A 57,671-nucleotide genomic window follows, 5' to 3' on the forward strand; every position below is an offset into this window, starting at 1 on the left:
TCGGTGGCGATGATGCCGCCGAAGCGGCGCACGAGATTGTCGACGCGGAGCAGCGGTTCAACCACGGTTCAATCTCCCGAGCATGCCCATGATGCCGCCGCGCCCGAACAGCACGATCAGGAGCAGCAGCGGCCCCATGATCAGCGCCCAATATTCGGTGAGCTGCGACAGCACCTCTTCCAGCACCAGGAACACGACTGAGCCGACGACGGGACCCATCAGGGTGCCCATGCCGCCGAGGATGACCATCACCATGAGATCACCGGAACGGGTCCAGTACATGACGGCCGGGCTGACGAAATCGGTGTTGTTGGCAAGCAGCGCGCCCGACAGCCCGCACAGCATGCCGGCGATGACGAAGCAGGCGAGCTTGTAGCGCTTCGATGGGAAGCCGATCGCCTGCATGCGCTGTTCGTTGGAGCGCAGGCCCTGCAGCACCAGGCCGAAGCGGGAATTGACGATGCGCCAGACCAGCGCGACGACGGCGAGCAGGCAGAACAGGCAGAGATAATAGAACTGCACGCGGTTGCCGAGATTGATCAGGCCGCCGAAATCGCTGCGCTTGTAGACGGTGAGGCCGTCGTCGCCGCCGTACCGCGCAAGGCCGGAGGCGACATAGTAGGCCATCTGCGCGAACGCCAAGGTGATCATGATGAAGTAGACGCCGCGGGTGCGTAAGGACAGCGCACCGATCACCAGCGCATACAGCGCCGAGACCGCAATGGCGACGGCGAACTGCGCCCAGCCGGAGCCGATGCCCTCCTGCGCGAGGATGCCGACCGCGTAGCCGCCGATGCCGAGATAGGCGGCATGGCCGAAGCTCATCATGCCGCCATAGCCCATCAGAAGGTTCAGGCTGACGGCCGCCAGCGCCAGGATCACGATGCGGGTGAACAGCGTGAGGATGAAGATGTTGCCGGTGAGGTTCGAATAGACCGGCAGCAGCACGAGGCCGGCCACGACCAGCGCGGCGACGAGGCTTGAGACGTTGAGCTTGGATGTCATCTGCGGTTGGCCGGAAACAGACCTTCAGGCCGCGCCACCAGCACGATCGCCATCAGGAGATAGATCAGCATCGAGGACAGCGCGGGCGCCGCGGTGGACGCCGATGCCGAATTCAGCACCTGGCGCAGCAGATTGGGCAGGAAGGCGCGGCCCATCGTGTCGATCAGGCCGATCATGATCGCGGCGATGAAGGCGCCGCGGATCGAGCCGATGCCGCCGATCACGATCACGACGAAGGCGAGGATCAGGATGTTCTCGCCCATGCCGATCTGCACGGTCAGGATCGGCGCCTGCATCAGCCCGGCGAGGCCGGCGAGCGCGGCGCCCAGGCCGAACACCAAGGTGTAGAGCAGCTTGATGTTGATGCCGAGCGCGCCGATCATCTCGCGGTTGGACGCGCCGGCGCGGATCAGCATGCCGATGCGGGTGCGCATCACGCCGAGATAGAGCAGCAGCGCCACCAGCAGCGCGACGACGATGATCGCGAGGCGATAGGCCGGGTATTGGATCCCCGGCATGATTGTGACCGGAAACGCCAGCCAGGACGGCAGCGGCAGCGCGAGCCCCGCCGGGCCCCAGATCAACCGAACGGCCTCGTTGAAGAACAGGATCAGGCCGAAGGTCGCCAGCACATGATCGAGATGGTCGCGCCCATAGAGATGGCGCAGTGCCGTGAATTCGAGCACGATGCCGAGCAGAAGCGTGGCACCGAGTGCCATGACGCCGCCGAGCACGAAGCTGCCGGTCCAGGCCACGAAGGTCGCCGCGAAATAGGCGCCCATCATGTAGAGCGAGCCATGCGCCAGGTTCACGAGGTCCATGATGCCGAACACCAGCGTCAGGCCGGCAGCCAGCAGGAATAGCAGCAGTCCGAACTGCAGCCCGTTCAGGAATTGTTCGACGACGAGAAGCATGCCCCTCACTTCACGCTCAAAAAGACGGCGGCAGAACCGTTGCAGGCGCTGCCGCCATGTCCGTCCCGATCTTAGGCCGGAGATGTTTTAAGCTTCAAGCAAATTCCAGGCCGGACCGGGCCGGCCGGGGAAATTTCTTGATCGCTACTTCATCGGGCACTTGTCGTGGAAGCGGTCCTGGTCGTTCTCGACGATGGTCGCGACCGTCTTCAGCGACAGCTGGCCGTCGGCGTCCTTGACCACGTCCTGGAGGTAGAAGCTCTGGATCGGGATGTGGTTGTTGCCGAACTTGAAGGCGCCGCGCAGCGACTTGAAGTTGGCCTTCTCCATCTCGGCCTTCATCGCGTCCTTCTTGGACGTGTCGCCCTTGACCGCGACGACCGCGCTGTTGATCAGCTGCGCCGCGTCATAGGCCTGGGCGCCGTAATAGGTCGGGCGCAGGCCGGTGTACTTCTTGCGGTAGTCGGCGACGAAGGTCTTGTTCTGCTCGTTCGGCAGGTCGTTGACCCATTCCTGAGCCCCGGGCACGCCGATCGCGTTGTCCTTCTGCAGCGGCAGCGACAACTCGTCGACCGTGAACGCCGTGTAGAGCGGCATCTTCTCCTTGAGGCCGGCCTGCGCGTATTGATTCAGGAACTGGACGCCGGCTGCGCCCGGATAGAACACGAAGATCGACTCGGCGCCGGAGGCGCGGGCCTTGGAGAGCTCGGCGGAGAAGTCGAGCTGGCTCGGCCACACCGTATATTCCTCGCCGACCACCTGGCCCTTGAAGGTGCTCTTGACGCCCGCCAGCATGTCCTTGCCGGCCGCATAGTTCGGGCCGATCAGGAACACCGACTTGACGCCCTTCTGGTTCATATAAAGGCCCATCGCGGCAGGCGTCTGGTCATTCTGCCACGAAGTCGAGAACACGTAGGGCGAGCACAATTCGCCGGCGAGTTGCGACGGGCCGGCATTGGCGGAGATCAGGAAGGTCTGGGAATCGACCGCGGTCTTCAGCGAGGCCAAGAGCACGTTCGACCAGATGTAGCCGACGATGAAGTCGACCTTGTCGGACTGCACCAGCTTCTCGGTCTTCTGCTTGCCGACGTCAGGCTTCTGCTGGTCGTCCTCGTAGATCACCTCGACCGGCTTGCCGTTCATCTTGCGGCCGAGATGGTCGAGCGCGAGCTCGAACGAGTTGCGCATGTCGTTGCCGATCACCGCGGTCGGACCGCTGAAGGTCGAGACGAAGCCGATCTTGATGGTGTCGCCGGCAAAGGCCGTGCTCGAAAACAGCAGCGCCGCCGCGCCTGCCAGCCAGAAGCTCGTCTTCATGGTCGTCCCTCCCCTGATCACGCTCAGTTCTTATCGTTGTTTTGTCACCGGCACGCAGCAGCACGCGGCACGGCGGCGTTTCGCCGCATCAGGCCGTCGCGCGACTGATATTCCGCGCGCCATCAACCCATGCACCATAATTCCCAGAAATGGGCAAAGGCAAGAACTATAGTGCCTGTTAAGGATACTGCAGCACAGCAGAAGCGGGCCGCGTCAATGTGACAGGGCCCGCTCTCGTTCATGCCTAGCATCTGGACGGCGTTACTTCACCAGCGCACAACCGCCGTCAGCCACCGGCCGAAATGCCTGCTCGGCCGGGATCGTCGAGACCAGCCGATAGTAGTCATAGGCGTACTTCGACTCCTCCGGCTTCTTCACCTCGAACAGATACATCGGATGCACGACGCGGCCGTCGGCGCGGATGGTGACGTCGCCGAACAATTTGTCCTTGCCCTTCACCGTCTTCATCTGCGGCACGACATCCTTGGCATCGTCGCTCCCCGTCGCCGCGACCGCGTTGAGGTAGGCGAGCGTCGAGGCATAGACACCGGCCTGGTTGCCGCTCGGCATCTTGCCGTTCATGCCGGGGCGCGCCGCAAAGCGCCTGGCGAAGGCGCGGGTGTCGTCGTCCATGTCCCAGTAGAACGCCTCCAGCAATTGCAGCCCCTGCGCGGCCTTCAGCCCCATGCCGTGGATGTCGTTGATGAACAGCAGGAACGCGACCAGCGACTGGCCGCCCTGCTGGATGCCGAACTCCGCGGCCTGCTTGACGGCGTTGATAGTGTCACCGCCGGCATTGGCGAGCCCGATCACCTTGGCCTTGGAGCCCTGCGCCTGCAGCAGGAACGACGCAAAGTCGGTCGTGCCGAGCGGATGCTTGGCCGAGCCCAGCACCTTGCCGCCGTGCTTCTCGATGTAGTTGGTGGCCTCCGCTTCGATGCCCTGGCCGAGCGCGTAGTTGACCGTGATGAAGTACCAGTCTTTGCCGCCGCGCCCCATCATCGCCGCTGCCGTGGTGTTGCCGGTCGCCCAGGCATCGTTGACCCATTGGATGGTGTTGGGCGAGCAGGCCTTGCCGGTGAGATCGGAGCTTGCCGTGGACGAGGCCAGGAACGTCATGCGGCTGTTGCGCAACAGCTCGTTGATCGTGAGGCCCACGGACGAATTCGGCACGTCGACGATGGCATCGACCTTGTCGACCTCGAGCCATTTGCGCGCGATCGCCGAGCCGACATCGGCCTTGTTCTGGTGGTCGGCATAGACGATCTCGACTTTGATGCCCTTAGCCCCGCCGTTGAAATCCTCCGCGGCCATGCGCGCGGCCTCGACCGAGCCCATGCCGTTGGTGTCCTGGAAGATGCCGGAGATGTCGTTGAGCACGCCGACGCGTACGACATTGTCCGAGATCTCGCCGGCGGTCGCCGTGGCCGACACGCCCAATGACGCGGCCAGCGCCAGCGCGCAGGCATTGAGTTGCTTCATGATGTTCCTCCCCATGGTTTGCTTGTTTTGATTGTTGTCGAGCCGTCAGCTCTGCCGATCGGGAATGCGGACCACCAGTCCGGCGAGCGCAGGCTGAACCTTGATCTGGCAGGACAGCCGGCTGTTCGGCAGCCGCTCGGCGGCGGTGCCGTCGAGCAGCGCATCCTCGTCGTCGGAGACCGGATCGAGCTTCGATGCCCAGGCCTCGTCGACATAGACATGGCAGGTCGCGCAGACAGCGTTGCCGCCGCATTCGGCGGTGATGCCGTCGACGCCGTGGGTGAGCGCGGCGAGCATGAGGCTGTCGCCGTCGGCGGCGTCCACGGCCTGGCTGCGGTTGTCGGAATGGATGAAGGTGATGCTTGTCATGATGTCGCTCAGGCTGGGGTGAAGGTGACCGGCAGGCTCTCCAGCCCGCGCAGCGTGTTGTTGTAGCGACGCTTCGGCGCGCCGCTCATCGTGATGCTGCCGACCTTGCGCGCGAGCGCGGTCAGCACCGCCTCGCCTTCGAGCCGGGCGACGAGCTGGCCGACGCACATGTGGATGCCGGAGCCGAAGCCGACATGGCCGGAGACTTTGCGCGTGATGTCGTAAGCATCCGGCTGCTCCCAGCGGCGCGGATCGCGATTGGCGGCACCGAGAAACATCAGCACCTTCTCGCCTTCAGGGATGGTGACGCCGCCGAGGTCGACCTCGCGTGTCGTGGTGCGGAAGAAGGTCTGCACCGGGCTCTCGAACCGCACCGCCTCCTCGAAGGCGTTGCGCGCCAGCGACGGATCGGCGCGCAGCCGTGCAAACTGATCCGGAAAGCGCGCCAGGCAAGACACTGCCGCGCCGATGCCATAGACGGTGGTGTCGAGGCCCGCCGACAGCAGCGAGCGCACCAGCAAAGGTGCCTCAGTCGGCGTGATCTCGCCGCTGTCGCTGAAGGCATGGATGCAGGCGCCGAAGCCGCCGGGCGCGAGATTGTCGCGCTGACATTGTTCGGTGACATAGGCCTGGTGCGGCGCCGAGCGCTCGATCGCCTGCTGGCGCAGCTCGTTCGGCGGACCGAACGCGTTGAACACCAGGCTCGCATAGGGGATGAGGTGATCGCGCCCCTCCGCCTTGAGCCCGAGCGCATCGGGGAACACCGACAGCGGATAGGCCTCGGCGAGATCGGGGATCGCATCGAACGAGCCGCGCGCCACGAGCTCGTCGACCTTGGCCTCGGCGGCGGCCAGGAAGCCGTCGCGCAGCCGCTTCATGACCGCCGGCGACAGCACCTTGCTCAGCACCGCACGCGTCCGCGTATGATCAGGCGGATCGGCCTCCAGGATCAGGCTTGGCGGCCGCCACGGCTTCTCCTTGGCGAAGTCGCTGAGGCCGACGCCGCGGCTGGAACAGAATGTCTGGGGATCGTTGAAGACGGCATAGACCTCGGCGTAACGGGCGACGCCATAGACGTTCCACTGATCGAGATAGACCACGGGCCCGGCCTCGCGCATCTCCTCGTGCGCCGGATAGGGATCGTCGAAGAAGCCGTAGGAGAACGGGTCGATCGCGAGATGCGGGATATCAGGCGCCATGCCGGCATTTGGGGAATGAGTTGTTGGGTTCACGCTGAACTCCTGAAGTTTGACCTTGTCATGCGGCTTTTCGTATCCGTATGAGTGGCGATGCATGGATGCTGGGGATCATGAGCGAGACCAAGGGGACGCCGCGCAAGGCACCGCCGCGCGAGATTGAGGGTCAAGATCGGGCCCACGGCCTCACGCTCGATCTCGACCGCTACGTGCCGGCCTTCATCACCTTCATCGCCAACAAGCTGTCGAACAGCGCGACCGCGTTCTATCAGCGCAATTTCGGCGTCAACGTCACGGAATGGCGGATCATGTCGTTGCTGGCGATCGAGCCGGGCATTCCGGCCTCGCGCATCTGCAGCGTGATCGGCTTCGACAAGGGGCCGGTCAGCCGTACGCTCGCCTTGATGAAGAGCCGCGGCCTGATCGCCATCCGCAATGATCCAGAGGACGGCCGCAGCCACTCGATCTCGCTGACCGCCAAGGGCCGCGCGACCCACGACAAGGTCATCATTGCCGCGCTGGAACGCGAGCAGCGCCTGCTGGCCTGCCTCGACAAAGCAGAACAGGAAGTGCTGATCACCCTGCTCCGCCGTATCCACGACAATCTCGACGCCGTCACCGGCGCGAGCTGAGTCGAGGCTGCGCGATCCCCAGAACGGCTGATGATGTCGACGTGACCGCGTGCTTGCGCGCGCGCAAGCGGCCGCGCCTGCCGCAAGCAGGCTGCCCATAGCGTTTCCATCCCAGCGAGGCGCAAGCCATCCTGCGCCTTCATCCTTGATGAAACGATCGTTCCATAGATTAGTTGCTTTGGCAACCATAAATCGGCCGCGCGTCTTCGGGCGCGGGCGGCTCGCCGCGCACGACCTCGACCTCAGCCTTGGCGCGCCGTCCGGCGAACGACGCTTTGGCGCAGGCCGTGGTAACGGGACCTTCCAGCAGTCACCCGCCTTGCTTCGCCAGCCGCCAGCTTGCGTGCCTACAAATCAGGCAAATTGCTGAGCAGTTCAACGCCCAGCTCCCGCAGCGCTCGGCAAATCGCGACCCAAGCCTCTGATATGCAATATTTTTCGGTCACAGCGCCGCGCGTCCGGCGTGTACACAATGGCATGTGCCTTGCTACATCAGCAGCAGATCGGCCAAGCGGAGCGCGTGGACATGGCAACCCAGACATCAGGCTCAGGACAGATCCGGAGCGCTGCGTGACCGAGACCGTCGCCGAGATCGTTGCCGCCCATCGGGCCGGCCTGATGACGCCGAAGCAGACCGTCGCGCGAACGTTCGACCGCATCCGCGCCCACGGCGACCCTGCCATCTTCATCAGCCTGCGCGACGAGGCGGATGCGCTCGCAGAGGCCGAGGCGCTCGCGGGCAAGGATCCCGCGGCCCTGCCGCTGTATGGCGTGCCGATCGCGGTCAAAGACAATATCGACGTGGCTGGCCTGCCGACGACGGCTGCCTGTCCGGCCTTCGCCTATACGTCGACGCGGGACTCGATCGCCGTGGCGCGGCTGCGCGCGGCCGGAGCCATCGTCATCGGCAAGACCAATCTCGATCAGTTCGCGACCGGCCTCGTCGGCGTGCGCTCGCCCTATGGCATTCCGAAGAATCCGGTTCATGGCGATCTCGTGCCGGGCGGATCGAGCTCCGGCTCGGCGGTCGCGGTCTCGGCCGGTCTCGTGCCGTTGTCGTTGGGGACGGATACCGCGGGCTCCGGCCGCGTGCCGGCGATGCTCAACAACATCGTCGGGCTGAAGCCGAGCCTCGGCATGATCTCGACCACAGGCCTCGTGCCGGCCTGCCGGACGCTCGACTGCATCTCGGTGTTCTCGCTCACGGTCGATGACGCCATCACCGCACTTTCGGTGATGGCCGCGCCCGATCCGCTCGATGCATTTTCGCGCGACCGGCCGTTGGAGGCAGTGACCGCGTTTCCCAAGGGGGTGAAGCTCGGCATTCCCCGCTCCGGACAACTGATCTTCTTCGGCGACAAAGCGGCAGAGGCGGCCTATGGCGCCGCCGTCGCGCGCTTCGTCAAGCTCGGCGCAGAACTCGTCGAGTTCGACCTCGAGCCGTTCTACGAGACGGCACGGCTGCTCTATGAAGGCCCGTGGGTCGCCGAGCGCTACCTCGTGATCCGCGACCTCCTCGCCTCCGATCCCGATGCGATCCATCCGGTGACGCGCGAGATCACCATCGGCGGGGCGCGCGGCAGCGCCGCCGACACCTTCGGCGCGCTGTATCGCCTGCAGGCGCTGCGCAAGGTGGCCGAGCGCACTTTCGGCGCGATCGACGCGATGCTGCTGCCGACGGCGCCGACGGCCTACACGACCGCAGACGTGCTCGCCGATCCGATCCTGCTCAACAGCCGGCTCGGCACCTACACCAACTTCGTCAATCTGCTCGACATGTGCGGACTGGCGGTGCCGGCCGCGATGCGCAGCGACGGCATTCCGTTCGGCATCACGCTGCTGGCGCCCGCGGGGCACGATGCTGCCCTCGCCAGCCTCGGCCGCGCGTTCCATGCCGACACGGCGCTGCCGGTCGGCGCGAAATCGACCGCGCAGCCACCGCTGGCGCCGGTGTCATCCTCGTTGCACGGCGACGAGATCGCCATCGTGGTCGTCGGCGCGCATCTTTCCGGCATGGCGCTGAATTACGAACTAACGGGTCTCGGCGGCCGGCTGCTGGAAGCGACGAGCACCGCGCCGGATTACAAGCTCTACGCGCTGTCGACGACGCCACCGAAGCCCGGCATGCTGCGGGTCGAAGAAGGCAAGGGCACTGCAATGGCGGTCGAGCTCTGGGCGTTGTCGGCCGCCAGTTTCGGAAAGTTCGTCAACCTCATCCCGCCGCCACTGTCGATCGGCACGATCAGGCTGCAGGACGGCCGCAGCGCCAAGGGATTCCTGGTTGAGCCGGCCGCGCTCGACGGCGCGCGCGACATCTCGGAGTTCGGCGGCTGGCGCGCCTATATGGCGCAGAAGGACTGATCGGTTCGGGCGCGCTGCGGTAGGGTGGGCAAAGGCGCAGCCTTGCTGCCGCCACATACAAGATCGCGGTGGCGCCGTGCCCACCATCTTGCTGACGAGTTCGCTGATCGACGGTGGGCACGCGACCGCCTGACGGCGGGCGCTTTGCCCACCCTACCGCTCAAACCACAACCTACACCGACACCGCGTAGATCTCGTACTCCCCGCGTACCAGCTCGATATGGGCTTTCATGGCGCTCGCCGCACCGGCCTTATCGCCGCGGAGGATGGCGACGACGACGCGGTCGTGCTCGGCATGCGACTTGGCGAGACGGCCGAGGTTGCGGAACTGGGCGCGGCGGAACGGCTGCACGCGCACGCGCGTCGCCAGTGTGATCTCGGCGATGTAGGCGTTGTGAGCGCCGGCATAGATCGCATTGTGGAAACGCTCGTTGACCTCGTGGAAACGCTCGGGATTGCCGGCGTGGCTGAGGTTGCGCAGCTCATCATGGATCGCTTCGAGCCGCTGCCGCTCCACTGGAGTCATCCGCTGCGCGGCGAGGCCGGCGCAGAGGCCTTCGAGCTCGGCCATCGCCTCGAACATGCCGGTGAGGCGATCGACCGAGGGACGCGCCACCACGGCGCCGCGATGCGCGCGCGCCTCGATCAGGCCGGAGGCGGCGAGCTGGCGCAGCGCCTCGCGCACCGGCGTGCGCGAAACATTGAAGCGCTTGGCAATCTCTGTCTCGTCCAACGATGCGCCCGGCGCCAACGTGCCGCGCACGATGTCGTCGGCCAGCTGGAGCCGCAATTCCTCGGCGCGCGTGATCTTCGCCACGGCGGGCGGCGCACGATCGGTGCGCGGCATCTCGGAAGCGCGCGTGAGCCGCTGATGCGTGCGCGGCGGAAGATCGTCCAGGCTCATGACTTCAGCCGCCCTTTGCTTCGTCGATGACGCTGACATGGGCGGCGACGATTCTCCAGCCTTCCGGAAACCGCACCCAGGTCTGCATCTGGCGCCCGACCTTGCCGGGCGCGCTGTCGCGGTAGAACAGCGTCGAGGCGACCGCCGTGTCGCGGCCATAGGTGGTGATCACGGTGCGCGCGGTGCGCCGCATCAGTCCGACCGGCGAGCGCGCGGAGCGAAACGCTGAGATCTCGCCATAGCCGTAGAGATTCTCACCGATGCCGTAGCGCAGCGTGCGCGAGTCCTGCTTGAACAGCTCATCGAGCACGGCGACGTCGTTGCTGACCAGCGCCTGTTCGTAGCGTTGGAACTGCGCGGTGACCTCGGCCACGACGTCAGGCAGATCGACTTCCATTCTCCAGAACTCCTCTCGGGGCCGGCGCAGCGGCGACGCCAAGCTGTTGCAAGGCGTGGGCCACACGCAATGCGACATGTTCGCACCAGGGCGCGGCGATGATCTGCACGCCGATGGGCATCGGCTCCAGCGGAATCGGCACGGCGACGACGGGAAGTCCGATAAAGGAGATCGGCTGCGTGTGAATGCCGATATTGGCGCGCACCGGCAGCTCGACGCCGTCGAGCACGAACGTCGCCTGTCCGAGCTTCGGTGCAATGCAGGGCGTCGCCGGCGCGATCAGCACGTCGACCGACTTGAACAGCTCGAGAACCTGCGCGCGATACCAGCGGCGGAATTTCTGCGCGCGGTCAACCATCGGCGCCGGGATCATCGCTCCCGCAATCAGACGATCGCGCACCGCCGGATCGAAATCCTGCGGCTGCTTGCGCAGGCGATCGAGATGCAGCGAGGCGCCTTCCGTCGTGCTGATGACGTAGGCTGCGGCGCGGGCGCGCGCGGCTTCGGGGACTTCGATAACCTGAGTTACTTTCAGCGCGCCGGCGACGCGGCTGACGGCGTCGGCCGCTTCGGGAAACAGGTTTTTCTGGAAGTGACCGCCGGCCAGGGCGATCCTGAGATCACCGATGCCTTGCGACAGCAAGCTCGACACCGGCTCTGGCGCACGCGCGGTACACGCCGCATCGTCCGAATCGGGCCCCTGCATCACGTCGTAAGCGAGCGCGAGATCATCGACCGAGCGTGCGAACGGACCGAGATGATCCAGACTCATCACGAATGGAAACGAGCGCGCGCGCGACAGCCGGCCATAGGTCGGCTTCAGCCCGAAGATGCCGCAGAACGATGAGGGGACGCGGATCGAGCCGTTGGTGTCCGAGCCGAGCGCGATCGGCACCAGGCCGCCGCCGACGGCGCTGCCCGACCCGCCCGACGAGCCGCCGCTCATTCGCGAGGGATCATGCGGATTGCGCGACGGGCCGTCATGCACGTTCTCGCCGGTGAAGTCGTAGGCGTATTCGCCCATGTTGAGCGCGCCGACGAGGACGGCGCCGGCCGATTCCATGCGCTCGATCAGCGTCGCGTCGCGGCTGGCGGGCGCTCGGTCACGATTGATCTTGGAGCCGGCACGGGTCGGCAGCCCCTCGACGTCGAACAGGTTCTTCACCGCGAACGGCACGCCGGCAAGCGGGCCGACGGGCTTGCCCGCGGCAATGTCGGCATCCACGGCCCGCGCCTTTGTGCGCGCCCGCTCGACCGTGATGTCGGTAAAGGAATTGAGTACGCCATCGCGCGCGGCGATCCGCGCCAATGCGGCGTCAGTCGCTTCGACGGCGGAGAGCTTGCGGGTGGCAACCGCAGCGGCGATGGCGCCTGCGGTCATGTCGGCGGGATCAAGCGGTGAAGACACTGGCAGGCTCGGCTTCGTCAGCAAGGGAGAATTCGTCGACCAGCTTCGCCATCTTCAGCGAGACCTCGAGATTGGCGCGGACGGCAGGACGCCAGGAATCCTCGATCGGCAGGCTAAGTGCGCGCCCGACGGCATCGATGTAGTCGTCCAATGGCTCGGCCATCAGCTCTTCCTTTCCAAAGCCTGCCTCTCAATGCGCCGGCAGCGGCGGATGCGGGATCGCCGTCAGCAGCTCGCGCGTATAGGCGTCCTGCGGATCACCTAGCACACGTTCCGACGTGCCTTCCTCGACGATTCGCCCCGACCGCATCACGATCACACGATCGCACAACAGCCGCACCACATTCAAATCATGGGAGACGAACAGATAGCTCATACCTAACTGTTGCTTCAGATCCTGCAGCAGATTGAGCACGACAGCCTGCACGGAGACGTCGAGCGCCGCCGTCGGCTCGTCGAGGATGACGAGCTTCGGGTGCAGTGCGATCGCGCGTGCGATGCCGACGCGGGCCTTCTGCCCGCCCGACAATTGGTGCGGAAAGCGGTCGAGCAGGTTCAGCGGCAGGCCGACCATGGTCGCCAGCTCCTCGCAACGCGCGCGCAGTGCGTTGCGGCCCTTGATGTCGCCGAGTTGCAGGATCGGATCGGCAATGGCGCGCGCGGCGGTGAAGCGGGGATTGAGGCTGTCGGTCGGATCCTGGAAGACCATCTGGATGTGGCTGCGCTGCGGCAGGCGCGCAAAGGCCTGCGGCAGGATGTTGCCGATCTCCTCGCCGTCGAAACTGATGCGACCCGATGTCTGGTCGAGCAACCGCATCACCATCATCGATGTCGTCGACTTGCCGCAGCCGGACTCGCCGACCAGCCCGACGCTCTCGCCATGACCGACCGTGAAGCTGATGCCATCGACCGCCCGGAAGACCTCCGGCTCGATGGCCGGCTTGCGGCCGAACAGTTTTGACAACGTCGCGGAGGCGCCCTGGCGGGGATATTCCTTGACGAGTTTGTCGACGAGGAGGAGCGGACGAATGCTGCTCGTATTCCGCTGGCCCCCCGCACTCACCTCGTCACTCGCACTCCGCTCGTCACCCCCGGGCTTGACCCGGGGGTCCATCACCTCGATCGGCTCTTTCGAAGAGGGATGGATGGCCGGGCCTTCGCCGCGCCGAAGGGGCTCCGGCCCCGCAGGCGGGTCAAGCCCGGCCATGACGGAAAGAGTGTGTGGCGGGGACGCCTCTTCCTCCGACAGCAAATCCCGCAACGACACGCCGAGCCGCGGCGTCGCGCGCATCAGTTTGCGGGTGTAGGGATGCTGCGGATTGGCGAAGATGTCGGCGGCCTTGGCGGTCTCGACCACCCGGCCCTTCTCCATGACGACGACGCGGTCGCAATAGGCGGCCGCCAAACCCAGATCATGGGTGATCAGGATCGTCGACATGCCCCTGCTCTTGGTGAGCTCGACGACGAGATCCATCACCGCCTTCTGCGTGGTGACGTCGAGGCCCGTCGTCGGCTCGTCGGCGATCAGGAGTTGCGGATTACAGGCGAGCGCCAGTGCGATGACGACGCGCTGGCACATGCCACCGGACAGTTCGAACGGATAGGCATGATAACGCTCGCGCGGACGCGCGATCTTGACCTGCTCGAGCGCGGCGATCGCCTTTTCGGCGCGATCGCTCGCGGCGGCCTGGGCGTGCTGCTTCAGCACGTCCTCGATCTGCTGGCCGACTTTGCGGATCGGATTGAGCGCCGCGCGCGGGTTCTGGAAGATCATCGAGATCTCGCGTCCGCGCAGGTCGCGCATCGCGCTTTCCTCGGCGGCCTTGACGTCGACGCCGGAGAACATCACCGAGCCTTCGGCGATGCGGCCGGCGCGGTCGAGGATGCGCATGACGGCGTAGGACGTCACCGACTTGCCGGAGCCGGATTCGCCGACGATCGCGAGCGTCTCGCCCTTGGCGACGGAGATGTCGACATGCTGCACCGCCTTGACGATGCCGCGGCGGGTGGAGAATTCGACCGTGAGATCGCGAACGTCGAGCAGCGGCTGGGCGGTCATCGATAGCTCCAATAGCCCCACTCGTCATGCGCGGGCTTGACCCGCGCATCCATCACACCAACAAGGGCTTGCTTGGACGGATGGATTGCCGGGTCAAGCCCGGCAATGACGGAGTTTTGGTGTGGGCCGCTCATCGCCTCACGTCCTGCGCTGCGGGTCGACGATGTCGCGCAGGCCGTCGCCGAGCAGGTTGAAGCAGAACACCGCGATCATCAGTGCGAGGCCGGGAAACAGCGCGATCCACCATTCGCCCGACACCATGAAGGACGCGCCCTCGGCGACCATGATGCCCCACTCCGCCGTCGGCGGCCGGACGCCGAGGCCGATGAAGGACAAGCCGGCGGCATTGAGAATCGCGTAGCCCATGGTCAGCGACATCTGCACGATCATGATCGGCATGATGTTCGGCAGGATGTGGCCGAGCAGGATGCGAAACTCGCTGTTGCCCGAGAGGCGCGCGGCCTGCACGAAACCGGCATTGCGGCGGACATTCGCTTCGGCACGCGCGACGCGGGCGTAGAGCGGGAAGTTCACGATCGCGGTCGCGATGATGATGTTCTGCACGGTGTTGCCGAGTGCTGCGACGATCCCCATCGCCAGCACGAACAGCGGGAACGCCATGATCGTATCGGCGATGCGGCCGACGATGCGATCGGTCCAGCCGCCGAAGAAGCCGGCGGCAACGCCCGCGAGGCCGCCCATGAAGAACACCAGCGCGACCGAGGCGACCGCGATGAAGGTATCGAGCCGGGTCGCGACCACGACGCGGCTGAAGATGTCGCGGCCGAGCTGATCGGTGCCGAACCAATGCGCCGCCGACGGCGGCTTCAGCGCGGAAGCGGTGTTGCTGGCGAGCGGATCATACGGCACGATCCACGGCCCGAAGATCGCCGCGAACAGAATGATCACCAGCAGCCCGAAGGCAAAGCCCGTGACCTTGTTCTCGGCGAGCACATAGCGCGTGTGCCCGATCAGGGCCATCAGGCCGGACGTGCTGTTGGCGGCAGGTTCGAGGGTCGGCGCGACAGTGCTCATCCTTCCAGCCTCACACGGGGATCGATGACGCCATAGAGAATGTCGATGACGAGGTTGAGGATCACGTACATGACCGCCATCGTCAGCACGAAGCCCTGCACCGGCGCGAAGTCGGAGGCGATCAGCGCCTCCACCGCGTAGGAGCCGATGCCCGGCCAAGCGAACACCTTCTCCACCAGCACGTTGGCGCCGAGCAGGAAGGAGAACACCATCGACAGCGTGGTGATGACCGGCAACATCGCGTTGCGGAACGCGTAGGTGACGGTGACCGTCGCGGGCGACAGGCCGGAGGCGCGCGCGGTGCGGACGAACTCCGACGACAGCACCGACAGCATGGAGGCGCGTGTCATGCGCGCGATCGGCGCCAGCGAGAAGATCGCGAGCGTTGCCGCCGGCAGGATCAGCTGGCTCAGCGCCGAGCGGAACGCCTCGCCGTCACCCGCGATCAGCGTGTCGACCAGGTAGAACCCGGTCACGTTGTTCGGCGCGCTATAGAACACGTCGAGGCGGCCGAGCGGCGCCGGCGACCAGCCGAGCCGGAAGTAGAACACGTAGACCAGCACCAAGCCGGTAAAGAACACCGGCAGCGACACGCCCGCCGTGGTGACGACGCGGCAGGTGTGATCGATCCACGATCCCGGCCGCGTCGCGGCGAGCACGCCGAGCGGCAGCGCAATCGCGACGGACACTAACAGGCCGAGCAAGGTGAGCTCGGCCGAGGCCGGCAAGCGGTTGCGGATCTCGGTCGCGACCGGCTGGCCCGTCGTCAACGAGCTGCCGAGATCGCCATGGGCGAGATCGACGGTGTAGCGGAAGAACTGCTCGACCAGCGGCTTGTCGAAGCCGAGCTTCTTGCGGATCTGCTCGACGGCTTCCTTGGTCGCTGCGGGACCGGCGAAGTAGGCGGCGGGGTCGCCGGGCAGCGCACGGGTAAGCAGGAAGGTGACGATCACGACCCCGATCAGCGAGGGAATGGCAAAGGCGAGGCGCTTGGCGATGAGGCTCAGCATGGGAGAGGCCTCCCCCAATCTGCTCCCGATCTCACTCCAGGGCGCGGCGAACGATCCCACCACTCTGTCGCTCGGTCATGCCCGGGCTCGTCCCGGACATCCACGTCGCTCCTCGGATGCCGGCCGACGTGGATGGCCGGGACAGGCCCGGCCATGACGACTTCGAGACAGGCGAGCGTAAGACTGCGATCACCGGATGCGCTTGCGCTGCCCTTGTTGCGGAGGAGCGCGGTGGGGGATGAGCCGAGACGGCGGTGGGTGTGGCTACCCCCCTCCCCGCCCCTCCCCCACAAGGGGGGAGGGAGCGAGAGAGCTGGGCTCACCTCACTCGTTCCGATCACGACCATCATCCCTTCACCAGCGCGCGGTAATCCAGCCGGCGGTGGAACCAGTACTGATAGCCCGAGATGTTCTTCTGCATCGCGACGTTGACGAACGGCTGATACAGCGGGATGCGCGGCACATCGGCGAAGGCAAGATCCACAAAACCCTTCACGTCGGCATCGTACGCCGCCTTGTCCCCCGTCGCGGCGGCATCGCGGGCGCCGTTGATGAGCTTGTCCATCTCCGGCGACTTGTAGCTCATCGTGTTGAACACGGAATTGTTGCCGTGATAGCACCAGTAGAAGAAGTACTCGGGGTAATCGAGCCAGCCCGAGAAGATGTTGGTGAAGAGCGGCATCTCCTTCTTGTTCAACTCGGTGCGCCAATTGGCGCCGGGCACCTTGTTGATCGTGGTCTTGATGCCGAGCTGGGCGAGGCTCTCCTGCACCAGCACACACAAGGGCTCGTTGACCTGCGCGAAGTTGAGATCGAACGAGATCGTGGTCTCGAAGCCCTGGGCGTAACCGGCCTCGGCCAGCAGCGCCTTCGCCTTCTCCATGTCGGTCGAGTACTTCGTCGGCTGCGGCCAGGCCACCTCGGTGGCCTTGTCGGCCGGCGCGCCGAACATCGGGTTGGCGAGGCCGAACATCACGGCGTCGATGATCTTCTGATACGGCATCGCATAAGCGAGCGCCTGCCGCACCTTCGGATTGTCGAATGGCGGCTTGGTCACGTTCATGCCGATGTACTGGATGCCGTTCGAGATCGGCAGCGAGATCACGGTGTGCTTGCCGTTCGACTTCATCTCCTGGAAGTCCTTGTTCGGCAGCTCATAGGAGATGTCGGCATCGCCGCGCTCCAGCAGCGCCCTGCGGTTGCCGGCCTGCGGCACCATGCGCCAGATCACGCGCTTGATCTTCGGCAGCGGACCGCACACCCAGTCGTCATTGCGCTCCATGATCACTTCGGTGCCGGCGGTCCACTTCGTCACCTTGTAGGCGCCGGAGCCCGCGGTCTGCTGCTTGGTGTATTCGAGCCCCCAGGGGTCCTTCTCGGTAGCGTTCTTCTTCACAAGCTCGGAATTGACGACGCAGGGCACGATGACGGCCAAATCAGGGATCGTCAGCCTGTCCTTCTTCAGGAAGTCGACGCGGACCGTGTAGTCATCGACGATGACGAACTGCTCCGGCTTGGTCAGCGAGCCAGCGCTCATCTGGAAGGTCGGGAAGCCGCCGACGCTGACGGCGCGGTCGAGCGACCATTTCACGTCCTTGGCGGTGACCGGCGTGCCGTCGTGGAATTTGGCGTTCTTGCGCAACTTGAAGGTCGCGGACATGTCGCCGATCGCCATGTCCTCGGCGAGTTCAGGCTTGAACTTGTCGCGATCGTAATACGGCACCCCGCCGGGGCCGCTCTTCATCTCGTGACTGATGAGGCGGTCGTAGCAATTCCAGGAGACCTCATAGCCCGGCACATTGGTGCCGACGCCGTGGATATCGAGATTGTTGGGCCCGCCCTCGGAGACGATCAGCAGCGTCTCGGACCGCGCATCGGCCTTGGCGGACGACATCACCGTCGGCGCCATCGGCAGCGCGGCGCCTGCGGCCAGACCAGAGACGGATTTCAGAAAATCGCGACGCTTCATCAAATGCTCCCACGGAATACGACCAGCGGGAACAGTGATCGCAAGCTTCGTGCCAATCCTCGCCCAACCGCTAAGCCATTGAAAACTTCGCAAGAACTTGATCGGGGCGGCAGCCGAACCGTCAGGGATTGCATACAGAGGCGGGATCTTGCACAAAATTTAGACTGATGCCGGACTATGCGACCGATTTACGCAGGCCGCACGACCGGATGCGCGCTTGTCGCGCTCAAGCCGGCCAGACCAACGCCTGCAGCTCATCGAAGCTGCGGACTCTGGACGGCCAGTCCGGAATGCAGATGTGACGAACGGGATCGCTGGCCCGGTGCAACAGCATCAGCGCGAGCAGCCGGCGCTTGAGCTGCCAGGTGATCTCGCTGGGCGTCAGGCCATAGCCTTCGAACAGAGCGCGCACGCGGCCGGGATGGCCGGCGGCCATGAACGCGCTCGGGCCGAGCAGGTCGTAGTGGCCGAACCCGGTCATGACGTCGCCGAAGTCGAACAGCCCGCTCAAGCGCCAGCCGTCACCGTCGCGGGAGACAAGGAAATTCTCCGGAATGTATTCGCCGGTCAGGATGACCCGTTGCGGATCACGCGGCAGCAGGACGGCCGCCTCCTGCAGCAGATCATCAAGCTGGTCCAGCAGCGACGCCGGCAGTCCGAGCCGCTGATGGCGCTCGCGACACCCCGCGAATTGCGCCTGCAGGACATCGGACCAGCCGGGACCAAGCTCCAGCAGGCTCGCCGGCGGCACCCGCTGCACATCGGCGATCACGCTACCGAGCTGCCGGAGCAGGTCCTCCTTGTCCGGCTCCGCCAGCTGCGGCCAGATCTCGGATGCAGCAATGCCGTCGAGCCGCGTCATGATCAGATAGGACCACCCGTCGCGCTCGCCTTCGTGCAGCAATTCGGGGGTGGCGACGTCGGCGAGGCGTCGGAAAACCACCGGCAACGTCGCCCGCTCGGACAAGAACTGACCACGCAGGAAAGCAGGAAACATCTTCAGGATCGCGTCGTCGCCGAGCGAGGCGACCAGATTGGTGCCGGCCCCGAATGGCACGAGCCGCGCCGCGCCATAGCCATGGGACCTGACGATGTCTGACGCGGCCGGCAGCCAGCTTGCCGGATCAGAACGCAGGCGCCGCAACTGCGCGGCATCGGCGACATCAGGCAACCCAGCCATCAGCGATCCGGACTTGCCCGCTCGAACTGCCGCAGCAGGCGATTGCCGCGTTCAGCCGCAGCGTCGAGCGCCGCCTGCGCCGGCTTGCGGCCGCTGAAGGCCTGCTCCATCTCGTCCTCAATCGCATCGCGGATCAGCACGAACGAGCCGAGCCGCAGCCCGCGTGAATTTTCCGTCGGCGGATGCAGCGTCACCTGTTCGATCGAAATCGCCGTCCCGGGATTGCGATCGTAGAAGCCTTGCGCACGGGTCAGGTCGAACGCCGCCTGGGTGATCGGCAGATAGCCCGTGTTCTGATGCCAGGCCGCCTGGATGTCGGGCCGCGACAGATAGGCGAAGAACTTTGCGACGCCCTTGTACTCGGCGGCAGGACGGTCGCGCAGCACCCACAACGTGGCGCCGCCGATGATCGAATTCTGCGGAGCGCCCGTGACGTCGGGCCAATAGGGCATCATGCCGTAGCCGACCTCGAACTTCGAGTTCGCCTTGATGTCGGCGCGCGTTGCCGACGATCCGATGAAGATCCCGCACTCGCCCTTCTGGAAACGCGGCTCGGCGGTCTGCCCGCGGCCAGCATAGTCGAAGACCTTGCTCTTCTGCCACGCCGCCAACTGAGCGATGTGACGCGTGACCAACGGATTGTTGAAGCTCAGCACGGCGTCGAGCCCGGCAAAGCCGTTGGCCCGCGTCGCGATCGGCAGATTGTGGAAGGCGGAGAAGTTCTCGATGTTGACCCAGGACGGCCAGGATGTCGTAAAGCCGCATGCGACTCCATGGTCGCGCAACCGCTTGGCGGCCTGGCCGAGCTCCGGCCAGGTCTTCGGCGCAATCGCCGGGTCGAGTCCCGCAGCACGGAACTGATCCTTGTTGTAGTAAAGGATCGGCGTCGATGCGTTGAACGGGAACGACAGCATGTTGCCGTCGGCGTCGGCATAGTAGCCGGTGACGGCCGGCAGATAGGCCGACGGCGAGAAGCTCTCCTGCTCGTCCCGCATCAGCTCGTAGACCGGATACATCGCGCCCTTCGCCGCCGTCATCGTCGCGGTCGCGATCTCGTTGACCTGCACGATGGCGGGCTGGCTGCGCGAGCGGAACGCGAAGATCGCGGCCGTCACGGTCTCCGTGTAGCTGCCTTTGTAGCTCGGCACGATTCGATAATCGGACTGTGACGCATTGAAATCCGCAGCCAGCCGCTCGACCTGGCGACCGAGCTCGCCGGACATCGCATGCCACCACATGATTTCGGTCGTGGCCCGGGCCGGCAGCGTCGTGCCGACGAGGAGCGCGATCGAAAGGCAACGCAGGAAGACCATCACCGGGCCGTCTCCAGAAATCGATGAAAGAATTCGTCTGGGCTGAAATCGCAATCGGACCGCCTATATGATCCGGCAACCCATGGCTGCAACAACTTTGAGGCAAACCATTGACGCGTATCGCTTTGGCGTCAGAATAGCCTTATAGCACCTGACTGGGATTGCGTTGAACCTTTTCGTTTCCGGGCCGACCTCATCATCAAGGGGAAAGTTGTTGCCTGTGTACCGCGCCCGTCTTTCGTCGATGTCGAGAGTGGACGCCACGCCGGTGCTGACGCAGGCCGTGGCAGGCGTCGGATGCCGCTCGCCATTGTCGTGCTGTTCAAGCCTCGCCGCGGGATCCTCGGCGGGGTTCGATGCGTTGCAATATGCGGGTCGGGCTGCGCGCGATGGCGCGCGCGCCGGACGGTTCCCTGCCTCGGTCTCGAGGTAGCGAACGTGGCGGGATCCAAGCAGCGCGGATCCATCAGGCGGCCGTTGAGCCTGGCTACACTCGGCCGGGCGCGGATCGTCCGCGTCCTGCGGGCGGTGCCGATCCGCTGGCGCATCCTGTCGATTGCCGCGCTCAACTCCGCCGTCGTGATCGTACTCGCCGCGCTGATCTGGAACGGCGCGACAGTGCTGGGCACGGCGTGGGATGACGTCCGCCAGGTGCGCGAGTCCGACAAGGTGCTGGCGCTCTTGGAAAGCGAGACCAGCCGGCTGCAGAACCTGATCCACCGCTACATCAATCAGCCGAGCCCGGAGCTGTTCGCCGAGATCCTGCTGCTGCGCGAGGCCGTGCTCGGCACGCTGACGACGCGGGCCTCGACCGATCCGATGCTGTCGGGATCGGTCGAGGAGCTGGAACGCGTCACCGTGCGCTTCCTCGACGGCTTCGGCGAGCTGCGCGGACTGCAGGCGACGATCTCCAAGACCTACCAAGAGGAAGTGCTCGGCCCCGCCCGCGACATTGCCGGCCTCTATTCGGTGATCGAGGGCGCGACCGGCCATCGCGACGCGGAGATCTGGCCCTCGCTCGGCAAGTCGCGCGAGGCGTTCACGGCGATGCTGGTGGCGGCGAACTCCTATTATCTGTCGCTGGCCCCCGCCTCCGCGGATGATGCCCGCCGCAACATCGAGACCATCGAGACAACCATTCCGGTGATGTCGGGGCTCGCCGACAATGATCTGCAACGCATGGCGCTGCAGCGGTTGTCGGCGCGAACCGCAGCGCTGCGCGCCGGCTTCTCGAAGCTGACCGATCAGCTCACCAACCGCACCGAGCTGCTGCGTAACACCATCGACGCGAGCCAAGCCGAAACCATTGCCGCGATCGACGGGCTGTCGGTGAAGATGCGCCAGCATGAGCAGAAGGCGCAGGCGACCTTCGACAAGACGCTGCGCGACATCTCCCGGCGGGTGCTCTCGATTGCAGTGATCTTCCTCGGCGTCATCCTGTCCGCCGGTGTGCTGATCGCTCTGTCGATCCGGCTGCCGCTGCAGCAGATCATGGCTTCGATGCGCGCGATCATGCTCGGCGACTATGACCGGGAGGTCCAGGGCACCGAAGCGCGCGACGAAGTCGGCGCGATGGCTCGCGCGGTCGAGACCTTCCGCGAGAACGCGATCGCCAAGCGCGAGGCCGAGGACGAGTTGCGCACGGCGAAGGAAAAGGCCGAGAGCGCGCTGCTCGAGCTCAATGCCGCGCAGCGCAATCTCATTGATGCCGAACGGCTGGCGGCGCTCGGCGGCCTCGTGGCCGGCGTCGCGCATGAGGTCAACAATCCGATCGGCATCAGCCTGACGGTCGCGTCCAGCTTCGCGCGCCGGGTCGAGATGTTCGAGGCGGCGCTGCGCTCGCCCGAGGGCGGCCTGCGCCGGTCGCAGCTCGAGGAGTTCGTGCGCTCCTCGCGCGACGCCTCCGAGCAGCTGGTCGCCAACCTGCAGCGCGCCGGCGAGCTGATTCAGTCGTTCAAGCAGGTCGCCGTCGACCGCTCGCATGCGGAGCGGCGGACCTTCCTCCTGGGCGAGGCCACCGACCAGATCATCACCAGCCTCAAGCCGGTGCTCAAGCGCGCCCCGATCACGCTTGCGGTCGATGTCCCCGAAGGCCTTTTCATCGACGGTTATCCCGGCTTCTACGGCCAGATCCTGACCAACCTGTTCCTGAATGCCGTCAACCATGCCTTTGCCGACGGCCGCGCGGGCACCATCTCGATCACGGCACGGGCGCGCGGCGCGGATGACATCGAGATCATTTTCGCCGATAACGGCGCCGGCATGACCCCGGACGTGCAGCGTCAGGCCTTCGACCCGTTCTTTACGACGCGGCGCAATGAGGGCGGGACGGGATTGGGGCTGCATATCGTCTACAATCTCGTGACGCAGCAGCTCGGCGGCCGCATGATGCTGGAATCCCGCGAGGGACAAGGCACCACCTTTCGGATTATCATGCCCCGGGTCGCCAAGGGCGGCGCCGAGACAGCAATGGGTGACGGAACGACGCAATGGCCGAACAGGACGATGTCCTCCACCTGATCGACGACACAGGCTTCGACGAGGACGCCCAACCGGCCCGGAAATGGAAGATCGCCGTCATCGACGACGATCACGCCGTGCATGAGGGCACGCGCTTTGCGCTGTCGGATTACAGCCTGAACGGCCAGGGGCTCGAGATCCTCTCGGCCTATTCGGCGGCCGAGGGCCGCACCTTGATGCGCGAGCACGGCGACATCGCCGCGGTGCTGCTCGACGTCATCATGGAGACGGATGTCGCCGGCCTCGAACTCGTCGAATACATCCGCAACGAGATCAAGAACGAGACCGTCCGCATCATCCTGCGCACCGGCCAGCCGGGTCAGGCGCCGGAGCGGCGCGTCATCGTCCAGTACGACATCAACGACTACAAGGCCAAGACCGAGCTCACCGCCGACAAGCTGTTCACCTCGCTCACCGCGGCACTGCGCAGCTATCAGCAGCTCGAGCGCATGGTGCAGACCAGGCGCGGCCTCGAGATCATCATCGACGCCGCCTCGACGCTGTACGACTTCAAGTCGATGCAGCGGCTCGCCGAGGGCGTGCTGACGCAGATCGCGTCGCTGCTGAATGTCGATTGCGCCGGGATTCTCGTGCTGCGCGACGACGGCAGCCAGACCGAGGATTTTTCGGTGCTGGCCGGCTCCGGCTGCTACAGCCGCTTCTCCGGCTCCGTCACCTCGCGCTCGCTCGATCCTGACTTGCGCGACATGGTCGAGGCCGCTTTCAGGCAGCGCAGTAACGAATTCGCCGACCACAAGACGGTGCTGTATCTGCGGACCGGCTCCGGCCGCGAGGTCGTGGTGCTCCTGCAGGCGGAGCGGCCGCTGTCGGAGACTGACCGCTCGCTGGTCGAGATCTTCTCCAGCCGGCTGTCGATCGCCTTCGACAATGTGATCCTGTATCAGCAGCTGCATGAGGCCAACACCCAGCTCGAGGACCGCGTCGCCCAGCGCACCCGCGCGCTGATGCAGGCCAACCGGCGGCTGTCGGCGCAGTGGCTGCGGCTGCAGCGCGCCAACGGCTTCAAGAACGAGATCCTGGGCACGGTCGCGCACGACCTGAAAAATCCGCTCGGCGTGATTCTCGGCCGCACGGAAATGCTGACCGAGCTGATCGCGACTGGGGCTTCCGCCGAGGGCATCACGAGCCAGATCGGCCATATCAGGGATGCCGCCAAGCGATTGACCTCGATGGTCGACCATCTGATCTCGGATGCGATGGCCGATGCGTTCGACATCACCATTCGACGCGAGCCGGTCGATGTCGCCGCCCTGATCCATGAGGTGGTCGAGGCCAACCAGCCGCTGGCGCTCAACAAGCAGCAGGTCATTGCGGTGTCGGCGCCGCCGCAGCTCTCCACCATGTGCGACATCGACCGCATCCGAGAGGCGATCGACAATCTGCTCAGCAACGCCATCAAGTACAGCCCGATCGGCGGTCGGATCAGCGTCCATGTCGGCGGAGACGGCGACAACACGACCATCGGCATTACCGACCAGGGCGCCGGGCTGTCGCCGGAGGATCTCGGCCGGCTGTTCGGCCGCTTCCAGCGGCTCTCGGCAAAACCGACCGCGGGCGAGAGCTCGACCGGGCTCGGCCTGTCGATTGTCAAACGCATCGTCGACATGCATGGTGGCGAGGTGACGGCCAAGAGCGATGGGCCGGGATCGGGGTCAACCTTCACCATCACACTGCCGGCGGCCGAGTTGTCATGAGTCAGAGCCAGCACATCATCATCGTCGACGATGAGGCCCCCGCCCGCGAGATGGTGGGTGATTACCTCAAGATGCACGGCTTCACCGTGACCTTGTGTGACGGCGGCAAGAGCCTGCGCAGCGCCATCGAGACCGGCCCGGCCGATCTCGTCGTGCTCGACCTCAACATGCCCGAGGAGGATGGCCTTTCCATCATCCGCGACCTCAAGGGCCGCACCAATATCCCGGTCATCATGCTGACGGCGACCGCCAGTCCGATCGACCGGGTCGTCGGGCTCGAACTTGGTGCGGACGATTATGTCGCCAAACCCTGCGAATTGCGCGAGCTCATGGCCCGCATCCGCTCCGTGCTGCGCCGCAGTGTCCCGGCCAAGGCCGCCGCCGTGGCGGCTGTCGCGGAGCCCGCTCCGGCCAAGGCCCCGGACCCGCAGCTGGTGCGGTTCGGTACCAAATGGCTCGATCTTGATGCCCAGGCGCTGCGCGACGACGAAGGCAACGAGCATCCGCTGACCGCATCCGAATTCGGCCTGCTCAAAGTGTTCGCCGCAAACCCGAAGCGGGTGCTGTCGCGGGAGCGGCTGCTGGAGCTCGCCAATGCTCGCGACGCGGAGGCCTTCGACCGTGCCGTGGACCTCCGGATCATGCGCATCCGCCGCAAGATCGAGCCGGACCCGACGAAACCGGCGGTGATCCGCACCATTCGTGGCGGCGGGTACCTGTTTTCCCCAGCCGGCGAGAAGGCCTGAACGACCTTCCCGACAGGGCTTGCGGACCGGCCGGAGGCGCGTTTGCCGCTGATTTAGTTCCGCATTTTGGAATAAGGCACAATTCCGCCACGACTGTTTCGCGATGTGCGGTGCGACGAAACATTTCTGCAGTCCCACGAAACCATTTTCCAGGTTTGGTGCAGACGTCCCGAAACGGGCACTCCGTAACAATCCCACCCGTCGAAACGCCGCAAGGGGGCGGCGGAACGGGAGAGTGCCATGCAAAACGTCGTTGCCATCAATTCCGGAGCCAGCCAGGGCATCATCGCTGCCCAGGCGACCACGGACGACATGCTCCTGGAGAGCATTTCCGATGGCGATCGCACCGCGATGCACACGCTTTATGCACGCCACAATGTGCGGGTCTATCGCTTCATCCTGCGCATCGTCCGCGACACCACCATCGCCGAGGACCTCGTCAGCCAGGTGTTCCTGGACGTGTGGCGCACTGCCAAGCAGTTCGAAGGCCGCTCGCAGGTCTCGACTTGGCTGCTCTCGATCGCCCGCTTCAAGGCGCTGACCGCGCTGCGCCAGCGCCGCTTCGAGGACATCGACCAGGACGAGGTGCGCGAGATCGCCGATGACAGCGACACGCCGGAGACCTCGCTGGAGCGTTCCACCACCAGCGCCATCCTGCGCGCCTGCGTCGCCAAGCTGTCGCCGGCGCACCGCGAGATCATCACGCTGATCTACTACCACGAGAAGTCCGTGGAGGAGGTCGGCCAGATCATCGGCATCCCGCAGAGCACGGTAAAGACCCGCATGTTCTATGCCCGCAAGCACCTCGCGGAACTCCTGCGCGGCGCCGGCGTTCATAGCCTGGCGGCCTGATTGCCACCCTTCCTCGCTGGGACCGGTGTCCCGGCGGGTTCCACGAGACGACGCACAAAATTCGCCGAATGAAACAATTGAAACGATCGGCGAAATCACCCCGAAAACTTCGACTTCTATAACTCCCCCCATCAACTGAGCCTCAGTCCCCCAGCTGACCTCAGTTTCGAGCGAGCAAATTCCACCTCCAAGGTTGCTCCGAAGACCCGGCGGATGCCCCCGCCGGGTCTTCGTCTTTTGTGAAGCCCACCGCAGCGCCGTAGGGCGATTTGACCATTTGATATCGCCCATTGCGGGTGCGATTGTCCGCGCAACAGGGGCCAAGTGCCCCGCAATGACGGACGGTTTCGGATGTTCGGTTTGGATGCGGTGGAGCTGGCGCGCGCGCAGTTCGCCTTCACGGTCACCTTCCACATCATCTTCCCCGCCTTCTCGATCGGGCTCGCCTCCTACCTCGCGGTGCTGGAAGCGCTGTGGCTGTGGACGGGGCGCGACGTCTTCCTCAACGTCTTCAACTACTGGCTCAAGATCTTCGCCATCGCGTTCGCGATGGGCGTCGTCTCCGGCATCGTGATGTCCTACCAGTTCGGCACCAACTGGTCGGTCTATTCCGACAAGGTCGGACCGGTCATCGGCCCGCTTATGGCCTATGAGGTGCTGACCGCGTTCTTCCTCGAAGCGGGCTTTCTCGGCGTCATGCTGTTCGGCCTGAAGCGCGTCGGACCGAAGCTGCATTTCCTCGCCACCTTGATGGTCGCCGTGGGCACGTTGATCTCGGCGTTCTGGATTCTCTCCGCAAATTCCTGGATGCAGACGCCGGCCGGTTACGCGGTGAACGCGGACGGACAGTTCGTCTCGGTCGACTGGCTGAAGGTGATCTTCAACCCGTCGTTCCCGTATCGCCTCGTCCACATGGTGCTCGCGGCCTATCTCACGACCTCGCTCGTGGTCGGCGCCGTCGGCGCCTGGCACCTGCTGCGCAATCCGCATCTGCCGGGCCCGCGCGTGATGTTCTCGATGGCGATGTGGATGGCGGCGCTGGTCGCGCCGCTGCAAATCATGGTCGGCGATGCGCATGGCCTGAACACGCTCGAACACCAGCCGGTGAAGATCATGGCCATGGAAGGCCATTTCGAGAGCCACAAGGACGGCGCGCCGCTTTATCTGTTCGGCTGGCCCGACCAGGAGAAGGGCGAGCTGAAATATGCGCTCGGCATTCCCAAATTCGGCTCGCTGATCCTCAAGCACCAGATCGACGCTCCGATGGCCGGGCTCGACACCGTGCCGCGGCAGGACTGGCCGCCGGTGCCGATCACCTTCTGGTCGTTCCGCATCATGGTCGGGCTGGGCATGCTGATGCTGGCGCTCGGCCTGTTCAGCCTGTGGGAGCGCTGGCGCGGCCGGCTGTACATCAACCGCGGCCTGCACCGCTTCGCGATCGCGATGGGCCCGGCCGGCTTCATCGCCGTCATTGCCGGCTGGGTCACGACCGAGACCGGCCGCCAGCCCTTCACCGTGTACGGCCTGCTGCGCACCTCCGATTCCGTGTCGCCGCTGGCGGCGCCCGCGGTCGGCACCTCCCTGCTCGCCTTCATCATCGTGTATTTCATCATCTTCGCCGCCGGGGTGATGTACATCCTGCGCCTGATGGCCGAGCCGCCGCATCCCGGTGAGCCCGGCCCGAGCAGCGAGCAGCCGGTGCGTACCGCCGGCATCACGCCGGCCGCCGGCGTTGTGCAGGGAGCGGGATCATGACCGTCGCCGTCGATCTTGCCACGCTCTGGGCGTTCATCATCGCGCTCGCCGTGTTCATCTATGTCGTGATGGACGGCTTCGACCTCGGCCTCGGCATCCTCTTCCCGCTGTTTCCGGGCAAGCACGACCGCGACGTCATCACCAACACCGTCGCGCCGGTGTGGGACGGCAACGAGACCTGGCTGGTGCTCGGCGGCGGCGGGCTGATGGCCGCGTTTCCGCTCGCCTATTCCATCCTGCTGCCGGCGCTGTATGCGCCGCTGATCGCGATGCTGGTCGGGCTGATCTTCCGCGGCGTCGCCTTCGAATTCCGCTGGCGCACGCGCGCCACACGCAATCTCTGGGACATCGCCTTCGCCGGCGGCTCCTGGGTCGCGGCGCTGGCGCAGGGCATCGCGCTCGGCGCCATCCTGCAGGGCGTGCATGTCGAGGGCCGCCACTATGCCGGCGGCTGGTGGGACTGGCTGACGCCGTTTTCCATCCTCACCGGCGTGTCGCTGGTCGCAGGCTACGCGCTGCTCGGCGCCACCTGGCTGATCCTGAAGACCGAGGGCGATCTGCGCGACAAGGCCTACCGCATCGCCTGGGTGCTCCTGTTCATGATGCTGCTCGCGATCGCCGCCGTGAGCCTGGCGACGCCGCTGCTGACCATCCAATATGCCCAGCGCTGGTTCAGCTGGCCCGCGATCGTGTTGACCGCACCGGTGCCGCTCGCCGTCGTCGGCGTCACCGTGCTGCTGATGAAGAACCTCGCCCAGAAGCATGACGGCTGGCCGTTCTTTCTCGCGCTCGCGCTGTTCTTCCTCTCCTACGCGGGCCTCGGCATCAGCATGTATCCCTACATCGTGCCGCAGAGCGTCACGATCTGGCAGGCGGCGGCGCCCGAGCGCAGCCAGCTGATAATGCTGCCCGGCGTGCTGGTGCTGGTGCCGCTGATTCTCGGCTACACCGCATGGGCCTATTGGGTGTTTCGCGGCAAGGTCGGCCACGACGCCGGCTATCATTGATGGCCACGGAGCAACCTGCCCCGCTCGCGAAACGTCTCGCCTGGTTTGTCGTGCTGTGGCTGGCCGGCGTCGCGACGGTCGGGACAGTCGCCTTCCTGTTGCGGCTCTGGATGAAGCTCGGATGACAGCGGACGACCTGCGCTCAGCTTGACTTTGCCACGAATATGCCCCTGAAATTTGGCGGGTGGATTTGATCGGGCAAGCTTCGCAGGGGTCCGTTGAGGAGAGCTTTGAATGCCGAGTTTCCGTCGCCTGCTGTGTGCCACCAGCGCCATCATCGCGCTGGCGCTGTCCACATCGCACAGCTTCGCCCAGTCCGAGGACCCGGGCGATCAGCCCGGTCTCGTCGCCGATGACGGCTACGAGCTCGATCCCGAGTGGCGCAAGCAGGTCGTCTATTTCCGCACCAACGAGCCGCCCGGGACGATCATCGTGTCCACCGCCGAGCGCCACCTCTATCTGGTGCAGCCGGGCGGCCGCGCCATCCGCTACGGCATCGGCGTCGGCCGTGACGGCTTCCAGTGGCAGGGACTGCTCGCGATCACCAAGAAGGCGGAGTGGCCGGACTGGACGCCGCCGCCGGAGATGATCCAGCGCCAGCCTTATCTGCCGCGCTTCATGGCCGGCGGCCCCGGTAATCCCTTGGGCGCGCGCGCCATGTATCTGGGCACCACCGTGTACCGCATCCACGGCACCAATCAGCCCTGGACCATCGGCAGCAAGATTTCCTCCGGCTGCTTCCGCCTGGTGAATGCCGATGTCGCCGACCTCTACGACCGTGTGCCCGTCGGCACCAAGGTCGTGGTGCGGCAGAAGCCGGAACTGTGACGGCGGCGATTGCCGCCGGACATTCAGACATCGCTTTGTCCTGACATTTTCTGAAAGAGATTCACCATGCGCACTTTCCGAGGCGGCCTGCTGATCGGGCTCGCCGTTGCCGTGCTCGTCGCGGCGCTCGCCGTCACCTATGAGATGTACGACACCCGCACGCTGAAGCGCACCGTCCGCCGCGGCGAGGTGCTGTGCGGCGTCAATGCCGGCCTGCCCGGCTTCTCGATTCCCGACGACAAGGGCAACTGGACCGGATTCGACGTCGACTTCTGCCGCGCGGTCGCCGCGGCGATCTTCGACGATCCGAAGAAGGCGAAGTTCGTGCCGCTCGACGCCAATGAGCGCTTCAAGGAGCTGCAGAGCCGCAAGGTCGACATCCTCTCGCGCAACACCACCTGGTCGATGGCGCGCGAGCAGAACTACGACCTGTATTTCCCGGCGGTCGCCTATTACGACGGCCAGGGCTTCATGGTGCCGCGCTCGCGCAAGCTGGAGACCGCGCTCGACCTCAACGGCAGCAAGGTCTGCGTGCAGGACTCGACCACCAACGCGCTCAACGTGTCCGACTACTTCCGCGCCAACAACATGAAGTACGAGGAGGTCAAGCTGCCGAAGCTCGACGACGTCCTCAAGGCCTATGACAGCGGCAAGTGCGACACCTTCACCGCCGACGTCTCGCAGCTCTACGCGCTGCGGCTGGTGCTGACAAAGCCGGGCGATCACGACATCCTGCCCGACCTGATCTCCAAGGAGCCGCTCGCGCCGGTGGTCCGCCAGCGCGATGACGACTGGATGATGATCGTGAAGTGGACGCTGTACGCGATGATCAATGCCGAGGAGCTCGGCATCACCTCCAAGAACATCGACGAGGCGTTGAAGTCGAAGAAGCCGGACCTGATGCGGCTGGTCGGCAATGAGGGCACCTACGGCCAGGATCTCGGCCTGTCGAAGGACTGGGCGGCACGCATCATCCGCCACGTCGGCAATTACGGCGAAGTCTATGAGCGCAACGTCGGCAGCGAGTCGAAGCTGAAGATCCCGCGCGGCATGAACCAGCTGTGGAACGCCGGCGGCATCCAGTATGCGCCACCGATCAGGTGACGGACTACGGCGTTGTCTGAGATCATGGACGTGATTCGGCATCATAAGCGGCTGGCTCGGTGTACCTCGCCCCGCTTGCGGGGTCGCGACGAGCTTCGCTCGCACTGAGAGGTCGGATTGCATCGCAAGATGCAATCCGGGTGAGGGGGTACAGGTCTCACCACGAACACTTCCCGTGCGTCTGCCCCTCACCCCAACCCTCTCCCCGTAAGAACGGGGCGAGGGAGCGCACCGTTCACTGCGCGAGAGCTCGAATCTCGACATGAACGACATTGATCTCGCGACGCTCCGTGCGTCCGAGCTTTGGCAAATTCTCCGCCCTCTTCAAATCGAGGGCGCAGGGAAGGCCAGGTGCCGACTGGCACCTGCGGCCCGCCTGCGAAAAAAAATGCAGGCGGCAGGAACCACAGGCTCAGCCGCATCGACCCGGCCTTCCCTGCGCGATGGGCTTAACGGTTATGGCGCGCTCTCCTCGGTGTCCGGCTGTTTAGCCACCGTCGCCCGCGCGATGCGCCAACATCGTCGCGAGCTTGACGCCAGCTTCGGGGCGCCAGGACCACGCGCTTTCACGTCCGCACCGGTGTCGTTCGTCGGCATGATCTCTCACGCTGCGACCCGATGCGGCCATCGCATCATCAGCCCGACACTCGTGACGACCGCGAAGCGTCCCTCTTGTGGGCCAAGACGCGCGGAGTGTGCGGCTGATTTGCCCGACGACACAACGCCCGTCGGATTGCGACAAAATGGCACGACGGGCAGCGCGCCTGCGAATACCGCGCAATTAGTTCAGCGGATTCATGCGCCTCGCGCGGCCCACTTGAAGACCGGCATTCGACCCTCACGAGTTCGTGAACGCGTTCTCAAATCCATCCGATCACGGCGGTCGTAACGACCTCGACCAATCCGGTCGGGGCGATGCGACCCTGGACCACAGGGGAGAACAAGGGCCGCAAATCCTTTTTGCGCATCAGCCAACTCATCAGTTCAGTTCACAAGGAAAAACTCGAATGACGCTGGGATTCCGTTCGTTCGTTGCCGGCGCGTTGATGCTGGGCGCGCTCTCCATCTCCGCTACCGCCGCTCGCGCTGCCGATATCGTCGATACCGCCGTTGGCGCCGGCCAGTTCAAGACGCTGGTCGCCGCCGCGAAGGCTGCGGGTGTCGTGCCGGTGCTGAAGAGCAAGGGTCCGTTCACCGTGTTCGCGCCGACCGACGCGGCGTTCGCTGCGCTGCCGCCGGGCACGGTCGAGGATCTCCTCAAGCCGAAGAACAGGGGCAAGCTCGCCGCCATCCTGAAGTATCACGTGATCCCGGGCGCGGTGAAGGCGGGCGACGTCGCCGGCAAGAAGCTCAGCGTCAAGACCGCGCAGGGCCAGAAGGTCGACGTCGACGGCACGATGTTCGGCGTGCAGGTCAACGACGCGCACGTCGTGCAGGCCGACATCGTGGCTTCGAACGGCGTCATCCACGTCATCGACAAGGTGCTGCTGCCGCCGGCCAAGGCGCCGAAGCATCACTGATCAGACGAGAGCATTGAGATATCGAGAGCGCGCCGTTGATGACGGCGCGCTCTTTGTTCGTGAGCTCCGAGGTCGCGACGTTCAAGATCGCAGGGACGCAACTGGCCTATGAGGGCCGATACCGTCGCAACAAGAACGGTGTCGTCCCGGCCTTTGAGCCGGGACCCATAACCACCGTCTGGAGTTTGGCGAACGCTGGAGCTACCAGCGCACGTCGCCACATCCCCCTGTGGTTATGGGTCCCGGCGTTCGCCGGGACGACAGCGGTGAGTGTGGCGCCACCTGGGCCGACACACAAAGACTATCGTACCCCGCGAAGGCGGGGTACCCAATACGCCGCGGCCCCTCGATTGATCACTGCGGTCTCGGCGTACTAGATCGTCCGCCTTCGCGGACGATGACAGTGGAGAGTGGAGCCAGAGCGAGGCCGACAACGAGGTGGCTTAGTAGCCCCTCAGCTCCGCCAGCTGCGCCGCGTGGTAGTTCGCATCCCCCAGCAGCTCCTCGCACACCCGCGCGCGCTTCATGAAGAAGCCGATGTCGAACTGGTCGGTCATGCCCATGCCGCCATGCATCTGCACGCCCTCCTGCACCGCACGGGTGGCGGTGGCGCCGGCGCGGGCTTTGGCCACGGCGACGGCGGCGGCCGCACCCGCAGGATCCGCATCGAGCGCCTGCAGCGCTTTGAGCACGGCGGCGCGCGTAATCTCGATCTCGATGTAGAGCTGGGCGGCGCGGTGCTGCAGCGCCTGGAATTCGCCGATCGCCTTGCCGAACTGCTTGCGCTCCTTGAGATAGGCGACCGTGCGGCCGAACACCTCCTCGCTCAGGCCGACCATCTCGGAGGCGACGGCACCGCGCCCGAGATCAAGCACGCTGCCGAGCACGGCCGCGCCGCCATCAACCTCGCCCAGCACGTGATCGGCGGTGACCTCGACATTGTCGAAGGTGATGCGCGCGGCGTTGTGCGCGTCGACCATGATGGTGCGCTCGATTGCCACGCCCTTGGCCCTGGGATCGACCAGGAACAGCGCCAGGCCGTCGCGCTCGCCCGGCGCGCCGGCGCTGCGCGCGACGACCAGCAGCAGATCGGCGACATGGCCATCGACCACCATCGCCTTGGCACCGCTGAGCTTGAAACCGTTGCCGGAGCGCACGGCCTGAAGCGACGTGTGCAGCGGGCGATGCTTGGCGCCTTCATCGAGCGCGAGCGCCGCGAGCAGCTTGCCGCTGGCGATCTTCGGCAGATACTCCGATTTCTGCGCCGCCGAGCCGGCGCGGGCCAGCGCCGACGCCGACAGCACCGCCGTCGCCAGGAACGGCGACGGCATCAAGGTGCGGCCGATCTCCTCCATCACGACACCGGCCTCGACCGCGCCGAGCCCGGAGCCGCCGTGCTCCTCCGGCACGAGCAGGCCGGCAAAGCCCATCTCGGCGAAGGTCGCCCAGAGCTCCCGGGAGAAGCCGGTCTCGTCTCTGGTGTCGCGCAGCTTGCGCAGATGCGCCACCGGCGCGTGATCGGAGATCAGACCGCGCGCGCTGTCGCGCAGCATGGATTGTTCTTCGGTGAGGAGGAGAGGCATGGCGTTTCCTGAATTTCTTCTGAAGTTTCGCTCTCAACCCTCATGGTGAGGAGTGCGCCTCTCGGCGCACGTCTCGAACCATGAGGCCATTGTCGGGCCTCATCCTTCGAGACGCGCGCCAAGAGGCACGCTCCTCAGGATGAGGGGAAACTGGTTACGCCCCCGGGAGATCGAGGATGCGCTTGGCGACGATGCCGAGCATGACCTCGGAGGTGCCGCCTTCGATGGAGTTCGCTTTCGTGCGCAGCCACGCGCGGGGCCGGGCGCCCTCGTGCGAGCGCGCGCTCTCCCATTCCAGCGCGTCGATGCCGCCCGATGACATCAGGAGCTCGTGGCGGCGCTTGTTGAGCTCGGTGCCGTAATACTTCATCGCCGACGAGAACGCCGGGTGACCCTGCCCGGCCTTGGCGAGATCGACCATGCGCTCGGCGGCCGCGGCGAGCGCGGCCTCGTCAACATCGAAGGTTGCGATCTCGGCGCGCAGCAGCGCATCGTCGAGCCGGCCCTGCGCATCGCTGCCGACGGAGTCAGCCGCGACCTGGCCGAGCGGACGGCTGCCGCCGCGCTCGCCCATGCCGGAGATCATCGCGCGCTCGTGCTGCAGCAGATATTTGGCGACGTCCCAGCCGCGGTTGACGGTGCCGAGCACATTAACCTTGGGCACGCGGACATTGTCGAAGAAGGTTTCGCAGAACGGCGAGCGGCCGGAGATCAGGAGGATCGGCTTGGTCGACACGCCCTTCGAGGTCATATCGAACAGGATGAAGCTGATGCCGTCATGCTTCTTCGCCGCGGGATCGGTGCGCACCAGGCAGAAGATCCAATCGGCGTAGTTGGCGTAGGACGTCCAGATCTTCTGGCCGTTGATGATGTAGTCGTCGCCGTCGCTCTCCGCGCGCGTCTGCAGCGAGGCGAGATCGGAGCCGGCGTTCGGCTCGGAATAGCCCTGGCACCAGCGAATGAGACCGGCGGTGATCTTGGGCAGATGCTCGCGCTTCTGCGCGTCGGTGCCGTATTTCAGCAGCGCCGGTCCGAGCATCGAGATGCCGAACGAGGTGATCGGCGCACGCGCGCCGATCGCGGCCATCTCCTGGCGCACGATCTTGGCCTCCTCGCCATCGAGGCCGCCGCCGCCATATTCTTTCGGCCAGTGCGGAACGGTCCAGCCCTTGTCGCGCATGCGCTCGAACCAGATGCGCTGCGGCTCGGAGGAGAATTTCGCGTTGCGGCCGCCCCAGAACGTGTCCTCGTCCGAGGTCATCGGCCGGCGCATTTCGGGCGGGCAGTTCGCCTCCAGCCAAGCCCGCGTTTCGCGGCGGAATGTGTCGAGATCGGCCATCTTTGAATAGACCATGCCCAGTCCTCGCGCGTTTCCATGTTTGCTGTCGTTGGAACGACCTAACCTCAGCACGTCAGGGAATTCAATATCGATGTCACCGCGGCCGGCTCGCCTTGCCAGCCGATCTATGGTCATGATGCCGCCGCGTGAAAATACGAGGAAACGACCATGCGCCTGAAACTTCTTTCGCCTGGCGAAATGAGCGCTGACCAGCGCCAGACCTATGACGAATCGATCGCCAGCAAGCGCGGCTCGCCGCCGCCGCCGATGATGGCCTGGCTCAACAGCCCGGAGATGGCGCGGCATGCGACCCGGCTCGGCGCCTTCCTGCGCTATGACACGGTGTTTCCGGCTGCGCTGTCGGAGATCGCGATCCTGGTGACGGCACGGCATTGGACCGCGCATTACGAATGGTACGCGCATAAGCGGCTGGCGCTGGCGGGCGGTTTGGACATCAAGATCATCGACGACATCCGCGACCGCCGCACGCCGGCGTTTTCCGATGCCAAGGCGCAGATGATCTACGATGTCGCGAAGTCGCTGCATGAGGGACATGGGCTGACGGATGCGCTCTATGCCGAGGCGATCGCCACGCTCGGCGAACGCGGCCTGGTCGAGATCATCGGCCTGTGCGGCTACTACACGATGGTCTCGATGACGCTGAACGCGTTCGAGTTCGATCTGCCGGAGGGCGAGGTGTCGGAGTTGAAGTAGTCAGGAGCACGACAGCGCTCCCGCCGCTACGGTGCCCATGACTGCGCCCTCTCCCCTTGTGGGAGAGGGCTACACCGCGGGCAGCTACAAACTCACTCCGGTGAGGGGTTCGTGCCGCATACTCAGGCCGTCGCCCGGGGCAACCCCTCACCCGGTTTCGATGCTTCGCATCGAAACCACCCTCTCCCACAAGGGGAGAGGGTACACCGCCCGATCCGCTCGACGGGTGAGCCTATTTGTTGCGTGCGAGCTCTTTTTATCCCTGCTCCGCCGCCACCCGCCGCTTCGACGACCACACCAGCGCGAGCACGCACAGCCCCAGCAGCACCGGCGGGAATACCACCATGTTCACCGCCGACCAGCCGAAATGCGCGAGCAGCTGGCCCGACGAGAACGAGCCCAGCGCCATCAGGCCGAAGATCAGGAAATCGTTGAACGCCTGCACCTTGTTGCGCTCGGCCGAGGTATGCGTCTCCAGCACCAGCGCGGAGGCGCCGACGAAGCCGAAATTCCACCCCACCCCGAGCGCCACGAGCGTGGCCCAGAAGTGCATCGCGGTCAGCCCCGACAGTCCGATGATCGCAGCGACGGCTTCCAGCGCCAGCCCGACGGCAACGATGACCGGAGCGCCGAAGCGGGCGATCAGCGAGCCGGTGAAGAAGCTCGGGCCATACATCGCGACGATGTGCCATTGCAGGCCGAAATTGGAATCCGACACCGTGAGCCCGCACATCTGCATCGCGAGCGGCGCGGAGGTCATCACCAGGTTCATCACGGGATAGGCGATGGTGCCGCACAGCGCCGCTGCGATGAAGCGCGGCTGGCGCACGATCTCGAACAGCGGCCGGCCGACATGCAGATCGGCGGCCGCGGGCTTCGGCAGATCGACGCCGGCGACGATGCCCATCGCGATCAGCGCCACCGCGGCCTGGATCAGATAGCTGAAGGCGAACAGATAAGGCTGCCAGACGTCCATGGTCCATTGCACGAGCTGCGGACCGAGCAGGCCGGCGAAGATGCCGCCGGCCATCACCCACGACACCGCCTTCGGCCGGAACGCGGCGCTGGCGCCATCCGCAGCCGCGAAGCGATAGGACTGCGCGACGGCGCCGTAGAGGCCGCCGAGGAAGGTCGCGAGGCAGAACAGTGCGAACGAGCCGCGCAGGATGGCGAGGCAGCCGAGCACGCCGGTGACGGCGCCGCAGCCGGTGCCGATCAGGAACGCCGCGCGGCGGCCGTAGCGGCGGGAGATCGCGCCGGTCGGCAAGGTGCCGGCCGCGAGGCCGACGACGTACATCGAGATCGGCACGGTCGCGAGCCCGATGTTCGGGGCGATGGTGACGCCGACGATTGCGCCGGTGGCGAAGATCACCGCCGAGTTGGCGCCGGTCAGCGCCTGAGCGGCAGCGAGGCGGGCGACATTACGGCGCGCGCGGGCATCATCGGAAGTGTCTTCGGTCACGGTCACGTCGATCATGGGTTGTCCGGACGGCGCTGGCCCGCGCTGCCTCATTGCTCGGCTGTCGCGGCACTATTGCGGGAAGCCCGCGATCGAGGCAACCGGCCGCAACGGAAACAAGCCATGCGCGATGCGTGATTCGACAGGCCAAGCCGGCCCGGCTAATCCAGCCGGCGGTATTCTCGCGTCAAAGGCGGCTGCGGAGCTTGAGCCATGTCAATCGACGATCGTCCCACCGTCGCGGCACCCGACGACGATCCGCATCTGTGGCTCGAGGACGTCGAGGGTGAGCGCCCGCTCGCCTTCGTCGCGGCACAGAACCAGCGCACACTCGCGGCGTTCGGCGGCGCGGGCTTCGAACGCGATCGCGACACGCTGGCGGCGATCTTCGATCGGCCGGACAACATCCCGTTCGTCAGCCGGCGCGGCGGGCGCCTCTACAATCAATGGAAGGACGCGGCGCACCCGCGCGGGCTGTGGCGCCGGACCAGACTGGACGAGTTCCGCAAAGCGGAGCCGAAATGGGACGTGCTGCTCGACATCGACCGTCTCGCCGCCGACGAAGGCGAGGACTGGGCGTTGAACTGGGTCTCGACCCTGCCGCCGATTCATGAGCGCGCGATCCTGTCACTGTCGCGCGGCGGCAGCGACGCGGTGGTGCTGCGCGAATTCGATCTCAGCACCAAGCGCTTCGTCGAGGGTGGCTTCACGCTCACCGAGGCCAAGGGCAGCGTCGATTGGCTCGACCAGGACACGCTGCTGCTGTCGAGCGCGTTCGGCGAGGGCATGGCGACGCCGTCGGGTTATGCGCGCACGGTGCGGCTGTGGCGGCGGGGCGAGCCGGTCGACGCAGCGAAGGTGATCTTCACCGCCGAGAACGACCAGTCGGTCTGGGTGCGCGCCGATGTCGATCGCGGTGTCACGCCGGCACGGGTGTGGTTCACCGAGGGGCTCGACTTCTTCAACCATCATCTCTGGCTCGGCGACGCCCAGGGCGCACGCACCAGGCTCGATCTGCCGACCGATTGCTGGATGACCGCGGATGGCGACTGGATGGCGGTGAAGCTGCGTCAGCCGTGGACAGTCGGCGAGACTGCCTATCCCGCCGATGTCGTGTTGGGCATCCGGCTGTCGGCGTTTCTGGCCGGCTCGCGCGACTTCGTTCGCCTGTTCGAGCCGGGCCCACGCCGCGCGCTGCAGGGCCTGTATTGGGCCGGTGGCCGGCTGGTGCTGTCGATCCTCGACGAGCTCCGGCCGCAATTCGAGCTGTGGACGCCGTCACCGCAGGGATGGAATTGCGAGCGGCTGCCGGGCTTGCCGGAGATTGCGACCGTGGACGTCTGGCGGTTCGACATCGAGGACACCGAGAGCAATGGCGACCTGCTCGCCAATGTCCAGGATCCGCTGACGCCGCCGTCGCTCCAGCTCATCGAGGGCTTTGGTGCGCCCGTCATCCTCAAGCGGGCGCCCCGCACCTTCACCGCCGAGGGCTATGTGGTGTCGCGACACGAGGCGGTCTCGGTCGACGGCACCAGCATTCCCTACACGCTGACCGGACCGGCCGAGCAGACCGGCGATGCGCCGGTGTATATGAGCGCCTATGGCGGCTTCGGCCATACCATTCGCCCCAGTTACAATGCTGCGCTCGGCAAGCTGTGGCTGGAGCGCGGCGGCAGCCTGGTCGAAGCCAACATCCGCGGCGGCGGCGAGTTCGGCACCGCCTGGCACGATGCCGGCCGCTATGCCGGCAAGCGGCTCGCGCATGATGATTTCGCTGCTGTTGCCGCCGATCTGGTCCGGCGCGGCGTCACCGTGCCGAAGCGCATCGGCGCGCAGGGCGGCTCGAATGGCGGCATCCTGATCACCAACATGCTGGTGCGCTATCCCGAGCGCTTCGGCGCGCTGTTCTGCACCATCCCGCTGATCGACATGCGCCGCTACACCAAGCTGCTCGCCGGCGCGAGCTGGATCGCGGAGTATGGCGATCCGGACAAGGCCGAGGAGTGGGGCTGGCTACAGACCTATTCGGCCTATCACACCGCCAAGCCCGGCCAGCCTTATCCGCCGATCCTGATCGCCACGACCCGGCGCGACGATCGCGTGCATCCCGGCCACGCGCGCAAGATGACGGCCAAGCTGCAGGCGATGGGCTACGACAGCTGGTTCTACGAGCCCGCCGCCGGCGGCCATGGCTACGGCACCGACAACCGCGAGCGCGCCAGCTTCATCACGCTGGGTGTGCGGTTTCTGGCCCGGCATGTGGGATTGGAGATGGGATAGCGTCTAAGCTTCGTTGCAGACGGCGCAGCCTGCCCCACCCACCGCCGTCGTCCCGGCGAACGCCGGGACCATAACCACAGGGTCCAGTTGTCGCGCGAGATCTGCGTGGCATCTCTCCGCGCGACCAACTGCTGCCGCGGAGTATGGGTCCCGGCTCAAGGCCGGGACGACAGCGGCGGCTGGCGATGCGCCGTTCGTAAGTCGCGCAGAGCCGTCGACAACTCACGCAATTCGCGCGAACACCAGGATCATGTTGTTAGCGGGCATCTCCACCGTTTCGCGCAAGACGAGGCCATTGCGCGCGCCGAGCGCGTCGAGGTCGGTGATGTCGCGGACACCCCACTCCGGGTTGCCTTCGCGCAGAGACGTATCGAACACGGCGTTGCTGACGGCGGTGTGCTTGCCGGCGCGCTTGAACGGGCCATAGAGCATCAGCAGCCCGCCCGGCGACAGCACCTCGCCTGCTCCCGCGAACAATCCCTCCGCCACGGCCCACGGCGCGATATGGATGACGTTAGCGCAGAAGATCGCGGCGAGCTGCGCCGGTCCGCCGGCGGCCCGGAATGCGCCGACCCAGGCCGGATCGGACAGGTCGAGACGCTGGGCGTCGCGGATGTTGGAGAGACCGGCGTGCGTACGCCAGGCGGCGATGCTGGCGAGGTGATTGTCGTTGTAATCGCTCGGCCACCAAATGAGATCGGGCCGCTGCGCGGCGAAATGCACGATGTGCTGGCCGGTGCCGCTGCCGGCCTCCAGGACGTCGCCGGAGCGGCCGTCGAGCAGCCGCGCCAGCACGGCCCAGATCGGCTGGTGGTTGCGGTGGAACGCAGCCGCATCCAGCCGCCCGTCCGGTTCCACGCGCCGGCCATCCCGGCCGAACTCCACGACATACTCCGCCATCCGATACTCCCGGCCGCCGACGAACGGCCCTCATTAACCGCGTTGCGCCGGCCACCATAGCCGCATTGTCAGCCGATGGTCTTTATGCTTTGCAGCCCCTATATTGCTGACATCACCGAGACGTCGGAACCTCACCTTGATCACATCCGTCATGCGTACCGCCCTGGCGCTCGGGCTTTCGCTCGCCATGTCTCCTGTTGCGATGTCCGCGGCTCACGCCCAGTCCGGCGCTGCCGAGGGCCAGAAGCTGGCTTTCGACCGCGGCAAGGGCAATTGCCTGACCTGCCACGAGATCAAGGGCGGCGATCTGCCGGGCTCGATCGGGCCGAAGCTCGAGAACCTCACAGGCCGGTATGACCGTGCCGAGCTGACCGCAATCCTCAACGACGAGACGGTCCGCAACCCGCTGACGGTGATGCCGCCGTTCGGCCGCAACCGCATCCTGACCGAGCAGGAAATCAGCGCCATCGTCGATTTCCTGCAGACCCTCTGATTCCGTTTGGAGACACTGAATGACTGCCTCGTTCGGCCCAGTGACCAGCCGCCGCCTGATCCTGAAGGGCGCCGGCCTCGTCGCGCTGATCGGCCTCGGCAATGCCGTGCTGCACGCAACGCCGGTATTCGCCGCCACCAACGACAACAAATATCCCGAAGACGCCTTCAAGCAGAAGAACGCGGGCGACGCGATCAAGGCGCTGTACGGCCGCGACCACGAGGCATCCGACAAGATCAAGCTGGATGCGCCTGAGATCGCCGAGAACGGCGGCGTGGTGCCGATCGCGGTAACGACGTCGCTGCCGAACGTCACCTCGATTTCATTCATCGTCGCCGAGAACCCGAACGCGCTCGCGGCATCCTACAAGATCCCCGAAGGCACCGTGCCGGCGGTGGCGAACCGGCTGAAGATGGCCAAGACCTCCAGCGTGATCGCGCTCGTCGAATCCGGCGGCAAGCTCTACAGCGCGACGAAGGAAGTGAAGGTCACCGTCGGCGGCTGCGGCGGCTAAGGGGGAGAGCGACCATGGCATCGAGCATTCGCGTCCGCGCGATCCTGAACGGCGACATCACCGAGGTGCAGACCCTGATCCAGCACCCGATGGATACTGGCCTGGTCAAGGACGCCAAGGGCGAGATCATTCCGGCGCACTACATCCAGCAGCTCACCTTCACGCACAAGGACAAGACCGTGTTCCTGGCCGATTGGGGCACCGCGGTCTCCAAGGATCCCTACGTCAAGTTCGGCTTCAAGGGCGCGGCGAAGGGCGACGAGCTGAAAGTGAGCTGGGTCGACAACAAGGGCGCGACCGACAGCCTGACGGCGACGATCCAATGAGCGCACTGCGCCTGCTCCTCGCTGTAGCGGCGGCGTGCGGTCTCTGCGCATCCGCGGTTGCCGCGGACAAGCCCGATCCGGCTGCCGACGCGAAGGCGTTCCAGGACTACTTCGTCAAGAAGTTCCCGAAGGTGGCGTTCGACGACTTCGTCAACGGCCCCTATTCGATGAACGCCGACATGCGCCGGCAGTGGGAGGAGAAGGAGCAATTCCCTCCTTACGAGTTCGCGCTCGAGGCCGGCAAGGAGATGTTCGCCAAGCCGTTCAAGAACGGCAAGACCTACGCCGACTGCTTCCCGAATGGCGGCATCGGCATCCGCCAGAACTATCCGTATTTCGACGACAAGGAAGGCAAGGTCATCACGCTCGAGCTTGCGCTGAACCGTTGCCGCGAGGCCAATGGCGAGCCGCCCTATTCCTACGTCAAGGACGAGATGGCCTCGCTGACCGCCTACATGGCGTTCACCTCGCGCGGCAAGCGCTTCGACATCAAGATCCCCGATGATCCGCGCGCGCTGGACGCCTATGAGAAGGGCAAGGAATATTTCTACACCCGCCGCGGCCAGCTGAACTTCTCCTGCGCGAGCTGCCACGTGCAGAGCCCGGGCGAGCGCATCCGCGCCGAGATCCTGGCACCTGCGCTCGGCATTCTCAACGCGATGCCGATCTACCGCTCCGAATGGAGCGGCATGGGCGCGATCAGCCGCCGCTTCGTCACCTGCAACAGCCAGACGCGCGCCGTGCCGCTGGAGCCGCAATCGGACGAGTATCGCAACCTCGAATACTATCTGTCCTACGTGTCGAACGGCCTGCCGGTTTCAGGACCGGGAGCGCGGCCATGAGAAATTTTCCAGGACATATCGCAACAACAAACGTCATGAAAAAGATCGTGTTCGCCATGATGGTGTCGGCGGTCTGCGCCGGCTCCGCGCGGGCCGCGTCGGAAGCCGACTACGTCGCGGCTGTCGCGGCGGCCGAGAGCGCCAACAAGGAAGCCGGACGTCTGCGCAACCAATGGACCGTGACCCAGGCCGCACTGAATGCTGCAAAGAAGGCGGCGGAGTCCGGCAATTTCGACCAGGCGCTGAAATCGGCGCAGGAGGCCGAGGCGCTCGCCAAGGCCTCGATCGTCCAGGCCACCAGCGAGAAGCAGCGCTGGAAGGACCTGGAGATCCGCTAGGACGCGAGCGATGATGCGGCGCCGGGATCTTCTCAAAATATCAGGTGCCGCCGTGCTTGCCGCGCCGGCGCTGCTGCGCAACGCCCATGCCGCCGAGACCGTCAGCCTCTACGACATCGAGAAGTTCGGCAATGCGCGCATCCTGCACATCACCGACACGCATGCGCAGCTGCGGCCGGTGTATTTCCGCGAGCCCAGCGTCAATCTCGGCATCGGCGAGATGTGGGGCAAGCCGCCGCATCTGGTCGAGCGCGCCTTCCTCGACCGCTACGGCATCCGCCCCGATAGCGCCGAGGCCTATGCCTTCACCTCCTTCGAGTTCGAGAAATTTGCCGTCCGCTTCGGCAAGATGGGCGGCTTCGCGCATCTGAAGACGCTGATCGACAAGCTGCGCGCGGACGCCGGCGATCATCGCTCGCTGCTGCTCGACGGCGGCGATCTCTGGCAGGGCACCGGGCTCGCCAATGCGATGCGCGGCGCCGACATGGTGAGCGCCGCCAATCTGCTCGGCATCGACGCAATGACCGGGCATTGGGAGTTCACCTATGGCGAGGAGGCGCTGCGCGCCAATCTCGCGCGCTTCAAGGGCGAGTTCCTGGCGCAGAACGTGTTCCTGACCGAGGAGGCCGCGTTCAACGACGCCAAGGCGTTCGATCGTGGCTCGGGCCGCGTGTTCAAGCCGGCCATGATCAAGGAGATCGGCGGCGCGCGCATCGCCGTGATCGGCCAGGCCTTCCCCTACGTGCCGATCGCCCATCCGCGCCGCTTCACGCCGGACTGGACCTTCGGCATCCGCGAGGAGGAACTGCAGAAGCTGGTCGATGCCTTGCGCGGCGCCGATAAGGTCGATGCGGTGATCCTGCTGTCGCACAACGGCATGGATGTCGATCTCAAGCTCGCGAGCCGCGTCACCGGCATCGACGTCATCCTCGGCGGCCACACCCATGACGCGATCCCGCAGCCGGTCGCGGTCAGCAACGCCAAGGGCGCCACCCTCGTCACCAATGCCGGCTCCAACGGCAAATTCGTCGGCGTGCTCGATCTCGACGTCGGCAAGGGCCGCGTCGCCGATGCGCGCTACCGGCTGCTGCCGGTCTATTCGGAGCTCCTGAAGCCGGATGCCGCGATGCAGGCGCTGATCGACCAGACGCAGCAGCCGCAGGTCGCCGCCTGGAGCGAGAAGCTCGCGACCTCGGACCGGCTGCTGTATCGCCGCGGCAATTTCGAAGGCACCACCGACGATCTGATCTGCGCGGCGCTGCGCCGCGAGCTCGATGCCGAGCTTGCGCTGTCGCCGGGTTTCCGCTGGGGCCCCTCCGTGCTCGCCGGCCAGTCGATCATGCTGGAGGACGTGCTCGCGCAGACCGCAATCACTTACCCGGAAACCTATGTGCAGCGGATGACCGGGGCTGACATCAAGGCCGTGCTCGAGGACGTCTGCGACAACCTCTTCAACGCCGATCCCTATCTGCAGCAGGGCGGCGACATGGTGCGCACCGGCGGCTTCTCCTATCGCTGCACGCCGTCGGAGCCGATCGGCCGCCGCATCACCGACCTCACACGCGACGACGGGCATCCCTTGGAAGCCCACAAGACCTACAAGGTCGCCGGCTGGGCTTCGATGAACGCGCAGGACGGCAAGCCGGTGTGGGACATCGTCGCCAACCACCTGCGCAACGGCCAGTTGGTGCTGACGGGAACCAACAAGGTCACGCTCTCGGGCGTCGACGGCAATCCGGGATTTGCGTCGCAGTCGTGAGGGGGGCCTGGGCCGACCTCATCCTGGTGGCGCGTCGCACTCCGTTATAGTCCGGGTCGGCACGTCATACGCCGCTGTCGTCTCAGCGGACACGGGGACCCATAGACACCGCTGGCGCTGCCCGAGCGCGCTGGAGCGGCATCGCGTGTTGCCACGGGCGACGGTGGTTATGGGTCCCCGCGTTAGCGGGGACGACACTGGTGGATGAGGCGCCACTGTGAGTCCCATGCACACGGCCGAATGGCTGACCGCAGCATCGCCGCGGCCTACCCCGCCGGCCACCGCGCGCAGGTGCCATGCGCCTGCGTTCATGGACAATGAACCGCAATCCGATAGTGTGGCGATGTGTCGCGCGCCCTCATTGCGGGAGCCTCGGCGGTTTGCCGGCAACGCGCCCTCCAGTTTCATCACTGACGCCCGGAGCCACACGGATCGAGCATGGCTGACGTTCTCGCCGCATCGCAACACACCGCCGCTCCGGTCCGGGCACCCTCTTCGCTGCGCACCTTGGCGCTGGTCTCGCTGGCGCATTGGGTCAGCCACCTGCACATGCTGGTGCTGCCGATGCTGTTTCCCTACCTGAAGGAGAAGCTCGGCGTCGGCTATGTCGAACTCGGCTTTCCGCTCACATTGTTCGCCGTGGTCTCGGCGCTGACCCAGGCCCCGGTCGGCTATCTCGTCGACCGCGCCGGCGCCCGCCGCATCCTGCTGCTCGGCCTGACGCTCGGCGGCCTGTCGCTGGCGATGCTCGGGGTCTACCTGACCTATACCAGCCTGGTCGTCTCGGCGGTGCTGCTCGGCCTTGCGAACGCGGTCTATCACCCGTCCGACTACGCGCTGCTGTCGGCGCATATGGAAGAGAGCCGGATGGGCCGCGCCTTCGGCGTGCACACTTTTGCCGGCTATCTCGGCGGCGCAGTCGCGCCGGCCGTCATGGCCGCGCTGGTCACCACCGTCGGCGGCTCCGGCGCGCTGATCGCGGCGGGCCTGGTCGGGCCTCTGGCGGCGCTGCTGCTGCTCGTCGGCAACGTGCCGGAGGTGCCGCCGCATCCGCATGCCACCAAGGCTGATGGCACCAAGGTCAAGCAGCCGGGCCTGCTGACGCCGATGCTGATGCTGCTGACCGTGTTCTTCATGCTGCTCAGCCTGTCCAACGCCGGCATCTCCAGCTTCGGCGTGGTCGCCTTCATGAACGGCTATGGCATCTCGTTCTCGACCGCCAACATTGCGCTCACCGCCTTCCTCGGCGCCAGCGCCGTCGGCGTGCTCGCCGGGGGCCAGCTCGCCGACCGCATCCGCCATCACAACCTGGTCGCGGCGGTGGCCTATGCCATCAATGCCGTGCTCGTGCTGATCATCACCTTCGTCAGCCTGCATCCCGTGCTGCTGGTCGCGATCATGCTGACCGCAGGCTTCATGAGCGGCGTCATCGCGCCGTCGCGCGACATGCTGGTCCGCAACGCCGCTCCCGCCGGCGCCGCCGGCCGCGCCTTCGGCATCGTCTCCACCGGCTTCAACTTCGCCGGCGTCGTCAGCCCGCTGCTGTTCGGCTGGATCATGGACATGAACGCCCCACGCTGGGTGTTCGGCACCTCGGTGGTGTTCATGCTGCTGACCATCGTGCTGGCGTTCTTCACCGAGCCGAAGAAGAAGACGGCGTAGTTGTCGTCGTAGGGTGGGCAAAGCGCAGCGTGCCCACCATTGCAACTAAGACCGCCGCCGTAAACGGTGGGCACGCTTCGCTTTGCCCACCCTACGGACAGCCGATTGTTAGTTCGTCAGCGCTGCCAGATGCAGCGCCCTCTCCCCCCAAGGCGAAGCAGAGCTTCGCCAGGGCGGGAGAGGGCATCACCGGCTCATCCACTTGCGCAATCGGGTGAGGGGTATCTATCCGCTTGCGGCGCTCGTGGAGACATACCCCTCACCCAAGCGAGCTTGCCGATCCCTCATACATGCCCTCTCCCGCAAGGGGAGAGGGCGCAGTGATGGGCACCGCGATGGCTGCGGCTTACTCCATCGGCTGCTGTCGCAACGCTGCCCTCACCTCCCGCATGTTGACATCATCGCCCGCTGGCCGATGATGCCCCCACAACAACAAACATCCGGGGAAGACACGCCATGACGCAGCCAGATCTCGTGATCCGCGGCGGGACCGTTGCCGATGGTTCGGGCGGCGAGCTTTATGAGGCCGATGTCGCGATCGCGGACGGCCGCATCGTCGCCGTCGGCAAGGTCGCCGCGTCAGGCCGCGAGGAGATCGACGCGCGCGGCAAGCTGGTCACGCCCGGCTTCGTCGACGTCCACACTCATTACGACGGCCAGGTCACCTGGAGCCACGACATCTCGCCGTCATCGCAGAATGGCGTCACCACCGCGATCATGGGCAATTGCGGCGTCGGCTTCGCGCCATGCCGGCCGGCCGACCACCAGCGCCTGATCCAGCTGATGGAAGGCGTCGAGGACATTCCCGAGCCGGTGCTCGAAGCCGGCATTCCCTGGGAATGGGAGAGCTTTCCCGACTACATGGAATGGCTGGCAAAACGCTCCTTCGATCTCGACATCGGCGCGCAACTGCCGCATGCGGCGCTGCGCGTCTATGTGATGGGCGAGCGCGGCGCGCGGCGCGATCCGGCCACGGCCGACGACAACCGCGCGATGGCGGCGCTCGCGCGCGACGCGGTCAAGGCCGGAGCGCTCGGCTTTTCGACCTCGCGCACGCTCAACCATCGCACCTCGACCGGCGACTACACGCCGACACTGAAGGCCGGCGAGGATGAGCTGACGACGATCGCGAGCGCCATGCACAGCGCCGGCCGCAGCGTGCTGCAATTCGTGCTGGACATCTCGACCATCCACGAAGACCTGCCGATGATGCTGCGCATCGCCGACGCGACGAAGTGCCCGATCTCGTTCTCGGTCACGCAGAACGACCGCGCGCCGCAGCGCTGGCGGCAGACCCTGGCGGAGATCAATGCGGCGGCCGCGCGCGGCCTGTCGGTGACGGCGCAGATCGCGGCGCGTCCAGTCGGGCTGCTGCTCGGGCTCGAATTGTCGCGCAACCCGCTGCAGACGCATCCGAGCTACCAGGCGATCGCGCACCTGCCGCTCGAGGAACGCGTGGCGCGGATGCGGGATCCGCAGCTGCGCGCGGCGATCCTCAGCGAGCAGGCCACCGCCACTGACGATCCGCTGTTCTTCAAGCCGAACTACGACAAGATGTACCTGCTCGGCGATCCGCCGGACTATGAGCAACCGCCGGAGCGGTCGCTGGGCGCCCAGGCCCGCGCCAGGGGATGCCGCCCCGAGGAGCTGGCCTATGACGCGATGCTGACGGATGGTGGACGCGGCATGCTCTACGTGCCGTTCCTGAACTATTCCGACGGCAATCTCGACGCCACCTACGAGATGCTGCGCGATCCCAGAAGCGTGCCAGGCTTGAGCGACGGCGGCGCGCACTGCAGCATCATCTGCGACGCCAATTTTCCGACCTACCTGCTTACGCACTGGACGCGCGACCGCAAGCGTGGCGAGAAGCTGTCGATCCCGTTCGTGGTCGCCGCGCAGTCGCGCAAGACCGCGCTGTCCGTCGGCCTCGAGGATCGCGGCTTGATCAACGCCGGCTACAAGGCGGACGTCAACGTCATCGACTACGACCGGCTGCATCTGCATCCGCCCAAGGTGCACTACGACCTGCCGGTCGGCGGCCGCCGGCTGATGCAGGACGTCGATGGCTACGAGGCGACGATCGTGTCCGGTGTGGTGACGCGCCGCCACGGTGAGGCCACCGGCGCACGGCCGGGGCGGCTGGTGAGGGGGGCGCGGGCCGGGGTGCAATAGGTCCGTCGCTGCCATGCCTTGAAACGCCTGCGCAATCCTCGGTGTCGTCCCGGACAAGCGCGCAACGCGCGCGCCGATCCGGGACCCATAACCCCAGGACGTTGTTTCAGGCGCGAACGCCGTCCCACCTCGCCCAGCCAACTACCAATGGTGGCTATGGGTCCCGGCGCGAGGCCGGGACGACACTGAATGTGTGGCGCGCACCGGGGCAGGGCCATCCGGCGCTTGGAACCGCGAAGATCAGAGTGCTGACGGCTCGCGTTGCGCCACCGCTCACGCAAATTCCGGCGCGACAGCCTGGTGGGCCTGCAGGCGGGCGCGCTCGCTGTTCGGCCAGAGCAGTGCCAGGCCGAGCAGGCCGGAGATCACCATGATGACCGCGTTGATGGTGAAGCCGGACATGTAGCCTTCGACCATGCTGCCCGAGGCCTGGATCATCTTGCCCATCACCACCGGCGCCACGATGCCGGCGAGCGTGTACAGCGCGCCATAGATCGCCATGACGGCGCCGCGCTGCGCGACCGGCGTGAACTCGCCGATCATCGGCGGGCAGACGACGTAGATCGATCCGCACAATCCCGACCCGACCACCAGCAGCGCGATCCGGGCCGCGGCGCCGTCGACATGCGCCATCGCCGCCATCAGCCCGCCGCCGATCACCAGCGGCGTCGCGCCGAGCACGCCGCGCGCCATGCGCGTGGAGACGCCGCGCGCCATCAGCAGCTGTGAGACGAAGCCCGTCGTCAGCACGACGCAGGCGCCAAAGATCCAGGGCAGGATCGAGATGAAGCCGGCCTGCGCCTGCGAGAAGCCGAGACCCTTCACCAGGAACGGCGTGAACCAGGTCAGCCCGAGCGACAGCGCCCAATAGGCACCGAAGGTCGCGGTCACGCAGCCGACGAAGGTGCGCGACGTCAGCAGTTGCAGATAGGGCACGCGCTGCTCGCGCGAGGCGGCGGACTCGATCTCGGCCAGCGGCCCTTCCCGACCCAGCCACAGCCACGCCGCGCTCCACATCAGTCCGACCACGCCGAGCGCGCCGAAGGCATAGTGCCAGCCATAGGTCACGATGATGAAGTTCAGCGCAGGCACCGCGAGAATGACGCCGAACGCCGAGCCTTGCGAAAGGATGGCGGTCGGCATCGCCCGCTTCTCGTCAGGGAACCATTTGTAGACGGCATGGACCGCGACAGACGCCGCAGGCCCCTCGCCGGCACCGAGAATGACGCGGCAGATCAGCAGCGTCGTGAAGCCGACGGTGCCGACCATCGGGAATTGCGCCACCGCCCAGATCAGCGCCAGCACCAACAGCACCCAGCGCGTCGGCACCTTGTTCACGATGAAGCCGACCATGATGGCCGAGATCGAAAACAGGAAGAAGAACGACGAGCCGAGCAGGCCGAACTGCTCGGCCGTGAGATTGAGCTCGGTCATGATCGGCACGCCGGCGAGCCCGACGACGATCTTGTCGGCGAAGTTCACCAGCATGAACAGGAACAGCAGGAAGGTGATCTTCCAGGCACCTTTCGGCGTGGACGGCGAGCTTGCGCGGGATGTGCCTTGAAGCGTCGTTGGCGCGGCCATGTTTCCTACCCCGTCCTTGTTATGATCCGCCGCTGTGGTCCGGGCGTTTTGTCGATGCTACCCACGAACCTGATCCGCAGGCAACCGGCGCGCAAGCTAAGTTGTTGCTGCAACGCGAGAATTTACCCTCCTTGGATGCGGATGGCAGCTCCCGCAACCTGGGCATGATGGGACCGCCATGACATCCCGGCACAGGCCGGGGAACGCGAAGAACGAGCGCGTGATGTTCGCGTTGGCCCTTGCTATGTTGTGATGCAATAACCTTGATCATGCTCGTGCTCAGCGTTCGTCATCTCACCAAGTCTTACCGATCCGGCGGCGAGCCGATCAAAGTCCTGCGCGGCGTCGATCTCGACGTGGCCCCAGGCGAGCGCGTGGCGCTGACCGGCGAATCCGGCTCCGGCAAGAGCACGCTGCTGCATCTCATCGCCGGGCTCGATGCCGCCGATGGCGGGGACATCGTGCTCGACGGCGCATCCGTCGGAGCGCTCGACGATGCCGGGCGCGCCGCGATCCGGCGCGAGCGGCTCGGCCTCGTGTTCCAGCAATTCAACCTGGTGCCGAGCCTGTCGGTGCAGGACAATCTCAGCTTCCAGGCGCGACTCGCAGGACGGCATGATCCGGCGTGGCACACCGAGCTGGTGGAGCGGCTCGGATTGAAGCCGCTGCTCAAGCGCTATCCCGAGCAGCTCTCCGGCGGTCAGCAGCAGCGCGTCGCGATCGGCCGCGCACTAGCGATCAAGCCGACGCTGCTGCTCGCGGACGAGCCGACCGGCAATCTCGACGAGGACACCGCGGACGAGGTGATGGCGCTGACGCGCGATCTCGTCGCGCGCACCGGCTGCGGCTTCCTGATGGTGACGCACAGCGCACGTCTCGCCGCGATGCTCGACCGTCACGTGCATCTGCATGCGGGCCGCGTCGCATGACGCGCGCTCTCTGGATCCTCGCCGTGCTGCTCAGCCATTGGCGGCGGCATCCGATGCAGCTCGCGACCCTGCTGATCGGGCTGATCTCGGCGACCGCGCTGTGGAGCGGCGTGCAGGCGCTGAACCAGCAGGCGCGCAACTCCTACGATCGCGCGGCCGCGATCTTCGGCGGCGCGCGCACGCCGATGCTGGTCGCGCGCAACGGCAAGATGCTGCCGCAAAGCGTTTTCGCCGAGCTGCGCCGCGCCGGCTGGCCGGTGTCGCCGGTGGTCGAAGGCCGCGTGCAGATCGACGGCCGCTCGATCCGGCTGCTCGGCATCGAGCCGTTCAGCATTCCCCGCGAGGTCGGCGATGCGCCGATGGTCGGGCGCAGCGAGCTCGAGGCATTCCTGACGCCGCCGCATCGCACTCTGATCTCGCCGGAGACGCTGGCCGATCTCGATCTCAAAGACGGCGCGACGCCGCGGCTCAGCAATGACGCCATGCTGCCGCCGCTGATGGTGCAGCAGCAGCTCGCGCCCGGCGTGCTCGTCGTCGACATCAGCGATGCGCAGCGGCTGCTCGACAAGCCCGGCCAGATCTCGCGGCTCCTGCTCGGCAAGACGCCGGGGCAGCGCGCCCCGTTGCAGAGCTTCGCCGGCGGCCGACTCCAGCTCGTGCAGCCCGAGGCCGAGACCGATCTGGAACGGCTCACCGACAGCTTCCACCTCAACCTCACCGCCTTCGGCCTGTTGTCCTTCGTCGTTGGTTTGTTCATCGTCAACTCCGCCATCGGCCTCGCCTTCGAGCAGCGGCTGCCCGTGCTGCGCACTTTGCGCGCCTGCGGCGTGTCGGCGCGCCAGCTCAACGCCGTGCTGATCGGCGAGCTCATCGCCTTCGCACTGGTCGCCGGTATGGTCGGCCTCGTCTGCGGCTATGTCATCGCGGCGACGCTGCTGCCGAATGTCGCCGCGTCGTTGCGCGGCCTCTATGGCGCGCAGGTGCCGGGCGAGCTGAGCCTGCGGCCGGAATGGTGGCTCGCCGGACTCGTGATCAGCGTCTCCGGCGCGCTCGCCGCCGCCACCACCAGCCTGGTCAAATCGATGCGGCTGCCGATCCTGTCGACCGCGCAGCCCTATGCGTGGCAGGAGGCGCAGCGGCGCTGGCTGCGATTGCAGAGCGCGGTCGCGCTCGCCTTCTTCGTCGCGGCCGGCTTGCTGCTGTGGCTCGGGCAGTCGCTGCTCGCCGGCTTCGGCGTGCTCGCCGCGATGATGCTCGGCGCCGCGCTGCTGCTGCCCGCGATCCTGGAACTGGTGCTGCGGCTCGGCGAGCGCGGCGCGCGGGCGGCGCTGGCGCAATGGTTCTGGGCCGACAGCCGGCAGCAGATCTCTGGGCTGTCGCTGGCGCTGATGGCGCTGCTGCTGGCGCTGGCCGTCAATGTCGGCGTCGCGACCATGGTGGAGACGTTCAGCCGCACCTTTCTGGTCTGGCTCGACGGCCGCCTCGCGGCCGACATCTACATCAGCGCCGCCGATGAAGCGCAGGCGCGCGAGATTCTAGGCTGGCTGCGCACGCGGCCCGAGGCGCAGGCGGTGCTGCCGGGCGGCCGCGCCGAGACGCAGCTCGCGGGCGCGCCGATCGACGTGCTCGGCCTGCCCGATCACGACACCTATCGCGACCACTGGCCGTTGCTGCAGGCCGACCAAGACGCATGGAAGCAGCTGGTGCGCGGCGATGCCGGCTTCGTCAGCGAGCAGCTGGCGCGCCGGCTCCATCTTTCGCTCGGCGACAGCATCGACATATCAGCACCGACCGGCGACTGGCGCATCAGCATCGCCGGCATCTATGCCGACTACGGCAATCCGAAGGGGCAGGTGACCGTCAACGTCGCGGCGCTGACACGGCGTTTTCCGGCGACGCCGATCACGCGGATGGCGGTGCGCGCGGCGCCGGCGGACGTGCCTGGACTGATCAGCGCGCTGACCGACAAGTTCGGACTCGACGGCCGCAATGTCGTCGATCAGGCGACCGTCAAGCAGGAGTCCAAGCAGATCTTCAACCGCACCTTTGCGGTGACCGGCGCGCTCAACACCTTCACGCTCGGCGTCGCCGCGATCGCGCTGCTGACGAGCCTGCTCACGCTCGCCAATTCACGGCTGCCGCAGCTTGCGCCGCTCTGGGCAATCGGGCTGACGCGGCGCCGGCTCGCCGAGGTCGAGCTACTGAAGACGCTGTCGCTCGCCGGCCTCACCGCGCTGCTGGCGCTGCCGCTCGGGCTGGTGGTGGCGTGGTGCCTGATCGCGATCGTCAACGTGAAGGCGTTCGGCTGGCGGCTGCCGTTCGACGTGTTTCCGCTGCAGCTGATCCGCTTGTTGATTGTCACGCTCGTCGCGGCCCTGATCGCCTCGCTGCTGCCGGTGCTGCGGCTCGCGCGGATGCAGCCGGCCCATCTCGTAAGGACGTTCACCATTGAGCGCTAGCGCCACGATCACGCGCCGCGGACTGATCGGCGGGCTCGGCCTGCTGGCGCTGCCACGCCTCGCGCGCGCGCAGGGTTTTGCCGGCCTCGCCGACAGCGCGGAGGGCTTTGCACCGGTGACCCCGGGCAAGAGCTTCAGCTTCCCGGCTGACCATGGTCCCCACGACGACTTCCGCATCGAATGGTGGTACATCACCGCCAATCTCAGCGATGCCAGCGGCAAGGCCTACGGCCTGCAATGGACGCTGTTCCGCTCGGCGGCGCGGCCTGGACCGCAAGAACGGGGCTTCGACAATCAGCAGCTCTGGATGGCGCATGCCGCGGTGACCCGCGCGGACAGCCACCGCTCGACCGAGAAGTTCGCGCGCGGCGGCGTCGGCCAGGCCGGCGTCGAAGCAAAACCGTTTCAGGCCTGGATCGATGACTGGCAGCTGCGCGGCTCGGCCGCGACCGACGATCAGACGTTGGCGCCTCTCGACATGAGCGCGAGCGCGGCCGACTTCTCCTATGCGCTGCATCTCGAGGCGGATCGTCCGGTGGTGCTGCAGGGCATCGGCGGCTACAGCCGCAAGTCGGAGCGCGGCCAGGCTTCGTACTACTACAGCCAGCCGTTCTACCGCGCGCGCGGTCGCATCGCTTTCGACGACCAGCCGGTCGAGGTGACCGGCATGGCCTGGCTCGACCGCGAATGGAGTAGCCAGCCGCTGGCCTCGGACCAGAGCGGCTGGGACTGGTTCGCGCTGCATTTTTCCGGCGGCGAGAAGCTGATGCTGTATCGGATGCGCCAGGGCAATGGCGACTACACCTCCGGCACCTGGATTACGGCCGAAGGCGCCGCGCGCCCGCTCGGGCCGGGCGACATCGCGATGCGGCCGACGGAGACGGTCGCAATCAACGAGCGCAAGCTGCCGGTCGGCTGGCACGTCGAGATATCAGCGCTCGGCATCGCGATCGACAGCGTACCGCTCAATCCGAACGCCTGGATGGGCACCCGCGTGCCGTATTGGGAAGGACCGATCAGCTTCAAGGGCAGCCACACGGGGGTGGGCTATCTCGAGCTGACGGGATATTAGAAATCAAAGGGGGACCCACGCATGTATCACTACACAGCACTCGTCACCGTGCTCGCATTGATGCTTTTCTTCTACATGGCCGTGCGGGTGGCGCAGGCGCGCGCCAGATTCGGCGTGAAGGCGCCGGCCGTCACCGGCAATGCCGATTTCGAGCGCACCTATCGGGTACAGGTCAACACGCTGGAATGGCTGCCGATCTTCCTGCCGGCGCTGTGGCTGTTCGCGATCTATGTCAGTGACGTCATCGCCGCGCTGATCGGCCTGGTCTGGATCGCCGGTCGCGCGATGTACATGGTGTCCTACGCCAAAGCCGCCGAGAAGCGCGGCCTAGGCTTCGGCGTGCAGGCGCTGGCAGCGCTGGCGCTGCTCGTGGGATCGCTGATCGCAATTGTGTGGCGGCTCCTGCACGGCTGATAGCTCCGCCCTCCGCTGTCGTCCCGGGCTTGACCCGGGACCCATAACCCCCGGCGGATGTTGGTTAGCCGGGCTGTTCAACGGCCAGCCTGCCTCAAGACAGATCACGCGGTATGGGTCCCGGCTTTCGCCGGGACGACACCGATGATGCGGCAGCTCACTTCGTCAGCGGACAGCCGCTCTCCTTTGCAGAGAAGAACGCCTTGTCGCCGGGCACCGTGGCGAGCAGCTTGTAGTAGTCCCACGGCTTCTTCGATTCGGCCGGCGACTTGACCTCGAACAGGTACATGTCGTGGACCATGCGGCCGTTGGCCTGCACCTTGCCTTGCGCGAACGCGTCATCGACGGGCAGTTCCTTCAGCTTCTTGGCAACGGCATCCGACTCCTTGGTGCCGGCCGCCTTCACCGCCTTGAGATAGGACAGCGTCGCCGAATAGGTGCCGGCGTGGATCATGCTCGGCATGCGCCCCGTGCGCTTCATGAAACGCTCACTGAAGGCGCGCGATTTGTCGTCGTGGTCCCAATAGAAGCCCTCGGTCAGGATTAGGCCCTGCGCGGCCTCGAGCCCGAGGCCGTTGACCTCGGCCAGCGTCATCAGGAGACCCGCGAGCTTCTGGCCGCCCTTGACGATGCCGAACTCGGCCGCCTGCTTGATCGAGTTGGTGGTGTCGAGGCCCGCATTGGCAAGCCCGATGATCTTGGCCTTGGAGCTCTGCGCCTGCAGCAGGAAGGACGAGAAGTCCGAGGAGTTCAGCGGGATGCGCACCGAGCCCAGCACCTTGCCGCCCTTGGCGGTGACGATATCGCTGGTGTCCTTCTCCAGCGCATAGCCGAAGGCATAATCGGCGGTCAGGAAGAACCAGGTGTTTCCGCCGGCTTCGACCAGCGCGCCGCCGGTGCCGACCGCGAGCGCATGGGTATCGAACGCCCAATGGAAGCCGTAGGGCGTGCAGGCGTCCCCGGTGATGCGCGAGGTCGCTGCGCCGACGACGATGTCGATCTTCTTCTTTTCAGCCGACAGTTCCTGCACCGCGAGAGCGACCGAAGAGGTCGTCAGCTCCGTGATCATGTCGACCCCTTCGGTGTCGTACCAGCGTCGCGCGATCGAGGACGCCAGATCCGGCTTGTTCTGATGATCGGCGGTGACCAGCTCGACCTTCTGGCCCAGCACCTCGCCGCCGAAATCCTCGATCGCCATCTTGGCGGCCTCGACGGAATATTTGCCGCCGTAATCGGCATAGACGCCGGACTGGTCGTTGAGGATGCCGATCTTGACCTGTGCCGAGGCCGGCGCGGCCACCATCAGCGCACCCACGGCCGCAAAGGCCAACCAACGCGAATTCATATCGTCTCTCCCGGAGTTTCTTGCTTCTGAGAAGTCATTCGTTTTCGGAATGCGCGCTCATGTTAGGCTAGAACCCCGGTCCCGCCCATCCCTTCCCGCCTCAGCCAAAGGACTGAGACCACGGTTGATCAGCGTGGAACCCGTCCGCTAGACTGCAGGCAAACAACAAGCGGCCGTCCCGTGAGGATAGTGCGCCGGATGGAAACAGCCTGAGCGCGTGACGCGAACATTGCCCGTGTCACTTCGCCTTGCCTCCCCGCGTGCACCTACGCCTCTGCCGGACGGCCATGCGAGGGAGCAGACATGTACACCGGCAAGCACGCAAGGCTGCGTCCGCTGCAGCCCGCTTTTATCATGGCCTCCACCGGTGAAGCGGTGACCTATCGCGAGCTGGAGGCGCGCAGCAATCGGCTCGCACATCTGTTCCGCAAGCACGGCCTGAAGCGGCTCGATCACTATTCGATCTTCATGGAGAACAACAGCCGCTATCTCGAAGCGTGCGGCGCCGGCGAACGCTCCGGGCTCTATTTCACCTGCGTGAACTCGTATCTGACGCCGGGCGAGCTCGCCTACATCCTCAACAACAGCCAGTCGCGGCTCCTGATCACCTCGGCCGCGAAGCTCGACGTCGCGCGCGAGGCGCTGAAGGAGGCGCCCGGCATCGAGCTGTGCATCGTCGCCGACGGCCCGGGTGAGAGCGAACGCGTCGTCGGCCTGCAAGACGTCACGTCGGGTCTGCCGGTGACGCCGATTGAAGACGAAAGCGTCGGCACCGCGATGCTGTATTCCTCCGGCACGACAGGCCGTCCGAAAGGCATCCTGCGGCCGCTACCCGAACAGCCGCCGGTGCAGCAATTGCCGATCTTCGACTTCCTCGAGAAGCTGT

49 protein-coding genes and 1 pseudogene (2 of these 50 only partly in view) are annotated in these 57,671 nt (G+C 65.9%); 27 read left to right on the forward strand and 23 right to left on the reverse strand.

Features of this window, described 5'->3' with window-relative positions:
* The 7 genes from BRAD285_RS31260 to BRAD285_RS31290 all read right to left on the reverse strand — a co-directional run.
* A protein-coding gene (locus tag BRAD285_RS31260; RefSeq protein WP_006615287.1) for an ABC transporter ATP-binding protein crosses the window boundary here: on the reverse strand, positions 1 to 65 show its start. Its footprint begins 706 nt before the window's first position; only the first 65 of its 771 coding nucleotides appear in the window; its start codon is at positions 63 to 65; its stop codon lies beyond the left edge, outside the window.
* A complete protein-coding gene (locus BRAD285_RS31265; RefSeq protein WP_006615286.1) occupies positions 58 to 1,005 on the reverse strand; it encodes a branched-chain amino acid ABC transporter permease in 948 nt (315 codons plus the stop codon). The genes BRAD285_RS31260 and BRAD285_RS31265 overlap by 8 nt, the downstream gene beginning before the upstream one ends.
* Entirely contained in the window at positions 1,002 to 1,919 is a 918-nt protein-coding gene (locus BRAD285_RS31270; protein WP_035648779.1) for a branched-chain amino acid ABC transporter permease, read from the reverse strand. Before BRAD285_RS31270 ends, BRAD285_RS31265 begins: the two co-directional genes overlap by 4 nt.
* 144 nt (positions 1,920 to 2,063) lie before the next feature.
* Positions 2,064 to 3,236, reverse strand: coding sequence for an ABC transporter substrate-binding protein (locus BRAD285_RS31275; RefSeq protein ID WP_006615284.1), 1,173 nt, complete (start codon positions 3,234 to 3,236; stop codon positions 2,064 to 2,066).
* 261 nt (positions 3,237 to 3,497) lie between these two features.
* Positions 3,498 to 4,718, reverse strand: coding sequence for an ABC transporter substrate-binding protein (locus BRAD285_RS31280; protein ID WP_006615283.1), 1,221 nt, complete (start codon positions 4,716 to 4,718; stop codon positions 3,498 to 3,500).
* A 45-nt stretch (positions 4,719 to 4,763) separates the two neighbouring features.
* The gene (locus tag BRAD285_RS31285; protein WP_006615282.1) at positions 4,764 to 5,087 is read right to left on the reverse strand and encodes a 2Fe-2S iron-sulfur cluster-binding protein; all 324 of its coding nucleotides are present in this window, start codon (positions 5,085 to 5,087) and stop codon (positions 4,764 to 4,766) included.
* Positions 5,088 to 5,095: 8 nt separating this feature from the next.
* Positions 5,096 to 6,286, reverse strand: a complete 1,191-nt coding sequence (locus BRAD285_RS31290; RefSeq protein ID WP_371507736.1) for a cytochrome P450 — start codon at positions 6,284 to 6,286, stop codon at positions 5,096 to 5,098.
* 110 nt (positions 6,287 to 6,396) lie between these two features.
* Here BRAD285_RS31290 and BRAD285_RS31295 point away from each other — a divergent pair, with 110 nt between their 5' ends.
* Positions 6,397 to 6,915 carry a MarR family winged helix-turn-helix transcriptional regulator gene (locus BRAD285_RS31295; protein ID WP_006615280.1) on the forward strand — a complete coding sequence of 173 codons (519 nt, stop codon included), beginning with the start codon at positions 6,397 to 6,399 and terminating at the stop codon, positions 6,913 to 6,915.
* A 570-nt stretch (positions 6,916 to 7,485) separates the two neighbouring features.
* The gene (gene atzF, locus BRAD285_RS31300) at positions 7,486 to 9,276 is read left to right on the forward strand and encodes an allophanate hydrolase (protein WP_035648777.1); all 1,791 of its coding nucleotides are present in this window, start codon (positions 7,486 to 7,488) and stop codon (positions 9,274 to 9,276) included.
* A 172-nt stretch (positions 9,277 to 9,448) separates the two neighbouring features.
* On the opposite strand, the gene BRAD285_RS31305 is transcribed toward atzF, so the two are convergent.
* The 10 genes from BRAD285_RS31305 to ugpB all read right to left on the reverse strand — a co-directional run bounded on the left by BRAD285_RS31305 (position 9,449) and on the right by ugpB (position 20,551).
* On the reverse strand, positions 9,449 to 10,180 hold the full coding sequence (locus tag BRAD285_RS31305) for a GntR family transcriptional regulator (protein WP_035648774.1): 732 nt from the start codon (positions 10,178 to 10,180) through the stop codon (positions 9,449 to 9,451).
* 4 nt (positions 10,181 to 10,184) lie between these two features.
* A complete protein-coding gene (hpxZ, locus tag BRAD285_RS31310) occupies positions 10,185 to 10,577 on the reverse strand; it encodes an oxalurate catabolism protein HpxZ (RefSeq protein ID WP_006615277.1) in 393 nt (130 codons plus the stop codon).
* Complete coding sequence (locus BRAD285_RS31315; RefSeq protein WP_035648769.1) at positions 10,558 to 11,958, reverse strand: AtzE family amidohydrolase; 1,401 nt, start codon at positions 11,956 to 11,958, stop codon at positions 10,558 to 10,560. Before BRAD285_RS31315 ends, hpxZ begins: the two co-directional genes overlap by 20 nt.
* A gap of 10 nt (positions 11,959 to 11,968) precedes the next feature.
* A complete protein-coding gene (locus BRAD285_RS31320; protein ID WP_006615275.1) occupies positions 11,969 to 12,148 on the reverse strand; it encodes a DUF4089 domain-containing protein in 180 nt (59 codons plus the stop codon).
* A gap of 27 nt (positions 12,149 to 12,175) precedes the next feature.
* On the reverse strand, positions 12,176 to 14,044 hold the full coding sequence (locus BRAD285_RS31325; RefSeq protein WP_006615274.1) for an ABC transporter ATP-binding protein: 1,869 nt from the start codon (positions 14,042 to 14,044) through the stop codon (positions 12,176 to 12,178).
* 138 nt (positions 14,045 to 14,182) lie between these two features.
* Positions 14,183 to 15,079, reverse strand: a complete 897-nt coding sequence (locus BRAD285_RS31330; RefSeq protein ID WP_006615273.1) for an ABC transporter permease — start codon at positions 15,077 to 15,079, stop codon at positions 14,183 to 14,185.
* Positions 15,076 to 16,089 (reverse strand): ABC transporter permease, encoded by a 1,014-nt coding sequence (locus tag BRAD285_RS31335; RefSeq protein ID WP_006615272.1) that lies wholly within the window; start codon positions 16,087 to 16,089, stop codon positions 15,076 to 15,078. Before BRAD285_RS31335 ends, BRAD285_RS31330 begins: the two co-directional genes overlap by 4 nt.
* A gap of 346 nt (positions 16,090 to 16,435) precedes the next feature.
* Entirely contained in the window at positions 16,436 to 18,058 is a 1,623-nt protein-coding gene (locus BRAD285_RS31340; protein WP_035648767.1) for an ABC transporter substrate-binding protein, read from the reverse strand.
* Positions 18,059 to 18,284: 226 nt separating this feature from the next.
* A complete protein-coding gene (locus tag BRAD285_RS31345) occupies positions 18,285 to 19,238 on the reverse strand; it encodes a phosphotransferase (protein ID WP_035648765.1) in 954 nt (317 codons plus the stop codon).
* Positions 19,238 to 20,551: a sn-glycerol-3-phosphate ABC transporter substrate-binding protein UgpB gene (gene ugpB, locus BRAD285_RS31350; RefSeq protein ID WP_035648763.1), complete on the reverse strand. Its 1,314-nt coding sequence runs from the start codon at positions 20,549 to 20,551 to the stop codon at positions 19,238 to 19,240. Before ugpB ends, BRAD285_RS31345 begins: the two co-directional genes overlap by 1 nt.
* Positions 20,552 to 21,079: 528 nt before the next feature.
* Between ugpB and BRAD285_RS31355 the strand changes: the two genes are divergently transcribed.
* The 10 genes from BRAD285_RS31355 to BRAD285_RS31405 all read left to right on the forward strand — a co-directional run bounded on the left by BRAD285_RS31355 (position 21,080) and on the right by BRAD285_RS31405 (position 32,598).
* A complete protein-coding gene (locus tag BRAD285_RS31355) occupies positions 21,080 to 23,071 on the forward strand; it encodes a HAMP domain-containing sensor histidine kinase (RefSeq protein WP_050886993.1) in 1,992 nt (663 codons plus the stop codon).
* A complete protein-coding gene (locus tag BRAD285_RS31360; RefSeq protein ID WP_006615267.1) occupies positions 23,041 to 24,786 on the forward strand; it encodes a DUF3369 domain-containing protein in 1,746 nt (581 codons plus the stop codon). The genes BRAD285_RS31355 and BRAD285_RS31360 overlap by 31 nt, the downstream gene beginning before the upstream one ends.
* Positions 24,783 to 25,532, forward strand: coding sequence for a response regulator (locus BRAD285_RS31365; protein WP_006615266.1), 750 nt, complete (start codon positions 24,783 to 24,785; stop codon positions 25,530 to 25,532). The genes BRAD285_RS31360 and BRAD285_RS31365 overlap by 4 nt, the downstream gene beginning before the upstream one ends.
* A 240-nt stretch (positions 25,533 to 25,772) precedes the next feature.
* Complete coding sequence (locus BRAD285_RS31370; protein ID WP_006615265.1) at positions 25,773 to 26,384, forward strand: sigma-70 family RNA polymerase sigma factor; 612 nt, start codon at positions 25,773 to 25,775, stop codon at positions 26,382 to 26,384.
* A gap of 351 nt (positions 26,385 to 26,735) precedes the next feature.
* Positions 26,736 to 28,139 (forward strand): cytochrome ubiquinol oxidase subunit I, encoded by a 1,404-nt coding sequence (locus BRAD285_RS31375; protein WP_035648760.1) that lies wholly within the window; start codon positions 26,736 to 26,738, stop codon positions 28,137 to 28,139.
* Positions 28,136 to 29,146 carry a cytochrome d ubiquinol oxidase subunit II gene (gene cydB / locus BRAD285_RS31380; protein WP_006615263.1) on the forward strand — a complete coding sequence of 337 codons (1,011 nt, stop codon included), beginning with the start codon at positions 28,136 to 28,138 and terminating at the stop codon, positions 29,144 to 29,146. Before BRAD285_RS31375 ends, cydB begins: the two co-directional genes overlap by 4 nt.
* Positions 29,146 to 29,271 carry a DUF2474 family protein gene (locus BRAD285_RS31385; protein WP_085962880.1) on the forward strand — a complete coding sequence of 42 codons (126 nt, stop codon included), beginning with the start codon at positions 29,146 to 29,148 and terminating at the stop codon, positions 29,269 to 29,271. Before cydB ends, BRAD285_RS31385 begins: the two co-directional genes overlap by 1 nt.
* A gap of 109 nt (positions 29,272 to 29,380) precedes the next feature.
* Positions 29,381 to 29,974: a L,D-transpeptidase gene (locus tag BRAD285_RS31390; protein ID WP_006615261.1), complete on the forward strand. Its 594-nt coding sequence runs from the start codon at positions 29,381 to 29,383 to the stop codon at positions 29,972 to 29,974.
* A gap of 66 nt (positions 29,975 to 30,040) precedes the next feature.
* Complete coding sequence (locus tag BRAD285_RS31395) at positions 30,041 to 31,078, forward strand: amino acid ABC transporter substrate-binding protein (RefSeq protein WP_006615260.1); 1,038 nt, start codon at positions 30,041 to 30,043, stop codon at positions 31,076 to 31,078.
* 1,007 nt (positions 31,079 to 32,085) lie between these two features.
* On the forward strand, positions 32,086 to 32,598 hold the full coding sequence (locus tag BRAD285_RS31405; RefSeq protein WP_197696967.1) for a fasciclin domain-containing protein: 513 nt from the start codon (positions 32,086 to 32,088) through the stop codon (positions 32,596 to 32,598).
* Between the two features lie 443 nt (positions 32,599 to 33,041).
* Here the strand turns inward: BRAD285_RS31405 and BRAD285_RS31410 are convergent, their stop codons facing one another.
* On the reverse strand, positions 33,042 to 34,181 hold the full coding sequence (locus BRAD285_RS31410) for an acyl-CoA dehydrogenase family protein (protein ID WP_006615432.1): 1,140 nt from the start codon (positions 34,179 to 34,181) through the stop codon (positions 33,042 to 33,044).
* Positions 34,182 to 34,335: 154 nt separating this feature from the next.
* Entirely contained in the window at positions 34,336 to 35,520 is a 1,185-nt protein-coding gene (locus BRAD285_RS31415) for an acyl-CoA dehydrogenase family protein (RefSeq protein ID WP_035648884.1), read from the reverse strand.
* Between the two features lie 168 nt (positions 35,521 to 35,688).
* Between BRAD285_RS31415 and BRAD285_RS31420 the strand changes: the two genes are divergently transcribed.
* Positions 35,689 to 36,234, forward strand: a complete 546-nt coding sequence (locus tag BRAD285_RS31420) for a carboxymuconolactone decarboxylase family protein (protein ID WP_006615430.1) — start codon at positions 35,689 to 35,691, stop codon at positions 36,232 to 36,234.
* Between the two features lie 256 nt (positions 36,235 to 36,490).
* Here the strand turns inward: BRAD285_RS31420 and BRAD285_RS31425 are convergent, their stop codons facing one another.
* Complete coding sequence (locus BRAD285_RS31425; protein ID WP_006615429.1) at positions 36,491 to 37,711, reverse strand: MFS transporter; 1,221 nt, start codon at positions 37,709 to 37,711, stop codon at positions 36,491 to 36,493.
* 195 nt (positions 37,712 to 37,906) lie between these two features.
* On the opposite strand from BRAD285_RS31425, the gene BRAD285_RS31430 reads away from it, so the two are divergent.
* Positions 37,907 to 39,973, forward strand: coding sequence for a prolyl oligopeptidase family protein (locus BRAD285_RS31430; RefSeq protein ID WP_006615428.1), 2,067 nt, complete (start codon positions 37,907 to 37,909; stop codon positions 39,971 to 39,973).
* A 222-nt stretch (positions 39,974 to 40,195) separates the two neighbouring features.
* On the opposite strand, the gene BRAD285_RS31435 is transcribed toward BRAD285_RS31430, so the two are convergent.
* Complete coding sequence (locus BRAD285_RS31435; RefSeq protein ID WP_006615427.1) at positions 40,196 to 40,873, reverse strand: DUF938 domain-containing protein; 678 nt, start codon at positions 40,871 to 40,873, stop codon at positions 40,196 to 40,198.
* 187 nt (positions 40,874 to 41,060) lie between these two features.
* Between BRAD285_RS31435 and soxX the strand changes: the two genes are divergently transcribed.
* From soxX to BRAD285_RS31475, 8 genes are all read left to right on the forward strand, one after another.
* The gene (soxX, locus tag BRAD285_RS31440; protein WP_050887008.1) at positions 41,061 to 41,366 is read left to right on the forward strand and encodes a sulfur oxidation c-type cytochrome SoxX; all 306 of its coding nucleotides are present in this window, start codon (positions 41,061 to 41,063) and stop codon (positions 41,364 to 41,366) included.
* Between the two features lie 19 nt (positions 41,367 to 41,385).
* The gene (soxY, locus tag BRAD285_RS31445) at positions 41,386 to 41,880 is read left to right on the forward strand and encodes a thiosulfate oxidation carrier protein SoxY (protein ID WP_006615425.1); all 495 of its coding nucleotides are present in this window, start codon (positions 41,386 to 41,388) and stop codon (positions 41,878 to 41,880) included.
* Between the two features lie 14 nt (positions 41,881 to 41,894).
* Positions 41,895 to 42,206 (forward strand): thiosulfate oxidation carrier complex protein SoxZ, encoded by a 312-nt coding sequence (gene soxZ, locus BRAD285_RS31450; RefSeq protein ID WP_006615424.1) that lies wholly within the window; start codon positions 41,895 to 41,897, stop codon positions 42,204 to 42,206.
* The gene (gene soxA, locus BRAD285_RS31455) at positions 42,203 to 43,048 is read left to right on the forward strand and encodes a sulfur oxidation c-type cytochrome SoxA (protein WP_006615423.1); all 846 of its coding nucleotides are present in this window, start codon (positions 42,203 to 42,205) and stop codon (positions 43,046 to 43,048) included. Before soxZ ends, soxA begins: the two co-directional genes overlap by 4 nt.
* A 35-nt stretch (positions 43,049 to 43,083) precedes the next feature.
* Complete coding sequence (locus BRAD285_RS31460; RefSeq protein WP_035648874.1) at positions 43,084 to 43,386, forward strand: hypothetical protein; 303 nt, start codon at positions 43,084 to 43,086, stop codon at positions 43,384 to 43,386.
* Between the two features lie 10 nt (positions 43,387 to 43,396).
* On the forward strand, positions 43,397 to 45,145 hold the full coding sequence (soxB, locus tag BRAD285_RS31465) for a thiosulfohydrolase SoxB (RefSeq protein WP_006615421.1): 1,749 nt from the start codon (positions 43,397 to 43,399) through the stop codon (positions 45,143 to 45,145).
* A gap of 438 nt (positions 45,146 to 45,583) precedes the next feature.
* Complete coding sequence (locus BRAD285_RS31470; protein WP_006615420.1) at positions 45,584 to 46,807, forward strand: MFS transporter; 1,224 nt, start codon at positions 45,584 to 45,586, stop codon at positions 46,805 to 46,807.
* A gap of 456 nt (positions 46,808 to 47,263) precedes the next feature.
* Complete coding sequence (locus tag BRAD285_RS31475; RefSeq protein WP_006615419.1) at positions 47,264 to 48,982, forward strand: amidohydrolase family protein; 1,719 nt, start codon at positions 47,264 to 47,266, stop codon at positions 48,980 to 48,982.
* A gap of 273 nt (positions 48,983 to 49,255) precedes the next feature.
* On the opposite strand, the gene BRAD285_RS31480 is transcribed toward BRAD285_RS31475, so the two are convergent.
* Positions 49,256 to 50,566 carry an MFS transporter gene (locus BRAD285_RS31480; protein WP_006615418.1) on the reverse strand — a complete coding sequence of 437 codons (1,311 nt, stop codon included), beginning with the start codon at positions 50,564 to 50,566 and terminating at the stop codon, positions 49,256 to 49,258.
* A gap of 269 nt (positions 50,567 to 50,835) precedes the next feature.
* Here BRAD285_RS31480 and BRAD285_RS31485 point away from each other — a divergent pair, with 269 nt between their 5' ends.
* The 4 genes from BRAD285_RS31485 to BRAD285_RS31500 are packed head-to-tail and all read left to right on the forward strand — an operon-like array spanning position 50,836 to position 55,440.
* Positions 50,836 to 51,495: an ABC transporter ATP-binding protein gene (locus BRAD285_RS31485; protein WP_035648879.1), complete on the forward strand. Its 660-nt coding sequence runs from the start codon at positions 50,836 to 50,838 to the stop codon at positions 51,493 to 51,495.
* Positions 51,492 to 53,954, forward strand: coding sequence for an ABC transporter permease (locus BRAD285_RS31490; RefSeq protein ID WP_006615416.1), 2,463 nt, complete (start codon positions 51,492 to 51,494; stop codon positions 53,952 to 53,954). Before BRAD285_RS31485 ends, BRAD285_RS31490 begins: the two co-directional genes overlap by 4 nt.
* Positions 53,944 to 55,026 (forward strand): lipocalin-like domain-containing protein, encoded by a 1,083-nt coding sequence (locus BRAD285_RS31495; RefSeq protein WP_006615415.1) that lies wholly within the window; start codon positions 53,944 to 53,946, stop codon positions 55,024 to 55,026. Before BRAD285_RS31490 ends, BRAD285_RS31495 begins: the two co-directional genes overlap by 11 nt.
* A 21-nt stretch (positions 55,027 to 55,047) precedes the next feature.
* A complete protein-coding gene (locus tag BRAD285_RS31500) occupies positions 55,048 to 55,440 on the forward strand; it encodes an MAPEG family protein (protein ID WP_006615414.1) in 393 nt (130 codons plus the stop codon).
* Between the two features lie 157 nt (positions 55,441 to 55,597).
* Here BRAD285_RS31500 and BRAD285_RS31505 read toward each other — a convergent pair whose 3' ends face one another.
* On the reverse strand, positions 55,598 to 56,785 hold the full coding sequence (locus BRAD285_RS31505) for an ABC transporter substrate-binding protein (protein ID WP_006615413.1): 1,188 nt from the start codon (positions 56,783 to 56,785) through the stop codon (positions 55,598 to 55,600).
* A 354-nt stretch (positions 56,786 to 57,139) separates the two neighbouring features.
* Here BRAD285_RS31505 and BRAD285_RS31510 point away from each other — a divergent pair.
* Positions 57,140 to 57,671, forward strand: a pseudogene (locus BRAD285_RS31510) (AMP-binding protein); its annotated part runs 442 nt beyond the window's last position; the annotation flags it as partial.

Source organism: Bradyrhizobium sp. ORS 285 (genome assembly GCF_900176205.1).
In the GTDB taxonomy this organism is placed as follows: Bacteria; Pseudomonadota; Alphaproteobacteria; order Rhizobiales; family Xanthobacteraceae; genus Bradyrhizobium.

Coding starts and splice junctions, on each gene's coding strand:
- BRAD285_RS31500 (WP_006615414.1), top strand. CDS start 55,048: ATGTATCACTACACAGCACTCGTCACCGTGCTCGCATTGATGCTTTTC.
- BRAD285_RS31305 (WP_035648774.1), bottom strand. CDS start 10,180: ATGAGCCTGGACGATCTTCCGCCGCGCACGCATCAGCGGCTCACGCGC.
- BRAD285_RS31435 (WP_006615427.1), bottom strand. CDS start 40,873: ATGGCGGAGTATGTCGTGGAGTTCGGCCGGGATGGCCGGCGCGTGGAA.
- BRAD285_RS31485 (WP_035648879.1), top strand. CDS start 50,836: ATGCTCGTGCTCAGCGTTCGTCATCTCACCAAGTCTTACCGATCCGGC.
- BRAD285_RS31375 (WP_035648760.1), top strand. CDS start 26,736: ATGTTCGGTTTGGATGCGGTGGAGCTGGCGCGCGCGCAGTTCGCCTTC.
- BRAD285_RS31410 (WP_006615432.1), bottom strand. CDS start 34,181: ATGCCTCTCCTCCTCACCGAAGAACAATCCATGCTGCGCGACAGCGCG.
- BRAD285_RS31460 (WP_035648874.1), top strand. CDS start 43,084: ATGAAAAAGATCGTGTTCGCCATGATGGTGTCGGCGGTCTGCGCCGGC.
- soxZ (WP_006615424.1), top strand. CDS start 41,895: ATGGCATCGAGCATTCGCGTCCGCGCGATCCTGAACGGCGACATCACC.
- BRAD285_RS31370 (WP_006615265.1), top strand. CDS start 25,773: ATGCAAAACGTCGTTGCCATCAATTCCGGAGCCAGCCAGGGCATCATC.
- BRAD285_RS31325 (WP_006615274.1), bottom strand. CDS start 14,044: ATGACCGCCCAGCCGCTGCTCGACGTTCGCGATCTCACGGTCGAATTC.
- soxB (WP_006615421.1), top strand. CDS start 43,397: ATGATGCGGCGCCGGGATCTTCTCAAAATATCAGGTGCCGCCGTGCTT.
- BRAD285_RS31420 (WP_006615430.1), top strand. CDS start 35,689: ATGCGCCTGAAACTTCTTTCGCCTGGCGAAATGAGCGCTGACCAGCGC.
- soxX (WP_050887008.1), top strand. CDS start 41,061: ATGTCTCCTGTTGCGATGTCCGCGGCTCACGCCCAGTCCGGCGCTGCC.
- BRAD285_RS31275 (WP_006615284.1), bottom strand. CDS start 3,236: ATGAAGACGAGCTTCTGGCTGGCAGGCGCGGCGGCGCTGCTGTTTTCG.
- soxY (WP_006615425.1), top strand. CDS start 41,386: ATGACTGCCTCGTTCGGCCCAGTGACCAGCCGCCGCCTGATCCTGAAG.
- BRAD285_RS31335 (WP_006615272.1), bottom strand. CDS start 16,089: ATGCTGAGCCTCATCGCCAAGCGCCTCGCCTTTGCCATTCCCTCGCTG.
- BRAD285_RS31475 (WP_006615419.1), top strand. CDS start 47,264: ATGACGCAGCCAGATCTCGTGATCCGCGGCGGGACCGTTGCCGATGGT.
- BRAD285_RS31490 (WP_006615416.1), top strand. CDS start 51,492: ATGACGCGCGCTCTCTGGATCCTCGCCGTGCTGCTCAGCCATTGGCGG.
- BRAD285_RS31505 (WP_006615413.1), bottom strand. CDS start 56,785: ATGAATTCGCGTTGGTTGGCCTTTGCGGCCGTGGGTGCGCTGATGGTG.
- BRAD285_RS31270 (WP_035648779.1), bottom strand. CDS start 1,919: ATGCTTCTCGTCGTCGAACAATTCCTGAACGGGCTGCAGTTCGGACTG.
- BRAD285_RS31265 (WP_006615286.1), bottom strand. CDS start 1,005: ATGACATCCAAGCTCAACGTCTCAAGCCTCGTCGCCGCGCTGGTCGTG.
- BRAD285_RS31320 (WP_006615275.1), bottom strand. CDS start 12,148: ATGGCCGAGCCATTGGACGACTACATCGATGCCGTCGGGCGCGCACTT.
- BRAD285_RS31405 (WP_197696967.1), top strand. CDS start 32,086: ATGACGCTGGGATTCCGTTCGTTCGTTGCCGGCGCGTTGATGCTGGGC.
- BRAD285_RS31415 (WP_035648884.1), bottom strand. CDS start 35,520: ATGGCCGATCTCGACACATTCCGCCGCGAAACGCGGGCTTGGCTGGAG.
- BRAD285_RS31390 (WP_006615261.1), top strand. CDS start 29,381: ATGCCGAGTTTCCGTCGCCTGCTGTGTGCCACCAGCGCCATCATCGCG.
- BRAD285_RS31290 (WP_371507736.1), bottom strand. CDS start 6,286: ATGGCGCCTGATATCCCGCATCTCGCGATCGACCCGTTCTCCTACGGC.
- BRAD285_RS31330 (WP_006615273.1), bottom strand. CDS start 15,079: ATGAGCACTGTCGCGCCGACCCTCGAACCTGCCGCCAACAGCACGTCC.
- BRAD285_RS31280 (WP_006615283.1), bottom strand. CDS start 4,718: ATGAAGCAACTCAATGCCTGCGCGCTGGCGCTGGCCGCGTCATTGGGC.
- soxA (WP_006615423.1), top strand. CDS start 42,203: ATGAGCGCACTGCGCCTGCTCCTCGCTGTAGCGGCGGCGTGCGGTCTC.
- BRAD285_RS31345 (WP_035648765.1), bottom strand. CDS start 19,238: ATGGCTGGGTTGCCTGATGTCGCCGATGCCGCGCAGTTGCGGCGCCTG.
- BRAD285_RS31430 (WP_006615428.1), top strand. CDS start 37,907: ATGTCAATCGACGATCGTCCCACCGTCGCGGCACCCGACGACGATCCG.
- BRAD285_RS31425 (WP_006615429.1), bottom strand. CDS start 37,711: ATGATCGACGTGACCGTGACCGAAGACACTTCCGATGATGCCCGCGCG.
- hpxZ (WP_006615277.1), bottom strand. CDS start 10,577: ATGGAAGTCGATCTGCCTGACGTCGTGGCCGAGGTCACCGCGCAGTTC.
- BRAD285_RS31395 (WP_006615260.1), top strand. CDS start 30,041: ATGCGCACTTTCCGAGGCGGCCTGCTGATCGGGCTCGCCGTTGCCGTG.
- cydB (WP_006615263.1), top strand. CDS start 28,136: ATGACCGTCGCCGTCGATCTTGCCACGCTCTGGGCGTTCATCATCGCG.
- BRAD285_RS31295 (WP_006615280.1), top strand. CDS start 6,397: ATGAGCGAGACCAAGGGGACGCCGCGCAAGGCACCGCCGCGCGAGATT.
- BRAD285_RS31365 (WP_006615266.1), top strand. CDS start 24,783: ATGAGTCAGAGCCAGCACATCATCATCGTCGACGATGAGGCCCCCGCC.
- BRAD285_RS31315 (WP_035648769.1), bottom strand. CDS start 11,958: ATGACCGCAGGCGCCATCGCCGCTGCGGTTGCCACCCGCAAGCTCTCC.
- BRAD285_RS31385 (WP_085962880.1), top strand. CDS start 29,146: ATGGCCACGGAGCAACCTGCCCCGCTCGCGAAACGTCTCGCCTGGTTT.
- BRAD285_RS31340 (WP_035648767.1), bottom strand. CDS start 18,058: ATGAAGCGTCGCGATTTTCTGAAATCCGTCTCTGGTCTGGCCGCAGGC.
- BRAD285_RS31470 (WP_006615420.1), top strand. CDS start 45,584: ATGGCTGACGTTCTCGCCGCATCGCAACACACCGCCGCTCCGGTCCGG.
- ugpB (WP_035648763.1), bottom strand. CDS start 20,551: ATGGTCTTCCTGCGTTGCCTTTCGATCGCGCTCCTCGTCGGCACGACG.
- BRAD285_RS31285 (WP_006615282.1), bottom strand. CDS start 5,087: ATGACAAGCATCACCTTCATCCATTCCGACAACCGCAGCCAGGCCGTG.
- BRAD285_RS31360 (WP_006615267.1), top strand. CDS start 23,041: ATGGCCGAACAGGACGATGTCCTCCACCTGATCGACGACACAGGCTTC.
- BRAD285_RS31480 (WP_006615418.1), bottom strand. CDS start 50,566: ATGGCCGCGCCAACGACGCTTCAAGGCACATCCCGCGCAAGCTCGCCG.